Annotated in this window: 50 protein-coding genes (1 of these 50 running past the window's edge); 30 read left to right on the forward strand and 20 right to left on the reverse strand. The window is 71.1% G+C overall.

The genetic code is table 11. The annotated features are described in order from the left end of the window. From J2847_RS16170 to J2847_RS16190, 5 genes are all read right to left on the reverse strand, one after another. A partial coding sequence (locus J2847_RS16170) for a branched-chain amino acid ABC transporter permease (protein ID WP_209779944.1) occupies positions 1–779 on the reverse strand: 779 nt, incomplete at its 3' end. Positions 780–795: 16 nt separating this feature from the next. Beyond that, entirely contained in the window at positions 796–1,533 is a 738-nt protein-coding gene (locus J2847_RS16175) for an ABC transporter ATP-binding protein (protein WP_209779945.1), read from the reverse strand. Beyond that, a complete protein-coding gene (locus tag J2847_RS16180; protein ID WP_209779946.1) occupies positions 1,526–2,281 on the reverse strand; it encodes an ABC transporter ATP-binding protein in 756 nt (251 codons plus the stop codon). The genes J2847_RS16175 and J2847_RS16180 overlap by 8 nt, the downstream gene beginning before the upstream one ends. Positions 2,282–2,304: 23 nt before the next feature. Then, entirely contained in the window at positions 2,305–3,552 is a 1,248-nt protein-coding gene (locus tag J2847_RS16185) for an ABC transporter substrate-binding protein (protein WP_209779947.1), read from the reverse strand. Positions 3,553–3,914: 362 nt separating this feature from the next. Next, entirely contained in the window at positions 3,915–5,588 is a 1,674-nt protein-coding gene (locus J2847_RS16190) for a sigma-54 interaction domain-containing protein (RefSeq protein ID WP_209779948.1), read from the reverse strand. A gap of 252 nt (positions 5,589–5,840) precedes the next feature. Here J2847_RS16190 and J2847_RS16195 point away from each other — a divergent pair, with 252 nt between their 5' ends. The 12 genes from J2847_RS16195 to pcaF all read left to right on the forward strand — a co-directional run bounded on the left by J2847_RS16195 (position 5,841) and on the right by pcaF (position 18,923). After that, a complete protein-coding gene (locus J2847_RS16195; RefSeq protein ID WP_209779949.1) occupies positions 5,841–7,076 on the forward strand; it encodes a CaiB/BaiF CoA transferase family protein in 1,236 nt (411 codons plus the stop codon). 34 nt (positions 7,077–7,110) lie between these two features. Next, positions 7,111–7,890, forward strand: a complete 780-nt coding sequence (locus J2847_RS16200) for an enoyl-CoA hydratase-related protein (RefSeq protein WP_209779950.1) — start codon at positions 7,111–7,113, stop codon at positions 7,888–7,890. A gap of 27 nt (positions 7,891–7,917) precedes the next feature. Beyond that, on the forward strand, positions 7,918–9,597 hold the full coding sequence (locus tag J2847_RS16205) for a class I adenylate-forming enzyme family protein (protein WP_209779951.1): 1,680 nt from the start codon (positions 7,918–7,920) through the stop codon (positions 9,595–9,597). After that, positions 9,597–10,364, forward strand: a complete 768-nt coding sequence (locus J2847_RS16210; RefSeq protein WP_209779952.1) for an enoyl-CoA hydratase/isomerase family protein — start codon at positions 9,597–9,599, stop codon at positions 10,362–10,364. The genes J2847_RS16205 and J2847_RS16210 overlap by 1 nt, the downstream gene beginning before the upstream one ends. 1 nt (position 10,365) lies before the next feature. Further along, complete coding sequence (locus tag J2847_RS16215) at positions 10,366–11,121, forward strand: SDR family NAD(P)-dependent oxidoreductase (RefSeq protein WP_209779953.1); 756 nt, start codon at positions 10,366–10,368, stop codon at positions 11,119–11,121. Positions 11,122–11,139: 18 nt separating this feature from the next. After that, positions 11,140–12,312 carry an acyl-CoA dehydrogenase family protein gene (locus J2847_RS16220; protein ID WP_209779954.1) on the forward strand — a complete coding sequence of 391 codons (1,173 nt, stop codon included), beginning with the start codon at positions 11,140–11,142 and terminating at the stop codon, positions 12,310–12,312. Position 12,313: 1 nt separating this feature from the next. Further along, positions 12,314–13,189, forward strand: coding sequence for a 3-hydroxyacyl-CoA dehydrogenase family protein (locus tag J2847_RS16225; RefSeq protein WP_209779955.1), 876 nt, complete (start codon positions 12,314–12,316; stop codon positions 13,187–13,189). Positions 13,190–13,192: 3 nt separating this feature from the next. After that, entirely contained in the window at positions 13,193–13,849 is a 657-nt protein-coding gene (locus tag J2847_RS16230; RefSeq protein WP_209779956.1) for a 3-hydroxyacyl-CoA dehydrogenase family protein, read from the forward strand. Next, on the forward strand, positions 13,849–14,985 hold the full coding sequence (locus J2847_RS16235; protein WP_233474583.1) for a CaiB/BaiF CoA transferase family protein: 1,137 nt from the start codon (positions 13,849–13,851) through the stop codon (positions 14,983–14,985). Before J2847_RS16230 ends, J2847_RS16235 begins: the two co-directional genes overlap by 1 nt. Positions 14,986–14,989: 4 nt before the next feature. Next, entirely contained in the window at positions 14,990–15,976 is a 987-nt protein-coding gene (locus J2847_RS16240) for an NADPH:quinone oxidoreductase family protein (protein WP_209779958.1), read from the forward strand. Between the two features lie 188 nt (positions 15,977–16,164). After that, entirely contained in the window at positions 16,165–17,721 is a 1,557-nt protein-coding gene (gene paaH / locus J2847_RS16245) for a 3-hydroxyacyl-CoA dehydrogenase PaaH (RefSeq protein WP_325169427.1), read from the forward strand. Beyond that, positions 17,721–18,923, forward strand: a complete 1,203-nt coding sequence (gene pcaF / locus J2847_RS16250) for a 3-oxoadipyl-CoA thiolase (protein WP_209779959.1) — start codon at positions 17,721–17,723, stop codon at positions 18,921–18,923. The genes paaH and pcaF overlap by 1 nt, the downstream gene beginning before the upstream one ends. A gap of 34 nt (positions 18,924–18,957) precedes the next feature. On the opposite strand, the gene J2847_RS16255 is transcribed toward pcaF, so the two are convergent. The 5 genes from J2847_RS16255 to J2847_RS16275 all read right to left on the reverse strand — a co-directional run bounded on the left by J2847_RS16255 (position 18,958) and on the right by J2847_RS16275 (position 24,771). Further along, positions 18,958–20,097 (reverse strand): extracellular catalytic domain type 1 short-chain-length polyhydroxyalkanoate depolymerase, encoded by a 1,140-nt coding sequence (locus J2847_RS16255; RefSeq protein ID WP_209779960.1) that lies wholly within the window; start codon positions 20,095–20,097, stop codon positions 18,958–18,960. Positions 20,098–20,141: 44 nt separating this feature from the next. Further along, a complete protein-coding gene (locus J2847_RS16260; protein WP_233474574.1) occupies positions 20,142–20,558 on the reverse strand; it encodes a CopG family transcriptional regulator in 417 nt (138 codons plus the stop codon). Positions 20,559–20,735: 177 nt separating this feature from the next. After that, positions 20,736–22,985: a xanthine dehydrogenase family protein molybdopterin-binding subunit gene (locus J2847_RS16265; RefSeq protein WP_209779962.1), complete on the reverse strand. Its 2,250-nt coding sequence runs from the start codon at positions 22,983–22,985 to the stop codon at positions 20,736–20,738. 3 nt (positions 22,986–22,988) lie between these two features. Then, positions 22,989–23,468, reverse strand: coding sequence for a (2Fe-2S)-binding protein (locus J2847_RS16270; protein WP_209779963.1), 480 nt, complete (start codon positions 23,466–23,468; stop codon positions 22,989–22,991). Positions 23,469–23,571: 103 nt separating this feature from the next. Continuing rightward, positions 23,572–24,771 carry an MFS transporter gene (locus J2847_RS16275; RefSeq protein ID WP_209779964.1) on the reverse strand — a complete coding sequence of 400 codons (1,200 nt, stop codon included), beginning with the start codon at positions 24,769–24,771 and terminating at the stop codon, positions 23,572–23,574. 105 nt (positions 24,772–24,876) lie between these two features. Here J2847_RS16275 and J2847_RS16280 point away from each other — a divergent pair, with 105 nt between their 5' ends. The 3 genes from J2847_RS16280 to J2847_RS16290 are packed head-to-tail and all read left to right on the forward strand — an operon-like array spanning position 24,877 to position 27,157. Further along, the gene (locus J2847_RS16280) at positions 24,877–25,785 is read left to right on the forward strand and encodes a LysR family transcriptional regulator (protein WP_209779965.1); all 909 of its coding nucleotides are present in this window, start codon (positions 24,877–24,879) and stop codon (positions 25,783–25,785) included. Beyond that, positions 25,782–26,645: an AraC family transcriptional regulator gene (locus tag J2847_RS16285; RefSeq protein WP_325169428.1), complete on the forward strand. Its 864-nt coding sequence runs from the start codon at positions 25,782–25,784 to the stop codon at positions 26,643–26,645. The genes J2847_RS16280 and J2847_RS16285 overlap by 4 nt, the downstream gene beginning before the upstream one ends. Before the next feature lie 44 nt (positions 26,646–26,689). Further along, positions 26,690–27,157 carry a DUF2000 domain-containing protein gene (locus tag J2847_RS16290; protein WP_209779966.1) on the forward strand — a complete coding sequence of 156 codons (468 nt, stop codon included), beginning with the start codon at positions 26,690–26,692 and terminating at the stop codon, positions 27,155–27,157. Positions 27,158–27,167: 10 nt separating this feature from the next. On the opposite strand, the gene J2847_RS16295 is transcribed toward J2847_RS16290, so the two are convergent. Next, entirely contained in the window at positions 27,168–27,929 is a 762-nt protein-coding gene (locus J2847_RS16295) for a Crp/Fnr family transcriptional regulator (RefSeq protein WP_209779967.1), read from the reverse strand. 211 nt (positions 27,930–28,140) lie between these two features. On the opposite strand from J2847_RS16295, the gene J2847_RS16300 reads away from it, so the two are divergent. From J2847_RS16300 to J2847_RS16320, 5 genes are all read left to right on the forward strand, one after another. Then, complete coding sequence (locus J2847_RS16300) at positions 28,141–29,511, forward strand: GH1 family beta-glucosidase (RefSeq protein ID WP_209779968.1); 1,371 nt, start codon at positions 28,141–28,143, stop codon at positions 29,509–29,511. 174 nt (positions 29,512–29,685) lie between these two features. Then, entirely contained in the window at positions 29,686–33,231 is a 3,546-nt protein-coding gene (locus J2847_RS16305; RefSeq protein WP_209779969.1) for an indolepyruvate ferredoxin oxidoreductase family protein, read from the forward strand. A gap of 269 nt (positions 33,232–33,500) precedes the next feature. Continuing rightward, on the forward strand, positions 33,501–33,638 hold the full coding sequence (locus tag J2847_RS16310) for a hypothetical protein (RefSeq protein ID WP_209779970.1): 138 nt from the start codon (positions 33,501–33,503) through the stop codon (positions 33,636–33,638). Between the two features lie 141 nt (positions 33,639–33,779). Continuing rightward, positions 33,780–34,484: a hypothetical protein gene (locus J2847_RS16315; protein ID WP_209779971.1), complete on the forward strand. Its 705-nt coding sequence runs from the start codon at positions 33,780–33,782 to the stop codon at positions 34,482–34,484. A 95-nt stretch (positions 34,485–34,579) separates the two neighbouring features. After that, positions 34,580–35,155: a HutD/Ves family protein gene (locus tag J2847_RS16320; protein WP_209779972.1), complete on the forward strand. Its 576-nt coding sequence runs from the start codon at positions 34,580–34,582 to the stop codon at positions 35,153–35,155. Between the two features lie 28 nt (positions 35,156–35,183). Here J2847_RS16320 and J2847_RS16325 read toward each other — a convergent pair whose 3' ends face one another. After that, the gene (locus tag J2847_RS16325) at positions 35,184–36,725 is read right to left on the reverse strand and encodes a sensor domain-containing diguanylate cyclase (protein ID WP_209779973.1); all 1,542 of its coding nucleotides are present in this window, start codon (positions 36,723–36,725) and stop codon (positions 35,184–35,186) included. Positions 36,726–37,247: 522 nt separating this feature from the next. Between J2847_RS16325 and J2847_RS16330 the strand changes: the two genes are divergently transcribed. Both J2847_RS16330 and J2847_RS16335 read left to right on the forward strand, forming a co-directional pair. Further along, complete coding sequence (locus tag J2847_RS16330; RefSeq protein ID WP_209779974.1) at positions 37,248–37,772, forward strand: PAS domain-containing protein; 525 nt, start codon at positions 37,248–37,250, stop codon at positions 37,770–37,772. Next, complete coding sequence (locus tag J2847_RS16335; protein WP_209779975.1) at positions 37,747–39,057, forward strand: methyl-accepting chemotaxis protein; 1,311 nt, start codon at positions 37,747–37,749, stop codon at positions 39,055–39,057. Before J2847_RS16330 ends, J2847_RS16335 begins: the two co-directional genes overlap by 26 nt. Here J2847_RS16335 and J2847_RS16340 read toward each other — a convergent pair. From J2847_RS16340 to J2847_RS16350, 3 genes are all read right to left on the reverse strand, one after another. Continuing rightward, positions 39,032–40,396 (reverse strand): GH1 family beta-glucosidase, encoded by a 1,365-nt coding sequence (locus J2847_RS16340; protein WP_209779976.1) that lies wholly within the window; start codon positions 40,394–40,396, stop codon positions 39,032–39,034. The two genes, J2847_RS16335 and J2847_RS16340, sit on opposite strands and share 26 nt — an antisense overlap. 44 nt (positions 40,397–40,440) lie before the next feature. Then, positions 40,441–40,776, reverse strand: a complete 336-nt coding sequence (locus tag J2847_RS16345) for an acyl carrier protein (RefSeq protein WP_209779977.1) — start codon at positions 40,774–40,776, stop codon at positions 40,441–40,443. Between the two features lie 269 nt (positions 40,777–41,045). Beyond that, the gene (locus tag J2847_RS16350) at positions 41,046–42,122 is read right to left on the reverse strand and encodes a hypothetical protein (protein WP_209779978.1); all 1,077 of its coding nucleotides are present in this window, start codon (positions 42,120–42,122) and stop codon (positions 41,046–41,048) included. A gap of 223 nt (positions 42,123–42,345) precedes the next feature. Here J2847_RS16350 and J2847_RS16355 point away from each other — a divergent pair, with 223 nt between their 5' ends. Next, a complete protein-coding gene (locus J2847_RS16355; protein WP_209779979.1) occupies positions 42,346–44,049 on the forward strand; it encodes a Na/Pi cotransporter family protein in 1,704 nt (567 codons plus the stop codon). A 27-nt stretch (positions 44,050–44,076) separates the two neighbouring features. Here the strand turns inward: J2847_RS16355 and J2847_RS16360 are convergent, their stop codons facing one another. Then, a complete protein-coding gene (locus tag J2847_RS16360) occupies positions 44,077–44,496 on the reverse strand; it encodes a hemerythrin domain-containing protein (RefSeq protein ID WP_209779980.1) in 420 nt (139 codons plus the stop codon). Between the two features lie 32 nt (positions 44,497–44,528). Beyond that, positions 44,529–45,704: an NO-inducible flavohemoprotein gene (gene hmpA, locus J2847_RS16365; protein ID WP_209779981.1), complete on the reverse strand. Its 1,176-nt coding sequence runs from the start codon at positions 45,702–45,704 to the stop codon at positions 44,529–44,531. A gap of 132 nt (positions 45,705–45,836) precedes the next feature. Here hmpA and norR point away from each other — a divergent pair, with 132 nt between their 5' ends. After that, positions 45,837–47,420: a nitric oxide reductase transcriptional regulator NorR gene (gene norR / locus J2847_RS16370; protein ID WP_209779982.1), complete on the forward strand. Its 1,584-nt coding sequence runs from the start codon at positions 45,837–45,839 to the stop codon at positions 47,418–47,420. A gap of 70 nt (positions 47,421–47,490) precedes the next feature. Further along, on the forward strand, positions 47,491–47,685 hold the full coding sequence (locus J2847_RS16375) for a hypothetical protein (protein ID WP_209779983.1): 195 nt from the start codon (positions 47,491–47,493) through the stop codon (positions 47,683–47,685). Between the two features lie 33 nt (positions 47,686–47,718). Here the strand turns inward: J2847_RS16375 and J2847_RS16380 are convergent, their stop codons facing one another. After that, entirely contained in the window at positions 47,719–50,157 is a 2,439-nt protein-coding gene (locus tag J2847_RS16380; protein WP_209779984.1) for a transketolase, read from the reverse strand. A gap of 139 nt (positions 50,158–50,296) precedes the next feature. Between J2847_RS16380 and J2847_RS16385 the strand changes: the two genes are divergently transcribed. The 3 genes from J2847_RS16385 (at position 50,297) to J2847_RS16395 (ending at position 53,167) form a co-directional block, all read left to right on the forward strand. Continuing rightward, positions 50,297–50,779: an Lrp/AsnC family transcriptional regulator gene (locus tag J2847_RS16385; protein ID WP_085552366.1), complete on the forward strand. Its 483-nt coding sequence runs from the start codon at positions 50,297–50,299 to the stop codon at positions 50,777–50,779. Positions 50,780–50,943: 164 nt separating this feature from the next. Then, positions 50,944–51,939 carry an LLM class flavin-dependent oxidoreductase gene (locus J2847_RS16390; RefSeq protein ID WP_209779985.1) on the forward strand — a complete coding sequence of 332 codons (996 nt, stop codon included), beginning with the start codon at positions 50,944–50,946 and terminating at the stop codon, positions 51,937–51,939. Positions 51,940–52,003: 64 nt separating this feature from the next. Then, positions 52,004–53,167, forward strand: coding sequence for a PQQ-dependent sugar dehydrogenase (locus J2847_RS16395; protein ID WP_211114766.1), 1,164 nt, complete (start codon positions 52,004–52,006; stop codon positions 53,165–53,167). Positions 53,168–53,204: 37 nt separating this feature from the next. Here J2847_RS16395 and J2847_RS16400 read toward each other — a convergent pair whose 3' ends face one another. Beyond that, positions 53,205–54,257 (reverse strand): hypothetical protein, encoded by a 1,053-nt coding sequence (locus J2847_RS16400; RefSeq protein WP_209779986.1) that lies wholly within the window; start codon positions 54,255–54,257, stop codon positions 53,205–53,207. A gap of 171 nt (positions 54,258–54,428) precedes the next feature. Here J2847_RS16400 and J2847_RS16405 point away from each other — a divergent pair, with 171 nt between their 5' ends. Both J2847_RS16405 and J2847_RS16410 read left to right on the forward strand, forming a co-directional pair. Next, positions 54,429–54,812: a hypothetical protein gene (locus J2847_RS16405; RefSeq protein ID WP_209779987.1), complete on the forward strand. Its 384-nt coding sequence runs from the start codon at positions 54,429–54,431 to the stop codon at positions 54,810–54,812. Positions 54,813–54,928: 116 nt separating this feature from the next. Beyond that, positions 54,929–56,032 (forward strand): lytic transglycosylase domain-containing protein, encoded by a 1,104-nt coding sequence (locus tag J2847_RS16410; RefSeq protein WP_233474575.1) that lies wholly within the window; start codon positions 54,929–54,931, stop codon positions 56,030–56,032. A 16-nt stretch (positions 56,033–56,048) separates the two neighbouring features. Here J2847_RS16410 and J2847_RS16415 read toward each other — a convergent pair whose 3' ends face one another. After that, a protein-coding gene (locus J2847_RS16415) for an SDR family oxidoreductase (protein WP_209779989.1) crosses the window boundary here: on the reverse strand, positions 56,049–56,654 show its 3' portion. 192 nt of this gene lie beyond the right edge of the window; only the last 606 of its 798 coding nucleotides appear in the window; its start codon lies beyond the right edge, outside the window; its stop codon occupies positions 56,049–56,051.

Here is a 56,654-nt window from a genome sequence, read left to right on the forward strand (position 1 = left end):
TCCAGCAGCCCGAGCCCCAGCCCGGTCACGATGGCGCCGAGGATCGAGCCCATGCCGCCGATCACCACCACCGCGAAGACGATGATGATCAGGTTGGAGCCCATCAGCGGCGAGACCTGATAGATCGGCGCCGCCAGCACCCCGGCCAGACCGGCGAGCGCGACGCCGAAGCCGTAGGTCAGCGAGACCATCACCGGCACGTTGATGCCGAAGGCCTGGACCAGCGTCGGGTTCTCGGTGGCGGCGCGCAGGTAGGCGCCCAGCTTGGTGCGCTCGATGGCGAACCAGGTGCCGAAGCAGACGATCAGCGAGAACACCACGACCCAGCCGCGGTATGTCGGCAGGAACATGAAGCCGAGGTTGTTGCCGCCCTTGAGCAGGTCGGGGATGGGATAGGGCTGGCCCGAGACGCCGTACTGGTGGCGGAAGGCGCCCTCGAAGATCAGCGCCAGACCGAAGGTCAGCAGCAGCCCGTACAGGTGGTCGACCTTGTAGAGCCGGCGCAGCATCGTGCGCTCCAGCACCAGCCCGATGGCGCCGACGACGATCGGCGCGACGATCAGCGCGCCCCAGTAGCCGACGCCGACGTAGGTCAGCAGCAGCCACGCCACGAAGGCGCCGACCATGTACAAGGCGCCGTGCGCCATGTTGACGACGTTCAGCATGCCGAAGATCACCGCCAGCCCGAGGCTGAGCAGCGCGTAAAAGGAGCCGTTGATCAGGCCGAGCAGAAGCTGGCCGAACAGCGCCTGGGGTGGCACCCCCAGAAGTTCGAACATGAGAAGACTCTCCCGCTCACACGCCGAGATAGGTGTGGAGCTTGTCCATGTTGGCGTGGAGCTGGTCGTTGGGGATCATGTCGACGACATGCCCCTCCTCCATCACGTAATGGCGATCGGCGATGGTGGCGGCGAAGCGGAAGTTCTGCTCGACCAGCACGATGGTGAAGCCGCGCTGCTTCAAGGCCCGCACCGCCACGCCGATCTGCTCGATGATCACCGGGGCCAGACCCTCGGTCGGCTCGTCGAGCAGGATCAGGTTCGCACCCGTGCGCAGGATGCGGGCGATCGCCAGCATCTGCTGCTCGCCGCCCGACAGCCGCGTGCCCTGCGTCGAGCCGCGCCCCTTCAGGTTGGGGAACAGCTCGTAGATCTGCTCGACCGTCATGCCGCCGTCCTTGATGACCGGCGGCAGCGTCAGGTTCTCGTCGACGCTGAGCGAGGAGAAGATGCCGCGCTCCTCCGGCACATAGCCGATGCCCAGGCGCGGGATCCGGTGCGGGGCCATGCCGATCAGCTCGGTGCCCTGGAAGCGGATCGAGCCGGTGCGCTTGGCCATGATGCCCATGATCGCGCGCATGGTCGAGGTCTTGCCGGCGCCGTTGCGCCCCAGCAGCGTCACCACCTCGCCCTGGCGGACCTCGAGGCTGACGCCGTGCAGGACGTGGCTCTCGCCGTAGAAGCCGTGCAGGTCGCGGACCTCCAGCATGGCGGTCCCGACCTGGCTGGTCTTGCTCTGCATCCCGTCAGGCATGTCCGGTCCCCATGTACGCTTCCATGACCTGGGCGTTCTTCGACACCACCTCGTAGGGCCCCTCGGCGAGGATCTCGCCGCGCCGCAGCACGGTGATGGTGTCCGACAGATGCGCCACGACCGAGAGGTTGTGCTCGACCATCAGCACGGTGCGGTCGGCGGCGACGCGCTTGATCAGCGCGGCGGTGCCCTCGATGTCCTCGTGGCCCATGCCGGCCAGCGGCTCGTCGAGCAGCATGACCTCCGGGTCGAGGGCCAGCGTGGTGGCGATCTCCAGGGCGCGCTTGCGGCCGTAGGGCAGCTCGGCGGCCAGATGGTGCGCCCAGGGCGTCAGGTTGACGTCCTCGATCAGTTGCAGGGCGCGGCCGTGCAGGTCGTGCAGGCTGGCCTCCGACTTCCAGAAATGGAAGCTGGTGCCGAGCGGGCGCTGCAAGGCGACGCGGACATTCTCCAGCACGCTGAGGTGCGGGAAGACGGCCGAGATCTGGAAGGAGCGGACCAGCCCCATCAGCGCGATGTCGGCCGGCTTGGTCCGGGTGATGTCCTTCCCCTTGTAGAGGATCTGGCCGCGCGTCGGCGTCAGGAACTTGGTGAGCAGGTTGAACACCGTGCTCTTGCCGGCGCCGTTCGGGCCGATCAGCGCGTGGATGGTCCCCCGCCTCACTTGCAGGTTCACCTCCTTCACGGCCACGAAGCCCTTGAACTCCTTCGTCAGGCCACGCGCTTCCAGGATGATGTCGTCGGTCATCGGCCGCTTCCCGTGTGCGCCCGTCAGGACTTCTTGACCAGCGGGCAGGTGCTGCGCTCCAGCGGCTGGTAGGCGTCGTCGCCGGGGATCGGGCGCAGAACCTTGGCGAGATCCCAGGGCGACTTGACCTCCGCCGGGGCCTTGGCCTCCGCCAGATACATCTCGTGCACCATGCGGCCGTCGTCGCGGATCTTGCCGTCCTTGGCGAAGAAGTCGTTGATCGTCACCGTGCGCAGATGCGCGCGCACCTTGTCGGCGTCGTCGGTGCCGACCGCCTTGACGGCGTTCAGGTAGGTCGTCACCGCCGAATAGGCGCCGGCCTGGATGTCGGTCGGCATGGTGCCGAAGCGCTTGAAGAAACGCTCGGAGAAGGCGCGCGTCTCGTCGTTGTAGTCCCAGTAGAAGCCGGTGGTGAACTTGACGCCCTTGGCGACGTCCGGCCCCAGCGCCTTCAGGTCGCTGAGGAACACCAGCATCGCGGCGATCGACTGGCCGCTGTTGGTCAGGCCGAACTCCTGCGCCTGTTTCAGCGCGTTGCTGAAGTCGGTGCCGGCGTTGGCCAGCGCGACGATCTCCGCGCCCGAGGACTGCGCCTGCAACAGGTAGGAGGCGAAATCGGCGCTGTTCAGCGGGTGGCGGACGCCGCCGACCACGGTGCCGCCCATCGCCTTCACCACGTCGGTGGTGTTCTTCTCCAGAGAATGGCCGAAGGCGTAGTCGGCGGTCAGGAAGAACCAGCGCTTGCCGCCTTCCTCCACCACGGCGCGCCCGGTGCCGGTCGCCAGCGCGTAGGTGTCGTAGACATAGTGGATGCCGTAGGGCGAGCATTCCGCGTTGGTCAGCGCGGTGGAGGCGGAACCGGCGGCGATGGTGATGCGCTTGCGCTCGGCCCCCAGCTTCTGGATGGCGATGGCCGAGGCGGAATCGGTGGATTCCAGCACCATGTCGACCTTGTCCTGGTCGAACCAGCGGCGCACGGTGGAGGAGGTGATGTCGACCTTGTTCTGGTAGTCGGCGGAGACGATCTCGATCGGCTTGCCGAGCACGGTGCCGCCGAAATCCTCGGCCGCCATCTGCGAGGCGACGACGACCGCCTTGCCGCCGTTGCCGGAATAGACGCCGGTCATGTCGACGATGACGCCGATCTTCACGGCGTCGTCCGAGACGGCCGTGGCCGGCGTTTGGGACTGGGCAATGGCAACTCCCGTGAACGCCATCGTCACGGCCAGCGCGGCGGTGGCGGCGGAGAGCATGAGGGGCTTCTTGGACATAGGGGGCCTCCCGAACGGCGATTTTGATTGGGATGAGCCTGTCTCCGCGTCGGGTGTCGCGCAGGGGCGCGGACGGCGGACGGACAGGCTGTCGAGAGGGCTGTCGCAAAGCCCGTGCCAACCCGTGAAAGCGTGGAATGCCGCCGCGAAACACACAGTCAGCGTCGCGAACAGTGTTGCCGGGAAACACAATGTCCTTGGCGAGGACACCGGCGGGAGCGCCGCCGTGTCCTCGGAAGACGGTCCGGAAGACAGAGCCTTTGTGGGGCCCCGCTTGACGGTCCTTTCTTCCCAAGCATCGTCAAGCCCGGCCATCGAGGCGGAGGCCATTCTCCACGGGTGTCGTCTCCATCGACAGGCGCCTATGCCTGCTCCTCGATCAGCCGCAGCCGCTTGTAGAGGTAGGAGCGCGAGATCCCCAGCTCCTCCGCCGCGCGCTTCTTGTTGCCGTCGTGACGCTTCAGCGCATCGCGGATCAGCGATTCCTCGACGTTCTCGACGGCGGAGCGCATGTCGGCGCTTCCACCGGACGGCACGGCGGCGGCCGGTTCGGGCGCCACGGCCGGGGGCGGCACCACCACCGACGGCATGCCCGGCAGGGCCGAGGGGCGGAAATCCTCGACCCGGATCGTCGTCCCGTCGGAGAAGATCGCCGCGCGCTCCACCTCGTGCAGAAGCTGCCGCACGTTGCCCGGCCATTTCAGCGATTGCAGGTAGCCGTAGACCTTGTCGTCGACGAAACGGACGTTGCTGCGGTTGCGGCTGGACAGCCCGGCGAGGAAGCCCTGGACGATCGCCGGAATGTCCTCCAGCCGTTCGCGCAGGGGCGGCAGCCGCAGGGTGACCGGGCTGATGCGGTAATAGAGATCGAGCCGGAACTTCTCGCTCTGGATCATCTGGCCGAGATCGCGGTTGGTCGCCGACACCAGCCGGAAATCGGAAAAGCGCTGCTGCTCGCCGCCGACCCGTTCGAACACGCCGTCCTGGAGGATGCGCAGCAGCTTGACCTGGAGGTCGAGCGGCATGTCGCCGACCTCGTCGAGGAACAGCGTGCTCTTGTGCGCGGACTCGAACTTGCCCTTGCGGCCCTTCCGCTCGGCCCCGGTGAAGGCGCCGGGCTCGTAGCCGAACAGCTCGCTCTCGGCGAGGCTGGCGGGCAGCGCCGCCGAGTTCACCATCACCATCGGCCGGCCGTGGCGGGCGCTCAGGCTGTGGAGCGCGTTGGCCACCAATTCCTTGCCGGTGCCGCTCTCGCCGATCAGCAGCACCGGGACGTCGAGCGGCGCCACCTTGGCGATGTCGGCCTTCAGCTGGCGGATGGCGTCGCTGGTGCCGATGATCTGCTCGATCCCGGTGGAGCGGGTGCGCAGGCCGGTCAGCTCGCGCTTGTACTGGGCGATCTCGTCGCGCAGCCGGTTGACCTCCAGGCTGAGCTGCTGGAGCTGCTCCGGCGCCTTGAACATCACCTGCCCGATGGCGCCGACCACCGCGCCGTCCTCGACGATCGGGATGCGGCTGACGACGCGGGTGACGCCGCGCATCTGCTGGACCCGGCCGATCTCGGCCTTGCCGGTGCGGACGATCTCGTGCAGGCGGGTGTTCTCGATCACCTCGGTCACCGGCTTGCCGGCCGCCTCGCCGGTGCCGAGCCGGAAGAAGCCCTCATGGACCGGGCTGATGAAGCGGACCTTCGCCTCGTGATCGACGACCGTCATGCCCTCGTAGGGGCTGCTGACCAGATGGTTGAGGATGCTGTAGGCAAAATCGACGCTGCCGATGAAGTCGAGCAGCGTGTCCTCCCGCTGGCCCCGGTGAATGAGGAACAGCGTCGCGTCGGCGCCGCGCCAGCCGAGCACGGTGCAGCGCGCGCCGTCCAGCTCGATCCCGAACAGCCGCCGCGTCCCCAGCTGGCCGCGCAGCCCCGTCAGCCGCTCCTGCACATCGGCCCGGGCGCCCAGTCCGGTCTGAAACTTTACGTTGCTTTGGCCGTCGAGGACCAGCAGGCCGGCCTCGGCCGGGTCGTGCGTTTCGCTCATCGGAATGCCTTTGTTCGTCCGCCGCCGGGCGGTGTCGTTGGCCCATCCTAAGCACAGCCACTGTCCCCTGTGAACACATATTGTTGGCGTACCGGTGTGTTTGCCGACTACACTGTCCAGGGAACGGCCGGATGGCCGGCTCGTCGCGTTACAGAAGAGTTCAGGAAAATTCAAAGGCTTGCTGAAAAATCCGGAACTGGCACGGCGGTTGCTATCATCCGTTCGACCAACAAGCCGGAACAGCGAGACACCATGCTTCCGATGGACACTCTTCCCGACGCGCCCGACGCCGCCCCGTTCGGGATGCTGGCCGGCGTCCGGGTGCTGGACCTGACCACCTCCGTCGCCGGCCCCTACGCATCACAACTCCTGGGCGATTTTGGCGCCGACGTCATCAAGGTCGAGCGGCCGGGGCACGGCGACGATGCCCGCGCCTGGGGCCCCCCCTTTCTCAACGGGGAATCCCTGTGGTTCCTCAGCGTCAACCGCAACAAGCGCAGCCTCACGCTCGACTACACGCGGCCGGAGGGGCGGGCGATCCTGTTCGACCTCGCCCGCCACGCCGACGTGGTGGTCGTCAACATGGTCCAGCGCACGCAGGACAAGCTGGGCATCAGCTACGAAACGCTGTCGGCGGTGAAGCCGGAGCTGATCGTCGCCTCGATCACCGGCTTCGGCCTGAAGGGCAAGCGCGCCGACCTGCCCTGCTACGACCTGATCGCCGAGGGCTACAGCGGCGTCATGGACCTGACCGGCGAGCCGGACACGCCGCCGCAGAAGGTCGGCACCCCGGCGGCCGACATGCTGGCCGGGCAGGACGCCGCGCTGGCGGTCTGCGCCGCGCTGCTGGAGCGCGCGCGCACCGGGCGCGGCCGCAAGATCGACGTTTCGCTGGTCGAGAGCATGACCCGCTTCATGACCCCGCGCGTCGCCACCTACCTGGGATCGGGCGAGCTGCCGCGGCGCTCGGGCGGGCGCGACAGCGTGATCGCCGTCTATCAGGTCTTCGACACCGCCGACCGGCCGATGACCGTCGGGCTCGGCAACGACGGCATCTGGCGCCGCTTCTGCACGGCGCTCGGTCAGCCGGACTGGGCGGCCGAGCCGCGCTATGGCAGCAACGCCCACCGCCGCGAGGCGCGGCCGGAGATCGTCGCCGGCATCCAGGAGCGCCTGCGCGCCCGCCCGCGCGCCGAATGGCTGGCGCTGCTGGCCGAGGCGAAGGTGCCGGCCGGGCCGATCAACCGGCTGGACGAGGTGGCGGCCGACCCCGACCTGCTGGAGCGCGGCCTGTTCTACGCCCTGCCCCACGGCGCCGACGGCGGCTCCTGCCCGCAGGTCAACCTCGGCATCCACGTCGACGGCGCCCCGGCGGCCCCCCGCCTGCCGCCGCCCCGCCTGGGCGAGCACACGCGGGCCATCCTGGGAGAGCTGGTCGGCTGTGCCGAGACGGATCTCGCCAGCCTGTCCGCCGCCGGCATCATCTGACCACCGACACCACGAACGAACGGAAACGCGAGCCATGGCCTACGACACCATCCTCTACGCCGAAGACGGCCCCGTCGGCACCCTGACGCTGAACCGTCCCGAGGACGGCAACATGTTCAACGTCACCATGTGCCACGAGATCCGCGACTGCATCAACGAGGTGCGGCGCGAGACGCGGACCCGCGTGCTGGTCATCACCGGCGCCGGCGACCGGTTCTTCTGCACCGGCGGCCGCAAGGACGGCATGGAGGAGTCGCAGCTCTACGCCGGCGTGCTGCCGACGCTGGAGATGTACGAGAGCATCGAGAAGCTGCAAAAGCCGGTCATCGCCTCGGTCAACGGCTTCGCGGTCGGCGGCGGCAACGTCTTGCAGATGGTCTGCGACCTGACCATCGCCGCCGACACCGCCGTGTTCCGGCAGGTCGGCCCGATGGTCGGCAGCTTCGACGCCGGCTACGGCACCTGGTATCTGGAGGATCTGGTCGGCAAGAAGCGGGCGAAGGACATCTGGTTCCGCAACCCGAAGATGACGGCCGCCAAGGCCGCCGAGATCGGCCTGATCAACGAGGTCGTCCCCGCCGCCGAGCTGAAGGCCGCCACCCGCGCCATGGCGCTGGAGATCGCCGACCGCGGCGCCTTCGCGCTCGCCTCGCTGAAGGCCGCCTTCAACGCCCGCCACAACGGCGTCAGCGGCCTGTCGCGCATGGCGCACGACCTGCTGCTGCGCGGCTATCTGGAGACCGACGAGGCGCACGAGCTGGCCGCCTCCTTCGCCGAGCGCCGCAAGCCGGACGCCGACAAGTTCGGCCACTGAGACCGCAAGGCTAGGGAGATCACCGTCGTGAACACCGTCCTCACGCTCCACGACCCCGCGCTGGCGGCGGGCTACAAGGCGGCCGGCATCTGGCGCGGCGAGACGCTGTACGGCCTGCTCGCCCGCCGCGCCGCCGAACGGCCGGACCGCTTCGCGCTGCGCGACGGCGTCCGCCGGCTGACCTGGGCGCAGCTGCTGTCCTGGGTCGACAGCGTCGCCGACGACCTCGACGAGGGCGGCATCCGGCGCGGCCAGCGCGTGTCGGTCTGGCTGCCCAACCGGGTCGAAGCGGTGGTGGTCTTCCTCGCCTGCTCGCGCAACGGCTATGTCTGCAACCCGTCGCTGCACCAGAACTACACGGTCGCCGAGATCGCCGGGCTGCTGGAGCGCATCGACGCCGCCGCCTTCTTCGGCCAGACCGGCTACGGGGCGGACGCGCAGACCGCCGACGTCTTCGCCGCCGCGCGCAACCTGCCCTCGATGAAGCGCATCCACCGGCTGGAGCCCTACGGCGACCGCTGGAGCGGCGCCGACCTGCCCTTCCCGCCGCTGGAGCCGCGCCGCCCGGTCCACGCCGAGCCGGTGGCCAACGCCGACAAGATCGTCTATCTCGCCTTCACCTCCGGCACGACGGGCGCGCCGAAGGCGGTCATGCACTCCGACAACACGCTGCTGGCCAACGGCCGGGCGATGGTCGAGGACTGGGGCCACGGGCCGGACACCATCCTGCTCAGCCTCAGCCCGATGAGCCACCACATCGGCACCGTCGCGCTGGAGCAGGCGCTGGCCGCCGGCTGCGAGCTGGTGGTCAACGACCCGCCGGCCGGGCTGAAGCCGCTGGATTGGATCCTGGAGACCGGCGCCACCTACATCATGGGCGTGCCGACCCACGCCATCGACATCCTGGCCGATGTCCGCCGCCGGGGCATGGAGAGGCTGGGCGCCGTGACGATCTTCTACATGGCCGGGTCGCCGATCCCGCAGGAGACCGCGCGCGGCTTCCTGGCGCTCGGCATCCAGCCGCAGAACATCTACGGCATGACGGAGAACGGGTCGCACCAGTACACCCGGCCCGACGACGACGTCGACACCATCGTCGGCACCTGCGGGCGCGCCTGCAACGCCTATGAGGTGAGGATCTGGAAGCAGGATGCGCCGGACGTCGAGGCCGCCCCCGGCGAGATCGGCGAGATCGGCGGGCGCGGCGGCTGCCTGATGCTGGGCTATTTCGACAACCAGCGCGCCACCGAGACCTCCTTCAACCGGCAGGGCTGGTTCATGAGCGGCGATCTCGGCCGCTTCGACGCCAAGGGCAATCTGGAGATCGTCGGCCGCAAGAAGGATCTCATCATCCGCGGCGGCCACAACATCCACCCGTCGCGCATCGAGGATCTGGCGAAGACCCACCCGGCCGTGCTGATCGCCGCCGCCATCCCGGTGGCCGACGAGCGGCTCGGCGAGAAGGTCTGCCTGATCCTGTCGGTCGAGGGCACGCCGCCGACGCCCAAGGCGATCCTGACCCATCTGTTCGAGGCCGGCCTGTCGAAATACGACATGCCCGAATATCTGGCGATCACCGGCGATTTCCCGATGACGCCGAGCGGCAAGATCCTCAAGCGCGGCCTGATCGACTGGGTCAAGAGCGGCAAGCTGCAACCAACCCCGGTGCGCTGGACGGCCCCAACACTCTCGAAGGAACCCACCTGATGCCCGTCACCCTGACCCGGCTGGATGAGCTGGCGGTCCTGACGCTGGACCGTCCCGAGGCCCTCAACGCGCTGAGCTTCGCGATCCTCGGCGAGATCGGCGCGGCACTCGACGAGGTGGCGCGGGGCGACGCCCGCGCGCTCTTGGTGACAGGCGCCGGCCCGAAATCCTTCTGCGCCGGGGCCGACATCAAGGAGCTGACCGGCCGCAGCCTCGACGCCCAGAAGAAGGGGGCCGAGTTCGGGCAGGCGGTCTTCGCCAGGCTGGCCGCCTTGCCGATGCCCTCGGTCGCGGTGATCAACGGCTTCGCCTTCGGCGGCGGGCTGGAGATGGCGCTGGCGTGCAGCTTCCGCGTCGCCGGGAAGAACGCCAAGCTCGGCCTGCCGGAGATCAAGCTGGGTCTGATCCCCGGCTATGGCGGGACGCAGCGCCTGCCGCGCCTGATCGGCGAGGCGCGCGCGCTGGAGATGATCCTGACCGGCCGCACCGTCGGCGCCGAGGAGGCCGAGCGCATCGGTCTGGTCAACCGGCTGATCGACGAGCCGCTGCTCGACAGCGCCGCCGCCTTCGCGCGCGAGTTCACCATCTACGGCAAGCTGGCCCTGTCCTTCGCGCGCTCCGCCGTGCAGCGGGCGATCGACCTGCCGATCCACGAGGGGCTGAAGGTCGAGGCCGACCTGTCGACCCTCGCCTACCAGACCGCCGACGCCGCCGAGGGCATGGCCGCCTTCGCCGAAAAGCGCAAAGCCAGCTTCCAGGACCGCTGACATGACCCAGACTTCGATCAAAGACGGAATCGTCACCGTCACCGGCGCCGGGCGGGGCATCGGCGCCGACATCGCCATCGAACTGGCCCGGCGCGGCTTCACCGTCGCCTGCCTGACCCGCAAGGGCACGATCCCGGAGCTGCCGGCCGAGGACGCCGGCCTCGCCGAACGCCTGCTGCCGTACCGCTGCGACGTGACCGACGAGACGGCGCTGCGCGCGGTGTTCGCCGAACTGGCCGGCCTCAGGGGCGGGCTGACCGCGCTGGTGAACAACGCCGGCATCCATCTCGACGGGCGCAGCGACAGCTTCTCCACCGACGACTTCAACGCGGTGATGACGACCAACGCCACCGCCGTGTTCGTGGCGGCCCGCGAGGCCTACCCGCACCTCGCCAAGACCAGGGGCATGATCCTCAACATGGGGTCCTTCTTCGACCGCATGGGCGTGAAGCGGAACCTCGCCTACTGCGCGTCGAAGGCGGCGGTCGGGGCGATCTCGCGCTGTCTGGCGGTGGAATGGGCGCCGGCCGGCATCCGCGTCGTCAATCTGGCGCCGGGCTACATCCTGACCGACCTGAACCGCGAGGCGCTGTCCGAAGGCCCGCTCAGCGCCTTCCTGCAAAAGCGCATCCCCACCGGCGGCCCCAGCGGCGCCGACGCGGTCGCCAGGCTCTCCGCCATGCTGCTGGAGGAGAACATCCCCTTCCTGACCGGCGAGACCATCTACCTCGACGGCGGCCAAGGCATCGCCCACTAAGCCGGAAAGGACCAGGGAATGAACGTCTTCGAGAAGCTCGACGCCCAGATCCCGCTCTCCGACGAGGAGGCGATGCTGCTGGAGAGCGTCCAGGCGCTGGCCCGCGACCGGATCGCGCCGAAGGCCGAACATCATGACGCCACCGCCGAATTCCCGTGGGACAACGTCCACGGCATCAACGAGCTGGGCCTCAACGCCATGTTCGTGCCGGAGGCCTACGGCGGCGCCCGGCTCTCCTACGTCGCCTATCTCGCCTGCGTGCGCGAGATCAGCAAGGCCTGCGCCTCGACCGGCATCGTCTGGGCGACCAACTTCCACGGCATGAAGCCGCTGATCGACTTCGGCACCGAGGAGCAGAAGCGGCGCCTGCTGCCGCGCCTCGCCGAAGGGGCGCTCGGCGCGCTCTGCATCACCGAGGAATCCGCCGGTTCCGACGCCACCGGCATGAAGACACGCTTTACGCCCGATGGAGACGACATCGTCGTCAACGGCGGCAAGATCTTCATCACCAACGGCGACGTCGCCGACCTCTACCTCGTCTTCGGCAAGTGGAGCGGGATCGACGACCCGAAGAAGGCCATCTCCGTCCTCATCCTGGAGAAGGGCACGCCCGGCCTGAGCGTTCTCCGCAAGGAGGACAAGATGGGCCACCGCGCGTCGAGCACGGCGGCGCTGTCCTTCGAGAATGTCCGGGTGCCGCGCGCCAACCTGCTGGGCCAGCCCGGCGACGGGTTGCGCATCCTGCTGGCCTCGCTGAACAAGTCGCGCCCCAGCGTCGCCGCGCACGCGCTGGGCATCGCGCGGGCCGCCTTCGAGGATGCCGTCGCCTACATCAACGAGCGCCGCCAGTCCGGCAAGCGCATCATCGAGTTCCAGGGCATCCAGTTCCTGCTGGCCGACATGGCGACCGACCTCGCCATGTGCGAGGCGTGGCTGTGGCAGCTCGGCCGCCGCATCGACGCCGGCGAGCAGGATTTCGGCGTCGAGGCCTCGATGCTGAAGATGCGCGCCAGCGACCTCGCCATGCGGATCAGCACGGAGGCTGTGCAGCTCCTCGGCGGCTACGGCTACTGCAAGGACTACCGCGTGGAGCGGCTGATGCGCGACGCCAAGATCACGCAGATCTGGGAGGGGACCAACCAGGTCCACCGCCAGCTGATCGGCCGCAGCTTCATCGAAAGGCAGAAGTGACATGAGCACGATCAAGACCGTCGGCGTCGCGGGCGCCGGCACGATGGGCGCCGGCATCGCCATCGTCGCCGCCCGGGCCGGTTTCCGCACCATCCTCTACGACACCCGCCAGGACACGCTGGACCGTGCGCGGCGCCAGACCGAGGGCTTCTTCGCCAAGTCGGTGCAGCGTGGCAAGCTGACCGCCGAGGCGGTCGAGACGATCATGGGCAACCTGATCGGCACCACCGACATCGCCGCGATGGCCGAGTGCGACGTGGTGATCGAGGCGATCTTCGAGGATCTGAAGGTCAAGCACGGCCTTTTCTCGGATCTCAACGCCGTCTGCCCGCCGCACACCATCTTCGCGTCGAACACCTCCACCCTCTCGATCACCGAGATCGCCGGCGGGTCTGGACGTCCGGAGCGCGTCGTCGGCATGCATTTCTGCCTGCCCGCCCAGCTGATGAAGCTGATCGAGATGTCGCCCGGCCTGACCACCTCCCCCGAGGTGTTCGACGCCGCCTGGAAGTTCGCCGAGGCGATGGGCCAGCGCCCGGTGAAGACCAAGGACAACCCCGGCTTCATCCTCAACTACTTCCTGGTGCCCTTCAACAACGACGCCATCCGCATGGTCGAGGCCGGCGTCGCCGAGCCGGCGGACATCGACCGCGCTATCAAGGCCGGGCTCGGCTACCCGATGGGGCCGCTGGAGCTGCTCGATCTGATCGGTCTCGACACCCAGCTCCTGCTCTGCGAGGCGCTGCACGGCGTCACCAACGACCCGCGCGCGGCTTGCCCGCCGCTGGTCAAGCGGATGATCGCCGCGAACCATCTGGGCCGCAAGACCGGCCGGGGGTTCTACACCTACGAAAAAGACGCGATGTTCGGAGGCTGAGCGATGTCCTACCAACTGATCGACACGGGAAACAGCCGCTCCTTCCCCGCCGCCCACGCGCTGCTCGACGGGGCATCCGCCTCCGGCGAGGTGGTGGTGCTGATCGGCGCCGACGCCGGCTCCGCGTTGAACGACGTGACCGCCCGCGCCGAGCGCGCCGCGATCCTGGTCGAACTCGGCACCGAGAGCCTCGGCACCCACACCGGCGAGAGCCGGGGAACCGAGGGCTCCAACGTGCTGGGTTTCGCCCGCTTCCGCCTGGGCGACGGCAATCCCTCCGACCTCGTGGAATTGGTCCGCCAGCCCGCCACGCCGGACAGCGCCATCGCCGCCGCCAGGGCGGTGCTGGAAGGCGCCGGGCTGAAGGTCGCGGTCTGCGGCGACTTCGCCGGCCGCATCATCGACCGCCTGATCCGTCCCTACTACAACGCCTCCCTGCGCCGCCTCGACGAGCAGCTGGCGACGGCCGACGACCTCGACCTGACGCTGAGGCTCGGGCTCGGCTATCCCGAGGGGCCGATCAGCCTGCTGGAGCGCACCGGGCTGGCGCATCATTACGACGTCACGTCGGCCCTGTTCGAGACGCTCGGCACCCCCGACTACGCCCCGGCCCGCCGCGCCGTGGTCGCCAAGCGCCGCGCCGGGAAGGGGTTCAAGTGATGCGTCCCCAAGCGATGCGCCCGCTCGACAGCATCCGTGTGCTGGATTTCAGCACGCTGCTGCCCGGCCCGCTCGCCACGCTGATGCTGGTCGAGGCGGGCGCCGAGGTCATCAAGATCGAGCGCCCCGGACGCGGCGACGAGATGCGCAGCTACGAGCCGAAATTCGGCGCCGACGCGGTGAATTTCGGCCTGCTGAACCGCGGCAAGCGCTCCATCGCGCTCGACCTCAAGGCGCCGGGCGCGGTGGAGCAGTTGATGCCGCTGATCCGCTCCGCCGACGTGATCGTCGAGCAGTACCGGCCCGGCGTCATGGACCGGCTGGGGCTGGGTTATGACGCGCTGTCGGCGGTCAACCCCGGCCTGATCTACTGCTCGATCACCGGCTACGGGCAGAGCGGGCCGAAGGCGGCCGAGGCCGGGCACGACCTGAACTACGTCGCCGAGACCGGCATGCTGTCGCTGGCGGCCGGCGGCGACGGCGCCCCCGTGCTGCCGGCGGCGCTGGTCGCCGACGTCGGCGGCGGCACCTACCCGGCGGTGGTCAACATCCTGATGGCCCTGCTGGAGCGCAACCGCACCGGCAAGGGCTGCCACCTCGACATCGCCATGGCCGACGGGCTGTTCACCTTCCTCTATTGGGCGATGGGCAACGGGCTGGCCGCCGGGCAATGGCCGGTGCCGGGCGGCGACCTCGTCACCGGCGGCACGCCGCGCTACCAGATGTACCGCACCGCCGACGGCCGCTTCCTCGCCGCCGCCCCGCTGGAGGACAAGTTCTGGGCCGCCTTCTGCGCCATCATCGGGCTGCCCGACGGGTTCCGCGACGATTCCAGGGATCCGGCCGCAACCCGGCAGGCGGTCGCCGGGCTGATCGCGGGCCAGGACTCCGGCCACTGGCGCGCCGCCTTCGCCGGCAAGGACGTCTGCTGCACGGTGATGAGCAGCATGGAGGAGGCGCTCGCCAACCCGCATTTCCAGGAGCGCGGCCTGTTCGCCCGCCGTCTGGCGGGACCCGACGGCCGCAGCATCACCGCCCTGCCCACCCCGCTCGCCGCGAGCCTGCGCGCCGACACCGCCGAGGCCGGCTATCCGGCGCTGGGCGAGGCGAACGGGCTGCTCGACGCCAAGGATTGAGACCATGAGAGCAATCACCATCCGCCAGTTTGGCGAGCCGGACAGCATGGCCATCGAGGAGCGCCCGACGCCGCAGGCCGGACCGGACGAGGTTCTGGTCTCGGTCAAATCCATCGGCGTGAACTACCCGGACCTGCTGGTCATCGGCGGCAAGTACCAGATTCTCGCCAAGCCGCCCTTCAGCCCCGGCAAGGACGCGGCCGGCGTGGTGCTGGCGGTCGGCGCCAACGTGACGGTCTGCAAGCCCGGCGACCGCGTGGTCTGCCAGCTCGAATACGGCGCCTACGCCGAGGAGATCACCGTCCCGGCCGACCAATGCTTCGTGCTGCCGGACGCCATGTCCTTCGACGAGGCGGCGGCGATGGGCCTCGCCTACCAGACCGCCCACTTCGCGCTGGTCGAGCGCGGGATGTACAGGACGGGCGAGACCGTGCTGGTCAACGGGGCGGCCGGCGGCGTCGGTCTGGCCGCCGTGCAGATCGCCAAGGGGCTCGGCGCCACGGTGATCGCCGGGGTGATCGGCGCGGATCAGGGTGCAATCGCGCGGGAGAGCGGCGCCGACCACATTGTCGACCTGTCGATGCCCGACCTGCGCAACGCTCTGCGCGACCGCATCAAGGAACTCACCGGCGGGCACGGCGTCGACGTGGTGCTCGACCCGGTCGGCGGCGAGGCGTTCACGGCGGCCTTGCGGTCGATGGCGTGGCGGGGCCGCATGGTGGTGATCGGCTTCGTCAGCGGCACGATCCCCGAGGTGAAGGTCAACTATCTGCTGGTCAAGAACATCCACGTCAGCGGCCTGCAATGGAGCGACTACCGCGACCGCACCCCCGACTGGGTGCGCCGCGTGCAGACCGAGCTGTTCGACCTCTACACTGCGGGATCCATCCGCCCGAAGGTGATGAAGGCCTTCGCCTTCGAGGATTACGCCCAGGCGCTCGGTCTGGTGCGCGAGGGCAAGGTGACCGGCAAGGTCGTGCTGCGGGTGTGACCGGACGCCGGCCCCGCCCATCCCGGTGAGGGAGGGGCGGGGCCGGGGGCCGCGGTGACGGCGGGCGATCCGTTGCGTGGTTGCCGGATCACCCACCGCCGCCGCGTGCCTTCCCAACACCGTGCTTAAAGCCCCCTCCCCCCCGGGGGAGGGGGCTTTTCAAAGGAAAAATAAGTGGAGAGGCACCAGTGAGCGGCAAAGCGGGAAACGGGGCCGAGGCCCTGCCGAAGGATACGGTCGTGGCCGTCGTCGGGGCCGGCACGATGGGGAGCGGCATCGCCCAGGTGGCGGCGGTCGCCGGTCACCCGGTGCTGCTGTTCGACAGCTTCGCCGGCGCCGCCGAGCGCGGCCGGCAGGCCATCGCCGCCAACCTCGCGCGGATGGTCGCCAAGGGCAGCCTCGACGAGGCGGGCCGCGGCGCCATCCTCGACCGCATCCGCACCGGCGACAAGCTCGAAGCGCTGGCCGGAGCCGGCCTCGTCGTCGAGGCGATCATCGAGGATCTCACGGCCAAGCGCGCGCTGTTCACCGCGCTGGAAAACGTGGTGTCGGCCGACTGCATCCTCGCCACCAACACCTCCTCCATCTCCATCGAATCCATCGGCGCGCCGCTGTCCCGTCCGGAGCGGCTGGCCGGCCTGCATTTCTTCAACCCCGCCCCGCTGATGGCGCTGGTCGAGATCGTCCGCGGCCGCGCCACCGATCCGGCCGTCGCCGACCGGCTGCTCGCCACCGCCGCCGGCTGGGGCAAGGTGCCGGTGCTGGCCCGCTCGACCCCCGGCTTCATCGTCAACCGCGTCGCCCGCCCCTTCTACGCCGAGGCGCTGCGCGTGCTGGCCGAGGGTGCCGCCACACCGGCGGCGCTCGACGCGGTGATGCGCGGCTGCGGCGGCTTCCGCATGGGCCCGTGCGAGTTGATGGACCTGATCGGCCACGACGTGAACTACGCCGTCACCCGTTCGGTGTGGGATGCCTTCCACAAGGACCCGCGCTTCCAGCCCTCGCTGGTCCAGCGCGAGCTGGTCGAGGCCGGCTGGCTCGGCCGCAAGTCCGGGCGCGGCTTCTACGACCACCGGCCGGGCGCCGCCGCCGCCGATCCCGGCTTCGCGCCCGCCGCGTCGGTTCCGCTGCCCGCGTCGGTGACGGTGGCGGGATCGCTGGGCTTCGCCGCCTCGCTGCTCGACCGCATCCGCGCCGCCGGCATCGCGGTGGAGGAGACCGCCGGCCCCGGCCTGCTGCGCCTCGGCACCGTCACGCTGGCGCCGACCGACGGGCGGCTCGCCACCGAGCGCGCGGCGGAGAGCGGCGGGGATCTCGTGCTGTTCGACTGGGCGCTCGACTGGGCGAAGGCGGGAACCATCGCCATCGCCCCGGCCCGCCAGACCTCCGCCGCCGCGACCGCCGTCGCCGTCCGGCTGTTCCAGGCGCTGGGGATGAGCGTCGCCCTGATCGACGACGTGCCCGGCCTGATCGCCGCCCGCACCGTCGCCATGCTGGTCAACGAGGCCGCCGACGCGCTCAACCAGGGGGTGGCCGACGGGCCGGCCATCGACCTCGCCATGACCAGGGGCGTCAACTACCCGGTCGGGCCGCTCGCCTGGGGCGACCGGGTTGGCCCGGCCCTGGTGCTGCGCACGCTGGACAACCTCGCCCGCACCTACGGCGAGGACCGCTACCGCGCCTCCCCCCTGCTCCGCCGCTGCGCGCTGGCGGGCGTCGCCCTGCTGAACGAAAAGGATTCGTGATGACCGCCGCCTACCTCTGCGATGGCCTGCGCACCCCCTTCGGCCGCTACGGCGGGGCGCTGGCGTCGGTGCGCGCCGACGATCTCGCCGCCGTGCCGATCCGCGCCCTGATGGAGCGCAACCCGGCGATCGATTGGGCGGCGCTGGACGAGGTGATCCTCGGCTGCGCCAACCAGGCCGGCGAGGACAACCGCAACGTCGCCCGCATGGCGGCGCTGCTGGCCGGCCTGCCGGTCGAGGTGCCCGGCACCACCGTCAACCGGCTGTGCGGCTCCGGCATGGACGCCGTCGGCATCGCCGCCCGCGCCATCCAGTCCGGCCAGGCCGACCTGATCCTGGCCGGCGGCGTCGAGAGCATGAGCCGCGCCCCCTTCGTGATGGGCAAGGCCGACAGCGCCTTCTCGCGCAACGCCGCGATCTTCGACACGACCATCGGCTGGCGCTTCGTCAACCCGGCGATGAAGGCGGCCTACGGCGTCGATTCGATGCCGGAGACGGCGGAGAACGTGGCGGAGGAGTACGGGATCGACCGGGCCGACCAGGATTCCTTCGCCCTGCGCAGCCAGCAGCGCGCCGGCCGGGCGCTCGCCGCCGGGCGTTTCCGGCGCGAGATCGCTCCGGTGACGATCAAGGGCCGCAAGGGCGACACCATCATCGACACCGATGAGCACCCCCGCCCCGACACGACGCTGGAGGCGCTGGCCGCGCTGAAGCCGGTGGTCAAGCCGGGCGGCACGGTGACCGCCGGCAACGCGTCCGGCGTCAACGACGGGGCGGTGGCGCTGCTGCTGGCGTCGGAGGCGGCGGTGAAGCGCCATGGCCTGACGCCCCGGGCGCGGGTGGCCGGGATGGCGACGGCGGGGGTGGCGCCGCGGGTGATGGGCATCGGCCCGGTGCCGGCGGTGCGCAGGCTGCTCGACCGCCAGGGGCTGACCATCGCCGACCTCGACGTGGTGGAGCTGAACGAGGCCTTCGCCGCCCAGGGCTTGGCCGTGCTGCGGCAGCTCGGCCTGCCCGACGACGGGGCGCGGGTGAACCCCAACGGCGGCGCCATCGCGCTCGGCCACCCGCTCGGCGCGTCGGGGGCGCGGCTGATCCTCACCGCGATGCACGAGCTGGAGGAGGCGCGGCTCAACCGGGCGCTCTGCACCATGTGCGTCGGCGTCGGCCAGGGCATCGCCACCATCATCGAACGGGTGTGACGAGCACCGGCCATGCCCCGGTGATCCGGTCTTCTCAGGAAACGGACTCTCCCAAGCGGTGCGTCAGGAAGAAGCGCAGCATCTCCCGGCTGGCGTCCGGCCCGCCGGGGTCGGTGTGGGAACCGGACGGGCTGCCGCCCATCCAGGCGTGCCCGCCGCCCAGCACGGTCCACCGTTCGCACAGGATCCGGTCGGCCGCGTCGCTGTGGAGGGTCCGGCGGTAGGCGTGGCCGTCGCCGGTCCGGCCGTCCTGCACCGTGACGCGCAGGCCGCTCACGGAGGCCGTCACCTGGGCCGCCACCGCGTCGCCGTTGCTCGGATGGACGGTGCGGTCCTGGTCCCCGTGGAAGACGATGGTCGGGGTGGGCCTCACCGGCGGCAGGGCGGCCGGCGCCCCCTGGCGCATCGCGGCGAAGGCCGAGGGCACGTCGGCGGCGATGCCGACCGGCAGGCCGGAATGCACGCCCACGGCGGCGTAGAGGTCGGGATAGGCGGCGCCCATGACGGCCGCCGCCGCTCCGCCGGCCGAAAGCCCGGCGATGTAGACGCGGGTCGGGTCGGCCGGGTGATCGCGCAGGATCCGGCGGGTGATTCCGGCGAGCAGCGAGGGCTCGCCCTGGTCGCGGCGCTGGTCCTCCGGCCGGAACCAGTTCCAGCATTTCTGGGGGTTGGCGGAGGAGGGCTGCGCCGGGTAGGCGACGAGACAGCCGAACTCCTCGGCGAGCGCGTTCATGCCGGTGCCGGCGGCGAAATCGTCGGGCGACTGGGTGCAGCCGTGCAGCATGACGATCAGCGGAAGCGGCTGCACGCTGCGGTTGGCCGGGATGTAGAGCTTGTAGCCGCGCGTTCCGGCCGGGCCGCCGTAGGAACCGGTCGTGAAGGAGGCGCCGTCCGGCACGGAGACCACGGGTTCCGTTCCGGCCGGCCCGAAGCCGCCCGACCGGGCGCGCGCGGCGAGATCCCGCAGGGTGTCGCCCAGGCCGGTCCGCCGCTGGCGGCTGCCGGGAGCCGCCCGACCGGCGGGCGGCCCGTCGTCCCGGAGGCCGTCCCCCTGAAGGCCCCCCTGGAGATGGCGCTGGATGAGGGCGGTGGCCTCGCCGAGCTTGCCGGCGCCGGTCAGGCGGGCGATTTCGGCCAGGGCGGGGGCCAGGGCGGAGGGGAGTTTGCGGAGCATGGCGGTCTTTCCGGGCCTGAAGGGAGCGGGCGGGGACGGGCGGGTCAGCGGATGCGGTCGGCCAGGGCCGCCTTGACGGCGGGGCTGGCGTGCAGCGCGCCCAGCACGGCAAGGGAGGCGATGGTGGCGCGGGCAAGTTCCGGGGTGACGTCCGGGGCGATGGTGGCAAGGCCGAGGACACGGATGTCGAGCATCTGCCCGGCCGCCCGCGCCGTCTCCAGATCCGCGCGGCTGAAATGGCGCAGGCCGAGATCGACGCTCTTGCGCGTCACCGCCTGCCGGACGACGTCGGCGTGCCGGTCGATCTGGTTGCGGATGGCGGTGCGGATGAAGTCGGTGCGGTTCGAATAGAACCCTTCCTCGACCAGGAGATCGACGTGGCCGAGATCGACGTAACCGAGATTGATCGTGATCTTTTCGCTGTCGGCGCTTTTCGGCCGTGTCTCGTGCAGGGCGTTCATGACCACATCCATCCATAAACCATCTGGCTGGATGGTATATGGATGGATGGAAGCACCCGTTCAAGGGGGCCGCCGTCGACTCGGCCGACGCCGGGCTGGCTGCCGGCCGGCTTTGGTTTCCGAAGCCTGGGGAGAGGCGGGCACCGGTGCTGGGACGGGCGCCCGGCCTCTCCGCGCCTACACCAGGCCCGCCCGGCTGAAGGGCAGGCTTTGCAGGGGCTGGCCGGTCACCGAGAACACCGCGTTGGCGACCGCCGGCGCGGAGGTCGGCACGCCGGGCTCGCCGGCGCCGGTCGGGCGCTCCTGCGACGGCACGATGTGGACCTCGACCGCCGGCATGTCCGACATCCGCATCGGCAGGAAGCTGTCGAAGTTGCTCTGGTCGACGATCCCGTCCGTCATGGTGATCTCGCCGCGCAGCGCGTGGCCGATGCCCCAGCCGGTGCCGCCCTCCATCTGCGCCTTGACGATGTCGGGGTTGATGACCCGGCCGCAATCGATGGCGACGACGACGCGGTCCACCTTCACATGGCCCTTGTCGTCCACCGTCACCTCGGCGACGTGGGCGACGAAGCTGTTGAAGCTCTCATGCACGGCGACGCCGCGCCCCCTGCCCTTGGCCAGCGGCTGGCCCCAGCCGGCCTTCTCCGCCGCCAGTTTCAGCACGCCGGCCAGACGCGGATGGTCCTTCAGCATCTCCAGCCGGAAGGCCAGCGGGTCCTTGCCCGCCGCCTTGGCGAGCCGGTCGATCATCACCTCCTTGGCGTAGGCGGTGTGGGTGTGGCCGACCGAGCGCCACCACAGGGTCGTCACCGGCGAGGCCGGGCTGTGGGCGTCCACCGCGAGGTTCGGCACGGCGTAGGCCATGTCCGACGCGCCCTCGACCATCGTGGCGTCGACGCCGTCCTTGACCATGACCTTCTCGAACGGCGTGCCGGCCATGAAGCTCTGGCCGACGATGCGCTGGCGCCACGCCACCAGCGTGCCCGCCTTGTCCACCGCCGCCTTGATCCGGTGCAGGAACAGCGGGCGGTAGCGGCCGCCCTGGATGTCGTCCTCGCGGGTCCACACCAGATGCACCGGCGCCTTGCCGTAGGCCTTGGCGACGATCGCCGCCTCGGCGATGTAGTCGGCGGTGGTGGTGGCGCGGCGGCCGAAGCTGCCGCCGGCCCATTGCGTCTCGATCTTCACCTGCTCGGGCTTGCAGCCCAGGATGTGGGCGACGACCATCTGCTCGACGCCCTGGAACTGCGAGCCGGCCCAGATGGTGCAGCCCCCCTCCGGGTTCAGCGCCACCACGGCGTTCAGCGGCTCCATCGGCGCGTGGGCGAGGTAGGGGAAGGTGAACTCCGCCTCGACCACCGTCGCGGCTTCGGCGAACGCCTTGTCGGCGTCGCCCTTGCTGGCGGCGACCGCACCCGCCGTGTCGGCCAGCTTGCGGTAGTCGGCGAGCATCCGCTCGGTGCCGCGCGTCTCGGCCTTGGAATCGTCCCAGGTGATCTTCAGGGCCTCGCGGCCCTTGATCGCGGTCCAGGTGTTCTTCGCCAGCACCGCCACGCCGACCGGCAGGGTCAGCACCTCGAGCACGCCGGGGATGGCGCGGGCGGCGGCGTCATCCACGCTCTTCACCGTCCCGCCGAAGCGCGGCGAGCGGGCGAGCACCGCCGTCACCTGTCCCGGCCGGCGGATGTCCATGGCGAAGATCGCGGTGCCGTCGGTCTTGCTGACGTGGTCGAGCCGGTGCAGGTCCGGCCGGCCGATCAGCACGTAATCCTTCGGATCCTTCAGCGCGACGCTCTGCGGCACCGGCAGCTTGGCGGCGTCGGTGGCGAGCTCGCCGAAGGTGAAGCCGCGGCCGGATCTGGCGTGGCTGACGACGCCCTTGGCGACCGTGACCTCGCCCGCCGGCACGGTCCAGCGCGCGGCGGCGGTGGCGACCAGCATGGCGCGGGCGGCCGCACCCGCCATGCGCAGCTCGTCCCAGCTGTTGGCGACGGCGGTCGAGCCGCCGGTGCCCTGGATGCCGAAGAAGTGGTTGCCGTAGAGCTTGCTGTCGGCCGGGGCGAAGGCGCCGCGCACCTGCGCCCAGTCGGCGTCCAGCTCCTCCGCCACGATGGTGGCCAGCCCGGTGACGATGCCCTGGCCCTTGTCGAGATGCTTGGCCAGCACCGTCACCGTGTTGTCGGGGGCGACGATGACGAAGAGCTGCGGGCGTGGGTCGGCCGGGCCGACGATGCCGGCGGGGGCGGGCCCGGCGGCGAGCGCCGGCAGCGGCACATGGGCGCCCAGCACCAGCGCGCCGCCGCCGATGCCGGCGGCCTTCAGGAAGGAGCGGCGGGACGGCGCGGCGCGGAAGGCCAGTTCCGGCAGGGCGGTGGTGTTCTGGAAGCCGTTTTCGGCGGCCTGACGGATCAGATGATGCAGCATGGATCAGGCCCTCATGGTCTGGGCGGCGTCCTTGATGGCCGCCCGGATGCGGATGTAGGTGGCGCAGCGGCAGACGTTGCCGTCCATCGCGGCGTCGATGTCCGCGTCGCTGGGATTCTGGTTGTCGGTGAGCAGCGCCACGGCGCTCATGATCTGGCCCGACTGGCAGTAGCCGCACTGGACGACGTCCAGCTTCCGCCACGCCGCCTGCACGGCCTGCGCCGCCTTGCCGGCTGGCCCCTCGGCGGTGGCGACCCCCTCGATGGTGGTGATCCTGGCGTCGGGGCCGAGCGTGCCGACCGGCGTCTGGCAGGCCCGCGTCGGCGCGCCGTCGACATGGACGGTGCAGGCGCCGCACTGGGCGATGCCGCAGCCGAACTTGGTGCCGGTCATGTTGAGTTCGTCCCGCAGGACCCACAGAAGCGGCATGTCGTCGGGAACGTCGACCTGCCGGGGCTGTCCGTTGACGGTGATGGTGATCATGCTTACGGTCTCTCTCTCCCAGTGCGGGGCCCGGTTCGGTCCCGCCCGCCCGTTTCGGGCATTGCCAACGCTGTCGAAAACGCGAAATCAAGAAATGCCGTGATCAGGCGCCGCGCGGATGCGGCGCGCGGATCGCCCATTCGGCCGAGGCCGCCGCCGCCAGCGTGACCGCCAGCGACAGGGCCGGCAGCCAGCCGGCGCCGAGCGCCGCGTGGGCGGCCCCGCCCAGCGACGACCCGGCCGCCATCCCGATGTAGATCGCCGAGGAGTTCAGCCCGAGCGCCACCGCCGTGCGGTCCCCGGCGAAGCCGACCAGCCGCTTCTGCTGCGGGGTCATCAGCATCAGCGAGAAGACCGCCCAGACGACCATCGCCGCCAGCGCCAGCGGGTAGTTCGGCGCCAGCGTCAGCGCCACGAAGGCGAGCGCCAGCCCGGCGAAGGAGATCCGGATGACGCGGTCCGGCCCGACCCCGTCGGCCATGCGCCCGGCCACCGCGTTGCCGACGACGCCCGAGGCGCCGAACACCAGCAGCGCCAGCGACACCTGATCGGGGCCGCTGCCGAAGCGCTCGGCCAGGAAGGCGGCGAGCAGCGCGTAGGTGACGAACTGCGCCAGCATCTGCAACTGGCTCGCCAGGATGCCGAAGCCGACGCCGCGCCGGGCGAGCAGCGCCACCACGTCGCCCAGCCCGAGGCGGGCGCGGCCGGCGCCGACGCCAGCCGGCACCAGGAAACGCGCGGCGATTGCGGTCGCCAGCCCCAGTCCGGCGACCAGCAGGAACACCGTCCGCCAGGACAGATGCGCGCCGAGCCACGCCGCCAGCGGCACCCCCAGCACGGTCGCCATCGTCATGCCGCCGAAGACGGTGCCGAGCGCCCGCCCGCGCCGCTCCGCCGGCACCAGCGCCGCCCCGATCGCCGAGGCGGACGGGCCGACCAGCGCGGCGGCGGCCCCGCTGGCGATGCGGGCGGCGAGCGCCTCGCCGTAGCTGCCGGCCATCCCGGTGGCCGCCGCCCCGCCGGCGAGCAGCACCAGCCCGGCGCCGAGCAGCGTCGGCAGCGGCCAGCGCGTCGCCCAGGCCTGGGCCAGCGGTGCCGCGACGGCGAAGGACAGCGCGAAGGCGGTGACGAGCCCGGCCGTCGCCCCGGGCGACACGCCGAGGTCGCCGCCCAGCGATTTCAGCACCCCGACCACGGCGAGCGAGGTGACGCCGACCACGAAATAGGCGAGCGCCAGGACCAGCAGCGCCGTGGTCTCGCGCCCGCGCGCGGCGGTCCTGGTGGTGATGGCGTCGCAGGTCATGGAGGGCTGGCGGTTCCTGGCTGTCGACCGGAGGCGTCTGGCTGGGACTGGACAGACTACGCCGCGTCGCACATCATGAACAAGCTGGGGTGGGTTCATATCGTCATGAGAAGCATTCATAGTCCCGCGCTCGACCTCAACCTGATCAAGGTCTTCGACGCCCTGCTGGAGGCGCGCAGCGTCTCGCGCGCGGCCGACAGCCTGGGAGTCAGCCAGTCGGCGGTCAGCCACGCGCTGGGCCGGCTGCGGGTTATGGTCGGCGACCCGCTGTTCGTGCGCACCGGCAACCGGATGGAGCCGACGCCGCGCGCGCAAAGGCTGGCCGAGCCGCTGCGCGAGCTGCTGCTGGGGGCCGCGCGGGCGCTGTCGGTGGAGGAGACCTTCGACCCCTACCGGGAGGAGCGCAGCTTCACCATCTCGACCTCGGACTCGCTCCAGGCGGTGCTGCTGACCGGGATCCTGCGCGACGCCTGCACGCTGCGCGTGTCGGTCGCGCTCAAGACCCTGGATCCGGACGCCATGTTCGACGCGCTGGACGACGGCACCATCGATCTCGCCATCGGCTACATGCCGGAGGTGCGGCGCTGGCACGACCGGCAGTTCCTCTACGCGGAAAACCATGTCTGCCTGTTCGATCCGGCGCTGGTGCCGCTGACCCCGCCGGTCAGCCTGGAGGACTACACCCGCTACCCGCACCTGATGCCGTCGCTGCGGGGCGGCTTGAGCAGCTTCATCGACGACGACCTCCACGCGCTGGGGGCGAAGCGGCGGGTGGCGGCCTCGACCACCCAGTTCCTGGCGATTCCGATGATGCTGACGCAGGCGCCGATGATCTCGACCCTGCCGGCCCGGCTGGCGCATTTCTGCGCGAAGGCCACCGGGCTGGCCACCAGCCCCCTGCCCTTTCCGTCGGAGGATTTCGACGTGTCGATGGCGTGGCACCGGCGGAACGGCGGTTCCCCCTCGCACGGCTGGCTGCGCCAGCGCATCGCCGAGGAGGCGGCGCGGCTGTGAGCGCGAGGGGCGACAGGGACGATGACGGGGCCGGCGACTGGCTGTCGATGCGGCGCGACGCCGAAAGCGGGATCGAGACGATCCGGGCCCATTTCAAGGGCCATGCCTACGAGCTGCATGACCACGACGACGTGCTGGTCGGCGTCACCGAACAGGGGGTGCAGGAGTTCCGCTGCCGCCGCCGGCTCCACACCAGCACGCCCGGCCGCGCCATCCTGATCGAGCCCGGCGAGCTGCATGACGGCCACAGCCCGCGCGACGCCGGCTTCACCTACGCCATGCTCTATCTGCCGCAGCGCCTCGTCGCGGCGCGGCTGGAGGCGCTGCGCGGCGCCGGGACACCATCCGCGACCGATCTGGGCTTCCGCGACACGCTGGCCGACGACCCGGTGCTGGCGCGGACGATCCACGCCGCCTTCCTGGCCGTGCATGGGGCGGAGGGGCGGCTGGCCCGCGACCTCGCCGTCGACCGTCTGGTGGCGCGGCTTGCCGGCCACGCCGCCGCGCCGCGCCCGGCACCGGCGCGGCGGCCGCAGCCGGCCGCGAGCCGCGCCCGCGAGGCGCTGCACGCCCGGATGGCCGAGGATGTCGGGCTGGACGATCTGGCGACGGTGGCCGGCACCGACCGCTTCCGCCTGAACCGGACCTTCCGCGAGGCCTTCGGCCTGTCGCCCCACGCCTATCTGGTGCGGCTGCGCCTGAAGGCGGCGCGGCGGATGCTGGCGGCGGGCGAGGCGCCGGCGTCGGTGGCGGCCGGCGTGGGCTTCGCCGACCAGAGCCATCTGGGCCGCTGGTTCCGCCGCGCCTACGGCATGACGCCCGCCGCCTACCGGCGGATCTGCACAAACGTTCCAGACTGAGGGACGGGCGTCGGGCAGGCTGCCGGGCGAAGGAGATCGCACCCATGCCCGATGCACAGCACGACACCATTCATGACGCCGCTTCCGCCCCCACTTCCGCCGTCCGGTTCGACAGCAAGGTCGCCCTCGTCATCCGCTCCGATCTTGCGGTCTGGCAGAAGCTCAACGTCGCGGCCTTCCTCGCCACCGGGATCGCCGCCGCGGTGCCCGAGGCGGTCGGGGAGCCCTACGTCGACGCCGCCGGACGCGCCTATGGCCGGATGCTCGGCCAGCCGGTCATGATCTTCGCCGCCGACCGGGCCGGTCTCCAGTCCGTGCAGCGGGAGGCGGCGGCGCGCGGCCTGACGATGGTCCCCTATGTGGCGGCGATGTTCGCCACCGGCCACGACGCGGCCAACCGCGCGGTCTTCGCGGCGGAGAATCCGGAGGACGCCGATTGGGTCGGGCTCGCCCTGCACGGGCCGAGGAAGGCGGTGGACAAGGCGGTGAAGGGCCTTGCCCTGCACGGGTGACGGGCCGCCCCTACTCTTCCCGGCGCGGCGTCTTGGTGAGCTGGGCGATGTAGATGCGGGCCAGCGATTTCAGGATCGGCGGCATCGAGGACAGCACGTCGTCGAAGCTCCGCTTGTCGATGACCTCGCAGATCGATCCGGCGGTCGCGCTCACCGTCACGTTCGGCACCCGGCCGGTCAGCAGGAAGATCTCGCCGAAAAGCTGGCCGGGGCCGAAGGAGGCGATCTCCTCCCCTTGAGTCCCGTAACCGCGCCGCATGCCGACCCGGCCGGACTGGATCAGGTAGGCGGCGGTCGCCGGCTCGTTCGGGCTGTAGAAGACGAAGCCCTCGCGGAACATGCGGCGGTCGACCACCTTCTGGAAGGAGGTGGTGGAGCGGAAATCCACCGGCTTGCCCACCCGTGGGGTCGGCGGCAGGCCGTAGTCGCGGCGGATCGCCGCGATCAGCCCCTGCAACACGTAGGAGGCCAGCGGCGGGCTGCGCTTCAGCAGCCCCTGGAAGGCGTCGCGCGTCACCTCGACGCAGACGACCTCGGTCAGGGAGCGCACGGTCGCGCTGCGCTCGCCGTCGTCGATCAGCGCCATCTCGCCGACCACCGCGCCCTTGCCGACGGTTCCCAGGCGGCGGGTGCCGGTCGGCGTCTCCAGCAGGATCTCCAGCTCCCCGGCCTCGATCAGCCAGGCGCGGTCGCCGCGCTCGCCCTGCCGCATGAAGACCATGTTGGCGGGGACGGAATGGCGCTTCGGGCCTGGGGTGTCGGACGTCGACATGGAATTCTCGCGAAGGGGCGCTGGCGGTCGCGGAGCCGGGGCTTGCCGCATCGCGACAGCGAGCCATGAAAGCACCGGGCGCGCAACGGCGTTTTTCCCGGATCGCAACCGGCGATGTCGCGCCATGGCGGGCGGCAACCCGCGTGTGAAGGGCTTGGTGCCCGCGCGCCGTCCTGGTTACACTGCGCTTCCCCGCCGCCGGAGCCGCGCCATGGCCGACACCCCCGCCTTTCCGAAAGACTTCCTGTGGGGGGCCTCGACCTCCGCCTACCAGATCGAGGGGGCGGCGGCCGAGGACGGGCGGGCGCCGAGCATCTGGGACAGCTTCTGCCGCCTGAAGGGCCGGGTCGACAACGGCGAGAGCGGCGACGTCGCCTGCGACCACTACCACCGCATGCCCGGGGACGTCGCCCTGATGCGGGATCTCGGGCTCCAGGCCTACCGCTTTTCGGTGTCCTGGCCGCGGGTGCTGCCGCGCGGGCGGGGCGCGGTGAACGACAAGGGACTCGACTTCTACGACCGGCTGATCGACCGGCTGCTGGAGCACGGCATCGAGCCGTGGCTCTGCCTCTACCATTGGGACCTGCCGCAGGCCCTGCACGACCTCGGCGGCTGGGCCAACCGCGACAGCGCCGGCTGGTTCGCCGACTACGCGGCACTCTGCGCCCGCCGCTACGGCGACCGGGTGAAGCGCTGGGCGACCTTCAACGAGTTCTCGGTCTTCACGCTGTTCGGCTACGCCTTCGGCTGGGGGGCGCCCAGCATCGCCGACCGGGCGACGCATCTGGCGGTGATCCACCACGTCAACCTCGCCCACGGCGCCGGGGTCGACGTGCTGCGCGCGTTGGTGCCGGGTGCCTCCATCGGCGCCGTCCACAGCGTGCAGCCGATGCGCCCCGAAGCCGGCCCCTCCGGATTTGCCCGCCCGGAGGACGTCGAGGCCGCCGCCCTGTTCGACGAGCATTGGAATTGGGCCTTCCCCGACCCGCAGCTCCGCGCCCATTACCCGCCGCGCATCGCCGCCGCCATCGAGCCCTTCGTGAAGCCCGGCGACATGGCGCGCATCGCCCGCCCGCTCGACTGGTTCGGGCTGAACCATTACGCCCCGGTCTATGGCCGCCGCGACGACAGCCTGATCTGGGGCTTCGGCTTCGGCTCGCCGCCGCCGGAGATGCCGCGCACCGACATCGGCTGGCCCTACGATCCCGGCGCCTTCCGCGACACGCTGCTCGACCTGACCCGGCGCTACCGCCTGCCGGTCTACGTCACCGAGAACGGCTTCGGCACCAAGGCCGACGAGACGCCGGACGCCGATGGCCGCGTCCTCGACGATGCCCGCGTGGCCTATCTGCGCGACTACACCGGCGCCATGGCCGAGGCGCTGGCCGCCGGGGCCGACGTGCGCGGCTATTTCGCGTGGTCGCTGTTCGACAACTTCGAATGGGGCGGCGGTTACGGCACGCGGTTCGGCCTCGTCCGCGTCGATTACGAAACCCAGGCCCGCATCCCCAAGGAATCGGCGCGCTGGTACGCCGATCTGATCCGCGCCGTCTCGATCAGCGGGGCCGGCGAACAGGCTTAATCCTTTCGCATGGCCGGCCAATCGGCGCATGGCTTTTGCGGATTCGGCATGATTGCGGAATGTTCGTTCCGCGAATCATCCTTTTGCTCCCACAACGCGCAAAACCATTCGCGGCCCGGCGGCGCACACTCGGTCCAAGAGCAGGAAGATCCTGGGGAACCGAGGAAACGCACCATGGACGGCATGCCCAACGGCGGCCTGTTCGGCGAGGCCGCCGACATCGACCACAGCTACCGCCTGGACGACCGCTACACCCGCGCCGGGGGGCAGGTCTACCTGTCCGGCACCCAGGCGCTGGTGCGGCTGCTGCTGCTCCAGGCCGAGCGCGACCGCCGGGCGGGGCTGAACACCGCCGGCTTCGTCAGCGGCTACCGGGGCTCGCCGCTCGGCGGGCTGGACCAGGCGCTGTGGCAGGCGCGCCCGCATCTCGACCGCCACGCCATCACCTTCCTGCCCGGCATCAACGAGGATCTCGGCGCCACCGCTGTGATGGGCAGCCAGCAGGTCGAGGCGTCGGGCGAGGCGACGGTCGATGGCGTCTTCGGCCTGTGGTACGGCAAGGGGCCGGGGGTGGACCGCGCCGGCGACGCGCTGAAGCACGCCAACGCCTACGGCACCTCGCCGCGCGGCGGGGTGCTGGCGGTCGCCGGGGACGATCATGGCTGCGTGTCGTCCAGCATGCCGCACCAGAGCGACCTCGCCATGATCGCGTGGTCGATGCCGGTGCTGAACCCGGCGGGCGTGCGCGAGTATCTCGATTTCGGGCTCTACGGCTACGCGCTGTCGCGATTCTCCGGCTGCTGGGTCGGCTTCAAGGCGATCTCGGAGAGCGTGGAAAGCTCGGCCACCGTCCGCGTCCCGTCGCTCGACGCGCCCTTCCACCCGGTGGAGTTCACCCCGCCGCCCGGCGGCCTGCACCAGCGCTGGCCCGACCTGCCCAGCCTGCGCATCGAGGAGCGTCTGGCCGCCAAGATCCGGGCGGTGAAGGCCTTCGCCCGCGTCAACCGCATCGACCGGACGGTGCTGGGGCAGGGGCGGAGCCATGGCGGCTGGCTGCGCGTCGTCACCACCGGCAAGGCGCATCTCGACCTGATGGAGGCCCTGCGCCTGCTTGGCATCGGCGAACGGGAGGCGGAGGAGATCGGGCTGTCGGTCCACAAGATCGGCCTGTCCTGGCCGCTGGAGCCGGAAGGCGCGCTGGCCATGGCGCGCGGCGCCGAGGAGATCCTCGTCGTCGAGGAGAAGGCCCCGGTCGTCGAGGGCCAGCTCAAGGAGCTGCTGTACCATTTGCCGGACGGCGAGCGGCCGCGCGCCCTGATCGGCAAGACCGACGAGCTGGGCGCGCCGCTGCTGCCCGCGACCGGCGAGCTGCGCCCCTGGATCGTCGCCAGGGCGCTGGTGGAGCGCATCCGCCACCGCTTCCCGGAGCGCGACCTCTCAAGCCGCCTGGCCGATCTGCTGCCGGCCGAGGCCCTGCCCGCTCCGGCGCCCACTTCGGCAATGGCGCGCACGCCCTATTTCTGCTCCGGCTGCCCGCACAACCGTTCCACCAGGGTGCCGGAGGGCAGCAAGGCGTTGGCGGGGATCGGCTGCCACTTCATGGCCTCCTGGATGGACCGGGAGACGGTCGGCTTGGCCCAGATGGGCGGCGAGGGGGTGGGCTGGGTCGGGCAGGCGCCCTTCTCCAAACGCCCACATGTGTTCCAGAATCTCGGCGAGGGCACCTATTACCATTCCGGCCTGCTGGCGATCCGGCAGGCGGTCGCCGCCAAGGTCAACATCACCTACAAGATCCTTTACAACGACGCCGTGGCCATGACCGGCGGCCAGCCGGTGGACGGTCCGCTTCCGGTCGACGCCCTGACCCGCCAGTTGAGCGCCGAGGGCATCGCCCGCATCGCCCTGGTCAGCGACGCGCCGGAGAAATACGACCGCCGCTCCGGCCTCGCCCCCTTCACCACCGTGCACCACCGCGACGAGCTGGACGCCGTGCAGCGCGAACTGCGGGAGATTCCCGGCGTCACCGCCCTGGTCTACGAGCAGACCTGCGCCGCCGAGAAGCGCCGCCGCCGCAAGCGCGGCAGCCTGCCCGACCCGGCCCGCCGGGTGGTGATCAACGATCTGGTCTGCGAGGGCTGCGGCGACTGTGGCCGCAAGTCGAACTGCCTGTCGGTGCAGCCCAAACCCACCGAGTTCGGGGTGAAGCGGCAAATCGACCAGTCGAACTGCAACAAGGATTATTCCTGCGTCGAGGGCTTCTGCCCCAGCTTCGTGTCGGTGATGGGCGGGACCCTGCGCAAGCCGGACCCCGACGCGGTGGCGGCGCGCTTCAGGGACGCGCTGGCCGAACTGCCGCACCCGCTGCGCGCCCTGGGCGACGACCCGGCGGAAATCCTGATCGTCGGGGTCGGCGGCACCGGGGTCGTCACCATCGGCGCGCTGCTCGCCATGGCCGCGCATCTGGAGGGCAAGGCGTCGTCGGTGCTCGACTTCATGGGCTTCGCGCAGAAGGGGGGCGCGGTCTACAGCTACCTGCGGGTGGCGCGCGACGCGGCGCGGCTGAACCAGGCGCGCATCGACCCGAAACGGGCGCAGCTCGTGCTGGCCTGCGACACGGTGGTCGCCGCCTCGCCGGACGCCCTGCGCACGGTGGCTCCGGGGCGGACGCGGGTGGTCGCCAACGCCCATGTGACGCCGACCGGCGCCTTCACCCGCGACGGCTCCGCGCTGCCCGACGGCGCCGCCCTGCTGCGTTCCCTGCGCCGCGTCGCCGGGGACGACCGGGTGGAGGTGGTGGACGCCAACCGGCTGGCGACCGCGCTGTTCGGCGACAGCATCCTCGCCAACGTCTTCCTGATGGGCTTCGCCTTCCAGAAGGGGCTGCTGCCGGTCGGGCTGGCGGCGCTGGACCGCGCCATCGAGCTGAACGGCACCGGCGTCACCGCCAACCGGCAGGCCTTCGCCTTCGGCCGGCTGGCGGCCCACCGGCCGGAGGCGCTGGCGGGGCTCGGCGCCGGGGAGGACGCGCCGGCCACCGATCTGCTGGCCACCGATCTGCCGGCCACCGATCTGCCGACCGTCGTCGAGCGCCGCGCCGCCTTCCTGACCGGCTATCAGGACGCGGCCTATGCCGGCCGCTACCGCGCGCTGGTCGAGCGGGCGCGGCGGGCGGAGGAGCGGGTCGCCCCCGGCTCGACCGCGCTGGCCGTGGCGGTGGCGCGCGGCGCCTTCGCGCTGATGGCCTACAAGGACGAGTACGAGGTGGCCCGGCTGCACAGCGATCCGGCTTTCCGCAAAAGCCTGGAGGACCGGTTCGAAGGCGATTGGAAACCCGTCTTCCACCTCGCCCCCCCGCTGCTGTCGTTCGGGGTGAATGCGGCGGGCGAGCCGCGCAAGATGGCGTTCGGCGCCTGGATCCTGCCGGTGTTCCGGGGGCTGGCGGCGCTGAAGCGGCTGCGCGGAACAGCGTTCGATCCTTTCGGCCACACGGCGGAACGCCGCATGGAGCGCGCGCTGATCGCCCGCTACGAGGCGACGGTGGCGGAGATTGTCGAGAGGCTGTCGGCGGAGACACTGGCGACCGCCGTCGAGCTGGCGGCGCTGCCGCTGGAGATCCGCGGCTTCGGGCCGGTCAAGCAGCGCGCGTTGGAGGTGGTGGAGCCGCGCTGGCGCGCCCTGGAGGAACGGCTGCGCGGCGGCGGGCTGGCGAAGGCGGCCTGATCCGCCGGTTCGACAAACCGCTTGGCAGGGCGGCGGCTCCGCGCTATGGTCGCTGCCATGCAACACGCGCTCCGCACCGCTCCTTCGGGCTCGTCCCGATATTTTGGCCGCTGGTTTCCGCCGGCGGCCTAGGATCGCGCACATGTTGCTCCATCCCGAAGCCGCCCGGACCCCGAGGCGGCTTTCGTGTTTGTGACCTTCACGCGGCACATCGATCGAAGCGATCACGGGATCTCCGGGCGGCCTCACCAGCCAGACGAGGTTCCCCCATGTTCGATTTCGACGTCGTGACCGGCCCCACCCAGCCGCCCCAGCCCCAGGCCGCCGAACCGGCCCCGCCCGCCGCTCCGGCGTCGGACGCCGCGCCCCGGAACGCCCGCAGCCCGGAGCCGGCCCAGGCATCGTGACGGTTCCGTTCCAGGCCGTTCCAAAGGATTTTCATCTTTTTCGCGCAGGAGCAGCCCGCCTCGCCCGTATTCCCCTGTGCAGGCGGGTCCTGCGGGACGGGAGCGGCGGGTTTCCTGTCGGAACGGGAAGGGTGATGGGCCATGGCGAGCGATGCGGTTTCCAGCGTCAACTCGATGGTGTCGAGCCTCAACGCCTCTATCACCAACGCGCTGTCGGCGATCCAGGCCCAGCAGAACCAGAACGCGGCCTCGACCGACGAGGTGCAGACCTATGAGAAGACGGTCAAGAAATCGACGCTCACCAACGCCGGGGCGGCGACCGACATCGGCGTCCTGGCCAGGAACACCACCCGCCTGAACGTCGCCAGCACACTGGCGGCGAACGATTCCGTCGATTTCTACAAATTCAAGGTCACCAGCAAGGGCGAGGCGACGCTGGGCGAGGTCGGCGACGAGGGCGTGCGCGTGCAGCTCCTGTCGCGGCTGGGCAGCGTGCTGGCCGACAGCAATCCGGACTCCGGCAAGGATTACGAGAATTACCAAGCCCTGCAAAAAGGCGAGATGACCCTCGACAAGGGCGACTACACCCTGCGCGTCACCCGCGACAAGGGCGTGTCGGCGCGCGAGGACAAGAACTACGCCCTCCAGCTCGTGATGGGCAGCTACAGCCAGGATTACGACACGGTCGCCAAGCAGCCGGCCAAGGGCGACAGCCCGTTCCAGCTGTCCACCGGCCAGCAGTCGATGCTGGACGGGCTGAACTCGGCGATCAGCTCGGCGAACTCCATCACCTACGGGCAGACCGGCACGGAAAAGCTGATGGGCAGCTTCAGCCTGTTCGTCTGACCCCCGGCCTTTCTTCTCCGGGCTTTCTTCCGCTGGTCCTGCCGGCGGACCGGATGCTATGACGCGTCTCCCCCCACACGCCGGAGAGACGTCCGATGCCGTCCGTCACCCTGCTGACCCCCGCCGACGGGCGCCGCGTTCCCTGGCGCAACGGGCTGGGCCTGACCACCGAGATCGCGGTCGAGCCGCTGGAGGGGGGCGACCGTTTCCTTTGGCGGGTCAGCGTCGCCGACGTGGCCGCCTCCGGCCCCTTCTCGGCCTTTCCCGGCTACGACCGGCTGATCGCCGTGGTCGAGGGGGAGGGAATGAGGCTGACGGTGGACGGCGGCGCCCCGGTGGAGCGCCGCCGGATGGAACCGGCCTTCGCCTTCCCCGGCGAGGTGGCGGTGGATTGCGCCCTGCTGGGCGGGCCGATCCGCGATGTCAACCTGATGCTCGACCGCGAGGCCGCCGTCGGGTCGGTGACGATGCTGGCCGGCGGAACGGCGCACCGGGCCTCGGGCGACGCCGTGCTGGTCCATGGGCTGGCCGGAACCCTGACGGTGACTCCCGAGGGCGGCGACGCGGTCGCGGTTCCCGCCGGCCACAGCGCACTGCTGCGCGGGGCGGCGGCCGTCGCCGTTCCGGCCGGTGCCGAGGGCGTCTGCGCCGAGGTGCGGCGGCGCGGCTGACGCGCTTTCCCTCAGCCCGGATTTTCGTTCAGCCCGGAACGGGCTGCACGGGGGGAAGCGCTGCGGCTTCGTAGCGCATCGCCTGCCCGCGCCCCCCGCGCTTCGCGGCGTAGAGGGCCTGGTCGGCGTAGCGCAGGACCGTGCCGAGATCCGGATCGTCCGTCGGCCACAGTGCGATGCCGACGCTGCACCCGACCTGGACGGCCAGCCCCTCCGCCGTCATCGGCAGCGACAGGGTCTGGATGATCCGGTTGGCGACCTCCAGCGGCAACCGGGTCCGTCCGGCGTCCGGCATGGCCAGCAGCACCAGGAACTCGTCGCCGCCGAGACGGACCGCGATGTCGCCGTCGCGCACGCATTGGGCGAGCCGGGCGGCGACCTGTTCGAGGACGGCGTCGCCGACATGGTGGCCGTGCTGGTCGTTGACCGGCTTGAAGCCGTCGAGGTCGATGCACAGGGCGGCCAGGGCCGCCGGCCCGCCGCCGGGAGGCGCCTCGGCCAGCCGCTCCATATGGGCATCGAGGAAGCGGCGGTTGGCGAGGCCGGTCAGCGAATCCTTGAAGGCGATGGCGTGCAGCGTCCGGCCCATGCTGCGCACCGCCCGCACCGCGTCGCCGATCTCGCTGGTCTGGATGGGGGCCGGCGCGCAGGGATGGCGGGCGTCGAACTCCATCGTGGACAGGCGCTTGGCCGACCGCTTGAGGTCGCGCAGCCCGCGCAGGACCAGGATGTCCAGCAGGAACCAGACGCCGACGACGATGACCAGCACCACGACGGCCATGACCCCGGCGCTCCACAGCAGCTTGCGGTCGAGGTCGGCCAGGATGGTGGCGCGTGGAACGCCGACCGCGATGAGCCCGCCGGTTTCCCCCAGCGCCGCGAAGCCGATGATGCGGGGAACGCCATCCAGGCCGGGGGCTTCGATGACGCCCTGCGACCGGCCCGCCATGCTCAGGGTCAGGGGGTGGTCGGCCATCGACCGGCCGGGGGGAAGGGCGTGGGTGTCGGGCACGCGGACCAGCACCGTTCTGCGTGAATCGAACAGCGTCACCGCCCCGCCGGAGGTGTGGGCCGCCTCCCTGGCGATGCCTTCCAGCCAGTTCAGGTCGATGCCGGTCAGCAACAGGCGCTCGACCTTTCCATCGGCGTCCAGGAGCGGCAGGGCGGCGGTCACCACCGGCCGCCCGCTGACCAGACCGATGCGGAAATCGCTGGTCGCGAAGGCTCTGGTGGCCAGCGCCTTGCGGAAATACTCCTGTTCGGCCACCCGCGCGACCGGGGTGTCGCCGTGGGTGCTGCACCGGAGATTCCCGTCGGGGGCGGCGACGGCGAAGCCGACGCTCCAGGGGTACAGCGCCGCCGCCTGGCGGAGGAGCGGCGCGCAGAGCACGGGATCCGCTCGCCTCACCTCGGGCACCAGGGCCAGCAGCCGCAGCGTGCCGCGCACCTGCTCGACGATGTCGGTCTGTTGCTGCGCCCCCCGCTGGGCCAGCTGAAGAACCTCCCGGCGGGCGTCCTCAAGCTTGTCCTGTCTCTGCTGGAGGAAGAGCACGGCGCCCAATGCAATCAAGGGAAGAAGCGCAATTACAATAAAGATTTCCAGCCTCGCGCGAAGCCCTGCGCGCGACCATGCCCGTTGAAAAGGCCCCGCTGTGCGGCGAAGACTCATGCCGACCTTCACATTTCCCGAACCGGCTCCGTATTTTTCTGTATAAGTAAAACACTCGGACATTTTCATCGTTTTTGTCGCGGAGCAGCCTTGCGCCCAGGTGAGCCCTTGCCTGTCCGCCGGACGGCCCGTCCGGTTCTTTCCTGTTCGACCGGCCAAGAAACCGCAAGGCCTGTCGATGTCGCCTTTTGTCACATAGGCAACCCGCCGAACGCGGCGTGTTCACGCCCATACAGCACGATGCCGGTGTGATTTGTCGAACTTCGCCGGATGACCGGCGTCGTCCGCTGGTAAGCCCTTGAATCATCGGAAGGGCAGGAGCCCGGCCGTTTCTTCGCGGCTGCGGCGGGCCTTGGCACGCTTCCTGCTGTGTCCGCCCTCTGTGATCGCCGAGGATCATCGGACAGCGGAAGGGACACGCCCATGCCTCACGCAGGCGTCCACCTGACCGGCCGGGAGCGCAGCTTCCCGCCGGACGAGATCATCGTCAGCAAGACCGATCCCCAGGGCCGGCTGACCTATGTGAACGACATTTTCCTGGAGGTCGCCGGCTACGGCGAGGCGGAGTTGATCGGCAAGCCGCACAGCATCATCCGCCACCCGGCCATGCCGCGCACGATCTTCCGCCGGCTGTGGGAGACGGTGCGGGCCGGGCAGGAGATCTTCGCCTACGTCAACAACCGGGCCAAGAACGGCGACCATTACTGGGTGCTGGCCCACGTCACCCCCAACATGGCGCCCGACGGGACGATCGCCGGCTACCATTCCAACCGCCGGGTGCCGCGCCGCGCCGTGCTCGGCGTCATCGAGCCGCTCTACGGCCGTCTGGCGGCGGCGGAGCGCGCGGCCGGCGGTGGGGAAGCCGGGATGACGGCCGCCGCGCTCCTGCTGGACGGGATCCTGGACAAGGAGGGGGTGGGCTATGACGAATTCGTTCTCGGTCTCTGACTGGTCCTCGGTGGCGCGGGCGCGGGCCGCCGCCTGGGCCGGCACGCTGCTCCTCGCCGCCCTCGCCCTGCTGCTGCTGGTTCGGCAGGACTGGCCGGCGGCCGGGCTGGCGCTGGCGGCCCTCGTCCCGTCCCTGTTCGGGCTGCGCGCGCTGAAGCGGGCCGGCGCCAGCATCGACAAGGCGGCGGCGGTCTGCGAGGCGGCGGCGCGCGGCGACCTGTCGGTGCGGGTGATGGGCATCCGGGGGCACGGCAACATCGGGCGGATGCTGCGCAACATCAACCGGCTGCTCGACCTGACCGAAGCCTTCTGCAAGGAGGCCGACGCCGCCATGCACAGCGCGAACGAGCGCCACTATTACCGCAAGATCCTGACCACCGGCCTGCGCGGCGATTTCGCCCGCCATGCCACCACCATCAGCCAGTCGCTCGACCGCATGAAGGAGCGCGACGCCGAGGCGATCCGCTTCGCCGAGGAGAAGGTCCGCCATGTCCTGCTCGGCGTGTCGGGCGCCGTGACCCAGTTGCAGTCCAACGCCGCGCAGCTCGCCACCAACGCCGACGCCGCGGTGCGCGACGCCGTGGCGGCGGCGGCGGGGGCGGAGCGCGCCTCGGTCAACGTCCAGGCGGTGGCGGCGGCGACCGGCCAGCTCGCCGCCTCCTTCGACGAGATCAACCACCAGACGGCGGCGGCGACCAGCGTCGCCAGCGACGCGGTGACGATGGCCGAGCGCACCGATCGCACCATGCGCGAGCTGACCGAGGCCGCCGGGCAGATCGGCGGGGTGATCGCGTTGATCCAGGACATCGCCGCCAAGACCAACATGTTGGCCCTCAACGCGACCATCGAGGCGGCCCGCGCCGGCCCGGCCGGCAAGGGTTTCGCCGTCGTCGCGTCCGAGGTGAAGACTCTCGCCAACCAGACCGCCAGGGCCACCGAGGACATCGGTGCCCATGTCCGCCGCATGCGCAGCGTCGCCGAGGGGGCGGGCGAGGCGATCCGCGCCATCGGCCACACCATCGCCAGCATCGAGCAGACCTCCACCGCGGTGGCCGGGGCGGTGCAGCAGCAGAACGCTGTGACCGGCGACATCGCCGGCAACGTCTCCGACGCCGCCGCCGGGGCCGGGATGGTGATCGCCGCCATCTCCACCGTGCGCTGCGCCGCCGAACGGACCAACGGCGTGGTGTCGGAGATCAACGCGGCGACCGGCGAGCTGTCGCAGCAGGCCCGTGAGCTTCAGGAGCAGATCGACGCCTTCATCGCGCGGGTGCGGGCGGCGTGAGGGCTCCCCCGGCTCCGCGCGCCCCCCGGATCAGATCGGCGTACCAGCGGGCGGAGTCCTTCGGCGTCCGCGTCCCCGTTGGGAAATCGACGTGGACGATTCCGAAACGCTGGCCGTAGCCGCTGCCCCATTCGAAATTGTCGAGCAGCGACCAGACGAAATAGCCGCGCACGTCGGCGCCCTGGCTCATCGCCGCGCGCATCGCCTCGTTGTAGATGGTCAGGTAGGCGATGCGGTGGGGGTCGTGGACGCCGCCGTCCGCCGCCACCGTGTCGCTGCCGCCGCAGCCGTTCTCCGTCACCACGATGGGCAGGCGGTAGCGGCGCTGGATGGTCAGCAGCTCCTCGCGGAAGGCGTCGGGGAAGATCGCCCAGCCGACGCCGTGGGTCGGCGAATCCGGCGGCGCGTCGCCCCAGCCGTAGCCCCAGATGCGCGACGCATCGGCCTTGGCGAAGATCGGGCCGTAATGGTTCAACCCGAACCAGTCCACCGGCCGGGCGATGCGGGCCATGTCGCCGGCCCGGACATGCGGCTCGATCAGGGATGCGGTCTGTGGCGGGTAGTGGCCGAGGATCTGCGGGTCGCAGAAGACCAGGTTCCAGTGCTCGTCGAGCAGGGAGGCCGCCGCGCGGTTCTCCGCCGTGTCGGTCTCGGGGATGACGGCCTGCCGGTTGTGGATCGCCCCGATCGAGGCGCCGGGCACGAGATCGCGCAGCACGTCGACCCCGGCGCCGTGGGCGAGGTTGACGTGGTGGATGGCGCGCAGATGCTGGGTGCGGTCGACGATGCCGGGCGCCGCCCAGGGGATGGCGTAGCCGAACAGCGTGAAGACCGAGAATTCGTTGAAGGTGATCCAGCGCTTCACCCGGTCGCCGTAGCGCTTGGCGCAGAGCGCCGCGTAGTCGGCGTACCAGCCGATGCTGTCGCGCGACGACCAGCCGCCGAGGTCGTGCAGGGCCTGCGGCAGATCCCAGTGGTAAAGGCAGAGCCACGGCTCGATCCCGGATTCCAGCAGCCGGTCGATCAGCCGGTCGTAGAAGTCGAGTCCCTTGTCGTTCACCGCGCCCCGCCCGCGCGGCAGCACGCGCGGCCAGGAGACGGAGAAGCGGTAGGCGTCCACCCCCAGCCCCCGCATCAGGGCGACGTCCTCCTCCCAGCGGTGGTAATGGTCGCAGGCGACGTCGCCGCTGTCGCCGTTCACCACCCCGCCCTGGGTGCGGCAGCGGGTGTCCCAGACGCTGGGGCCGCGCCCATCCTCGGCCGCCGCCCCCTCGATCTGGTAGGCGGAGGTCGAGACGCCCCAGACGAATCCGGGCGGGTAGGACGTGTCGGCGATCATGGCGGTCGCTTTCCTGAAAAGCCGGGCCTGGGAAAATAGAGCCGTCAGGCGATGCTGTTGATCGCCCGGCAGCGGCCCTCGAAATCGTCGGAAATGAATTCGGGCCGCTTGTAATAGCCCTTCATCCAGCTCGCCAGCAGGCACAGCTCCTCCAGCTTGACCAGCTCGTCCAGCGTGCCGCCGGGAAAGCGCAGGGTGAAGCTGTCGCTGATGTACTCCAGCACCTGCTCGATCTGCTCGATGCTCAGGCCGATGTCGGTTTCCAGGGTGGCGTTGCGGGTCAGCAGCGCCTCGTCGATCCCATACTCGTCCCGGATGAGTTTCACGATCCAACGGAACATGTGCATCCAGTTGGAAACGCCCTCGATCGATTTGCTCATCTCGACACTCGCTCAAGGTCCCCGCGGGTGGGTGGCGCCGAAGACACGAAGGGGGTAAGCCGAACGGCGGGACTATACACCAGCGTACCGCAAGAAGAACTCAGGATCAGCCGCATAAGGCAGGCGGAAATGTTAAAAAACCGCGACACTTTCGCCACCCTTGCGGGTGGGAAAGGTCGCGGCGTGGAGGGCAATCACACAAGCCTCCTCTCCCCTTGCGGGGGAAGGGCGCCTCCCTGTCTCAGGCGATCGCCCCGGAGGGCGGACGGTCAGCCGAGCCGGTGCGACGACACAGGTTCCAGGTCGCCGCGCCAGTCGCGGATCTCCTGCTCCACCCGTTCGGCGGCGCGCTGGTCGCGGAAGCGTTTGCGCACGCGGCCATTGGCTCCGCGCGCCTGCATCGCCAGCAGCCGCTCCTCGACCTCCGGCTCGCTGGCGATGGCCTGGCGCCAGCGCTCCAGCCGGATCTCCACCACCGCGTCGACGATGTTCTGGGTGCCGGGGCGGCGGCCCAGCTTGGCGACGCTGGGGGCGAGGCGCGCGGCGGCCGACGCCGCCACCTCGGCCGGCATCGCCGGGAAGACGTTGCGCACCGCCGTGGCGATGGACTGCTTGAGGTCGTCGCCGCGCCCGCGCTCCTCGGCGCGGCGGTCGTTGCGCGCCTCGACGCGGGCGTGGCGCCTGGCGTGCCACGCCAGCACGTCGGAGGCGACCGCGCGGCCGTCCTCGTCCAGCCAGACCACCGCCTCGGCCCCGCCGCGCAGCAGGGAGCGGACGGCGTCGGGGAGTTCCGGATTCGCCGCCTCGCCGGCCGGAACCTCCAGCGCCAGCCGCAGGGCCAGCAGCGAGCGCAGCGACCGTTCCCGCCCGGCGGGGTCGGCGGCGAGCAGCGCCGCGCGCGGCGTGGCGTCGGTGCCCAGCAGCGCCTGGATCACCTCCAGATCGCTGCGGGTCCAGCGGCGGGAGGCGACCAGCCGCTCGGCCCGCTCCTTGTGGTGCTCGCGCACCTCGCGCGGCTCGACCGCGTCGGCGGACAGCAGCACCCACACGCCGCCTTCCCGGCGGGCCAGCGCCCAACCGGCGCGCGCCGGCAGCGGCCGGTCGGTGGCGAAGCGCAGCCCGCCGCCCTCCCCGTCTCCGGGGGCGGCTTCCAGGTTCCAGCGGTCGGCGGCGCGCAGGCAGCCCTCCTCCGGCGCCAGCCAGGGCTGGCCGGGTTGCGAATAGAACCCGCCCCCGCCGGGGCCGCGGACGATCACCGGCCAGCCGGCGACCTCGGCGGCGAGGCTGTCGGGCATCTCGGCCGGGCGCTCCCAGGCGCCCAGCTTCATCAAACGATCAGACGACATGCATGCTCCTTTGCCCGAAAGCATAGCATGCGGCCGGGCCGCCGTCCCAGCCGGGCGTCGTCCCGGCGGGGCCGGGTGTAACACAACCGTCATATTGTCCCGGATGCGTCCGGCGCCCATGATTGAAAGGGTGACCGATCCCGAACGGTGCCCACCCAACGCGGAGGATCCGACCACGGCACCATGACCGCCGGCCAGGGCGTGCCGGCCAAGGAGTGCGCGCATGCAGGCGACCCAGCTTCTCCTCACCCTTGCCGGCAACGTCGTGCTTCTGCTGTGGGGGCTGCACATGGTGCAGTCCGGGCTAATCCGCGCCTTCGGCGGCGACCTGCGCAACCTCCTGGCGGTCGGTCTGCGCAACCGCTGGTCGGCGATGGCGGCCGGGCTGGGCGTCACCACGCTGTTGCAGAGCAGCACGGCCACCGGCCTGATGGTGGCGGGCTTCGCCGCGACCGGGGCGATGCCGCTGGTTCCGGCGCTGGCGGCGATGCTGGGGGCGAATGTCGGCACGACGCTGATCGTCCAGCTCTTCGCCTTCGACGCCGCGCGTCTCGCCCCGGTTCTGCTGCTGGCGGGATTCCTCGCTTTCCGGCGCGGTGCGCGGACGCGCACCCGCGACCTCGGGCGGGTCGGGATCGGGCTGGGGCTGATGCTGCTGTCGCTGCACCTGCTGCTCGTGACGATCGAGCCGGTCGGCGGCGACGCGGCCTTCCGCGAGATCCTCGCCGTGCTGACCGGCGATCCGGTGATCGCCCTGCTGCTGGCGGCGGTCCTGACCTGGGCCGCCCATTCCAGCGTCGCCATCGTGCTGCTGATCGCCTCGCTGGCCGGCACCCAGGTGATCGCGCCGCACGCCGTCCTCGCCATGGTGGCGGGGGCCAACCTCGGCAGCGCCATCAACCCGATCCTCGAGGGGCCGGGCGGCGGCGGTCCCGACGGCAACCCGGCGGCGCGCCGCCTGCCGGTCGGCAACCTCCTGAACCGGGCGGTCGGCTGCCTGCTTGTGCTGGTGGCCGGCGACCCGATCGTCGCGGCGATGACCCGGCTGTCGGGCAGCGGCGGCCGGCTCGCCGCCGACTTCCACCTGCTGTTCAATCTGGCGCTCGCCGCGCTGTTCGTGCTGCCGCTGCCGGCGCTGGCCCGGCTGCTGGTCCGCCTGTTCCCGGAGCGGGTGAGCGTCGCCGATCCCTCCGCCCCGCTGCATCTCGACCGCGCCGCCCTCGCCGCCCCGCACCTCGCCATCGCCAACGCCGCGCGCGAGGCCCTGCGCATGTCCGACACGGTGGAGGTGATGCTGCGCGGCGCGCTCGACGTCTTCCGCACCGGCGACCGCAAGCTGATCCAGGAGATCCGGCGGATGGACGACGTGCTCGACCGGTTGCAGAGCGCGATCAAGGAGTATCTGACCCACATCGAGCCCGACGAGATGGACGAGCGCGACGCCCGCCGCGCCGCCGGCATCCTGACGCTCGTCATCAATCTGGAGCATGTCGGCGACATCATCGACCGCAGCCTGATGGATGCGGCGTCGAAGAGGATCAAGCGCAAGCTGCGCTTCTCCGATGAGGGGGCCGCGGAGATCACCGGCATGCTGGAACGGCTGCTGTCCACCCAGCGGCTGGCGGCGGCGGTCTTCGTGTCGGGCGATCTGCGGGCGGCGCGCAGCCTGATGCGGGAGAAGGAGGTCATGCGCGAGTTGGAGACCCGGGCGACCGAGGCGCATTTCGCCCGCCTGCGCGCCGGCCGGGGCGAAAGCCTGGAGACCAGCGCGCTGCACATCGACATCCTGCGCGACCTGCGGCGCATCAACGCCCATCTGGCCGCCACCGCCTACCCGGTGCTCGACCGTTCGGGCGAACTGCGCGCCAGCCGGCTGAAGGAGACCGACGGCGGGCATGGCGGGCACGGGCAGCCGTCGCTGCGCTGACCCGCCGGTGCGCTGCGGGTGCCGGCGTCAGGCCGCCGCCCTGGCCGCCAGCGGGTAGAGCTCGGCGTCCTCGCGGCCGATCCGCGCCTTGAGCTGGGCGAGAATGGCGCGCGTCTCGGCGATGAAGCGGGCGGGATCCCTGGCGATGGCCAGCGGCCCCGGCCACGCCTTGCGGTAGGTGTCGAAGCGCTGGGTCAGCCCGCCCATCTCCTCCTGGAAGCGCACCGCCATGCTGCGGAGCGCCGGGTCGGCGCCGCGCGCCAGCCGGGGGTAGAGCGCCTTGTCCTCGATCGCCAGATGGACCGAGAATTTGCCGAACAGCCGCACCAGCTCGCCCGACACGGCGGCCGGATCCGCCGCGACCGCCGCCGGGTCGAGCCGGCGTTCGACGGAGGCGGCGAGCGCCAGCACCTCGGCGTGGTGGTCGTTGAAGCTTGTCATGTCCATGATCGTGGCCTTTCGTTTTGAAGGAGTTCCGCTCAGGCGATGGCTTCCTTCGGCCCGAAGAACTCGTGGAAGATCGCCGAGGCGGGCAGGCCCAGCGCGGTCAGCGCCCCGATCACCGCCGTCATGAAGGGCTTCGGCCCGACGACGTAGGCGGCGACGCCGGGTTCCCGCGGCAGCAGCGCCGCCAGACGCTCGCGGTCGAGCAGGCCGGTCAGGTGCGGCTGGTCGGTGGTCTCCGGCTCGGCGTAGCAGTAGACGGTCGTCAGCCCCGCGTGGCGGCCCGCCAGATCGTCGAGATGGTTGCGGAAGGCGTGGACCGAGCCGTTGATGGCGGCGTGGACGTAGACCACCTTGCGCCCGGCGGCGAGTGCCTGCTCGGCCAGCGGCAGCGCCGGGGTCTGCCCCACCCCGCCGGTGATCAGCAGCAGCGGGCCGTCGCCCTCGCGCAGCACGAACTCGCCGGCCGGCGGGTAGACCTCCAATTCGTCGCCCACCCGCGCGCGGTCGTGCAGGAAGCCGGACACCAGCCCCTGCGCCTCGCGCTTCACCGAGATTCGGTAGTCGCGGCCGTTCGGCGAGGCCGACAGGCTGTAGTTGCGGTGGACCGTCTCGCCGCCGATCGCCAGCTTGAGGCCGAGATACTGGCCGGGCAGGAAATCCATCACCCGCCCGCCGTCCACCGGCTCCAGCCGGAAGGAGGTGATGACCGCGCTCTCCGCCGTCTTCCCGGCGATGCGGAAGCGCCGCGCGCCGCGCCAGCCGCCGGTCAGCGCGGCCTTGCGGGCGTATTCCGCCTCCTCCGCCGCGATCAGCAGGCGGGCGAGCTGCCAGTAGGCCGCGCCCCAGGCGTCGGCGACCTCGGCCGTCACCGCGTCGCCCAGGACGCGGCCGATCGCCTCCATCAGGCAGGCGCCGACGATCCCGTACTGGTCGGGCGTGATGTTCAGCGAGACGTGCTTCTGCACGATGCCCTCGACCGCCGGGCCGAGCACCTCCAGCCGGTCGATGTTGGAGGCGTAGGCGATGATGGCGTTGGCCAGCGCCTCCGGCTGGGCGCCGCCGCGCTGGTGGCTCTGGTTGAAGACGGCGCGCACCTCGGGGAAGCGCTCGAACATCAGCGGGTAGAAGGTCCCGGTGATGCGGTTGGCGTTGGCGGCGACGACCGGGGCGGTGGCCTTGACGACGGCGATCTGGGCGGGGGTCAGCATGGAGGAGGCAATCCTTTTGCGCGGCACGATGTCGCATTCGAATGGCAATCCCCGTGCCAGGACGCCGGCCCCGGCTTTCCGCCGGACTGGTTGGGGCTGTTGTCAGAGTGACACGCTGGGTTATGATGTCGAATGGACAACAACGCTGTCATTCCGACGACGCTCACGGAGGCCGCCGCCCTGACCACACGGGAGGCGGCGGATCTGCTGGACCGGCTGGACGAGCCGGCGCGGCTGTGGCCGGTCCTGCTGGAGCTGCTCGCCCACCGCCTGCCCTGCGACGCCTGCGCGCTGCTGCGCCAGGACGGCGACCGGCTGGTGCCGCTGGCCACCCGTGGCCTCAGCCCCGACACGCTGGGACGCCGCTTCCTGCTGGACGAGCATCCCCGGTTCAAGGCGATCGTCGAGGCCGGCAACCGCCCGCTGCGTTTTCCGGCCGATTCGGCGCTGCCCGATCCCTATGACGGGCTGATCCCCGACCACAGCGACCGGCTGCACGTCCACGACTGCGTCGGGGTGCCGCTGCTGGTGGCCGGGCGCCCGTGGGGGGTGCTGACGCTGGACGCCCTGCGCGCCGGCAATTTCGACGGGCTGGACGGCGTCATCGCCGGCTTCGCCCGGCTGGCGGCGTCGCTCGCCGAGGCGCAGGAGCGCCGCGCCGCCCCGGCCGGCCGCGAGCTTTCGCGTTTCGCCGGGGAACGCCCGTTCGACGAGCGTCCGGATCCCGGCTCCGATCTGGTCGGCGAGGGGCCGGCGATGGCCGCCTTGCTGCGCGAGGTCGACACCGTCGCCGACAGCGATCTGGTGGTGCTGGTGCTGGGCGAGACCGGCGTCGGCAAGGAGCTGGTGGCGCGCCGCCTGCACGACCGCTCGCGCCGGGCGAACGGGCCGCTGGTGCATGTCAACTGCGCGGCGCTGCCGGAATCGCTGGTGGAGAGCGAGCTGTTCGGCCATGTGCGCGGCGCCTTCTCCGGCGCCGTCGCCGACCGGCGCGGGAAGTTCGAGCTGGCCGACGGCGGCACCCTGTTCCTCGACGAGGTCGGCGAGCTTCCCTTGGCGGTCCAGGCCAAGATGCTGCGCGCCTTGCAGAACGGCGAGATCCAGCGGGTGGGATCCGACCGCCACCTGACGGTGGACGTCCGCGTCGTCGCCGCGACCAACCGCGATCTGGCGCGCGAGGTGCGCGACGGCCGTTTCCGCGCCGACGTCTACCACCGGCTCAGCGTCTACCCCCTGCACGTCCCGCCGCTGCGCGAGCGGGGGACCGAGACGCTGCGGCTCGCCGGCCTGTTCCTGGAGCGCAACCGGGCGCGGCTCGGCCTGCGCAACCTGCGGCTCTCGGCGGATGCTGAGCGGCGGATGCTGACCTACCCCTGGCCGGGCAACGTGCGCGAGCTGGAACACGCCATCGGCCGGGGCGCCATCCGCGCCCGCGCCGCGCGGGCCGCCGAGGGGGGCGTGCTGACGCTGACCGCCGCCGACCTCGGGCTGGCCGAGGAGGAGGCCCCGCCGACGGTCCAGGCGCTTCCCCCGCCGCCGCCGTCCGACCTCCCGCTGCGCGAGGCGGTGGACGCGCTTCAGCGCCGGATGATCCGCGAGCAGCTCGACCGCCACGAGGGCAACTGGGCCAAGGCGGCGCGCGCCCTGGGGCTGGACCGCGGCAACCTGTTCCGCCTTGCCGGCCGGCTGGGATTGCGGGGAGAGACTACCCCTTAATCGCAACGCAGGGCTGTGCCGCCCCCGCCCGTAGAAGATGGGTCAAGGATCCAGGAGACGGGGGCACGACATGGAGGCTCACACCCAACGCTACGAGGCCCGTCGTCACGCCGGCGACGACGCCTGGTCGGTCATCGACCAGAGGACGGGCGGCTGCGCCGTCGTCGGCGCGCTGTGCTTCGACGGGCTCTCGCGCGATCAGGCGCAACGCTTCGCCGAGACGCTGAACCAGAGCGGGCGCTTCTTCGACGATCGCGAGGGATAGCGCGGCGGACGCCGCGCCACCCGCGACGCGTCCTCACACGGCCCGCAGATGCCGCACCGGACGGCCCGGCGACAGCGCCTCGGCCGCCCGCGCGATGCCTTGCGCGTCGATGCCGAAATGGCGGTGCAGGTCGGCGATCGTCCCGGTCTGGCCGAAATGCTCCACCCCCAGCGCCCGCGTGCGGTGCCCGGCGACCGAGCCGAGCCAGCCCAGCGTCGCCGGATGGCCGTCCACCACCGTGACCAGCGCGCAGTGCGGCGGCAGCCCGTCCAGCAGCCGCTCGATGTGGGAGCGCGCGTGGCCGAGGCCGCGTTCACGCGCCCGCTGCGCGGCGCTCCACCCCGCCTGCAACCGGTCGGCGGAGGTGACGGCGAGCAGCCCGACGTCGCGCCGGTCCTCGCCCAGCATGCCGACCGCCTCGATCGCGCCGGGCGCCACCGCGCCGGTGTAGGCGACCACCACCTGGGCGTTCGGCCCCGGCCGCCGCAGCCAGTAGGCGCCGTCGACGATGTCGCGCTCCAGCCCCTCGTCGATGGTCCGGGACGGCTGTTCCAGCGCGCGCGAGGACAGGCGCAGATAGACCGAGCCGCCGGTCTCGTCGCGCAGCCAGTTGCGCTCGTTCGGCTCTCCGGAACCGTCGCCCTTGGCGCCGTCGCGCTGCATGTAGTCGAAGGCCCAGCGCATCACCACCGCCAGCTCGTCGGCGAAGGCCGGCTCGAAATAGGCCAGCCCATCCTGCGCCATGCCGACCAGCGGGGTGGCGATCGACTGGTGGGCGCCGCCCTCCGGCGCCAGCGTCACCCCCGACGGCGTCGCCACCAGCAGGAAGCGGGCGTCCTGGTAGCAGGCGTAGTTCAACTGGTCGGCGCCGCGCATGATGAAGGGGTCGTAGACGGTGCCGATCGGCAGCAGCCGCTCGCCGAACAGCGAATGCGACAGGCCCAGCGCCGACAGCAGGATGAACAGGTTGGATTCGGCGATGCCCAGCTCCATGTGCTGGCCCGTCGGCGAGAACTGCCAATTGTAGGTGGAGGGGATGCGCTCCTTGCGGAACAGGTCGGCCATTTCGCTCTTGGCGAACAGGCCGCGCCGGTTGACCCAGGCGCCGAGGTTGGTGGAGACCGTCACGTCGGGTGCGGTGGTGACGATGCGCTCGGCCAGATCGGAGCGCTCGCGCCCCAGCTCGTTGAGGATCAGGCCGAAGGCGGCCTGGGTCGACAGGCTCTTCTGCGCCGGCACCGGCAGCGCCGCGGGCACCGGCACGGGCGGTGCCGCGTAGCGCCGCCGGCCCTTCCGCGCGAAGGGGACCCGCGCCAGGAAGGAGTCCAGCGTCGCCGCCGGCAGGGCGGCGCCCTCGAAGCGGTCCCACTCGTGGCCGGGGCGGATGCCCTGGGCGTCGCGGAAGCCGTCCATCTGGGCGGGGGTCAGCAGGCCGGAATGGTTGTCCTTGTGACCGGCCAGCGGCAGCCCGGCGCCCTTGATGGTGTAGGCGATGAAGCAGACCGGCCGGTCGTGCGTCCGCGCCTGCTCGAAAGCGTCGAGCAGCGACGGCAGGTCGTGGCCGCCGAGATTGCCCATCAGCGCCGCCAGTTCCGCGTCGCTGCGGCTCTCGATCAGCCGGGTGACGGGCCCCTGGTCGCCGAGATCGTCCAGCAGCCGGCGGCGCCAGACCGCCCCGCCCTGGGCCGCGCCCTGGTAGGTCAGCGCCGAATAGAGCTGGTTCGGGCAGCGGTCGATCCACGCGCGCAGCCGCTCGCCGCCCGGTTCCCGGAAGGCCGCCTGCATCAGCGTGCCGTATTTCAGGATCACCACGTCCCAGCCGAAGGCGCGGAAGATGTTCTCCAGCCGCTCCCACAGCCCCTCGCGGATCACCGCGTCGAGGCTCTGGCGGTTGTAGTCGACGATCCACCATGTGTTGCGCAGCCCGTGCTTCCAGCCCTCCAGCAGGGCCTCGAAGATGTTGCCCTCGTCCATCTCGGCGTCGCCGACCAGCGAGACCATGCGGCCCTCGGGCAGATCCTTCGCCCAGCCCTTGGCCTTCAGGTAGTCCTGGGTCAGCGAGGCGAACAAGGTCTGCGCCACCCCCAGCCCGACCGAGCCGGTGGAGAAATCGACGTCGTCGATGTCCTTGGTGCGCGACGGGTAGGATTGCGCGCCCTGGTAGCCGCGGAAACTCTCCAGCTTCTCGCGGGTCTGGTTGCCCAGCAGATACTGGATGGCGTGGAAGTTCGGGCTGGCGTGCGGCTTCACCGCGACGCGGTCCTCCGGGCGCAGCACGGCGAAATAGAGCGCCGTCATGATCGCCGCCAGCGAGGCCGAGGACGCCTGGTGCCCGCCGATCTTCAGCCCGTCCAGGTTCGGGCGTAGGTGGTTGGCGTTGTGGATGGTCCAGGACGCGAGCCAGAGAACCTTGCGCTCCAGCTCGCGCAGGCAGGCGAGGTCGTCGGCACGGTTCGGAACGGTCGCGGTCATGGCGTCACCCTCTCGTGGGGCAGGCGGTTGATGATGGAAAAAGCCTATCATCGGCGGCCGGGCAGGTGCTTGCGAACTGGCGGTAGGACCGCGATCGCTTTAGCATCGGATTGCGCCGCAACCGGGGAAACGGCATCCGATGCCAAAGATCAGACTCGACCGGATCGACCGCAGGATTCTCGCCCTGCTCCAGGAGGACGGACGCCAGCACAACAACGATCTGGCCGGGCGGGTCGGCCTGTCGCCCTCGCCCTGCCTGCGCCGGGTCAAGGCGCTGGAGGAGGCCGGGGTGATCGGCCGCTACGTGGCGCTGGTCGATCCGGCCTCGGTCGATCTTCCGGTCAACGTCTTTGTGAACGTCAGCCTGGATCGTCAGGTCGAGGACCGGCTCGATTCCTTCGAGGCCGCCGTGATGGAGCGGCCCGAGGTGCTGGAATGCTACCTGATGACCGGGGACGCCGATTACCTGCTGCGCGTCGTCGTGCCCGATCTGGCGAGCTACGAGCGTTTCCTGAAGGATCACCTGACCCGCATCCCCGGCGTCGCCAGCATCCGCTCGGGCTTCGCCCTGAAGCAGGTGCGCTACCGCACCGCCCTGCCGCTCGGCCATCTGACGGATTGAGCGACGCGGGCTGGACTTGGCCGGCCGAACTTGGCCGACCGAACTTGGCCGGCCGGGCGCGCGGCGCAGATCTGGCCTGCGGGGCCGGGAGGGGGTGGGGCGGTGGACCCAGGCGCCCTCCGCTCCCAACTCTCCCCCAACGCCCCCTTTTCGCGGACCCCGCCATGATTCCCTATTCCGTCCTCGACCTCAGCCCGATCGTCCAGGGGGCGACGGCCGCCGATTCCTTCCGCAACACGCTGGACCTCGCGCGGCACGCCGAGCGCTGGGGCTACAAGCGTTACTGGCTGGCCGAGCACCACAACATGCCGGGCATCGCCAGCGCCGCCACCGCCGTGGTGATCGGACACGTCGCCGCCGGCACCTCGACCATCCGCGTCGGCTCGGGCGGGGTGATGCTGCCCAACCACGCGCCGCTGGTGATCGCCGAGCAGTTCGGCACGCTGGCCTCGCTGTTTCCGGGGCGCATCGACCTCGGGCTCGGCCGGGCGCCGGGAACCGACATGATGACCGCCCGCGCGCTGCGCCGCGACATGGGCGACAGCGCCGACCGCTTCCCCCAGGACGTCGTCGAACTCCAGATGTATTTCGAGGAGGCGGAGCCCAACCAGCGCATCCGCGCCGTGCCGGGGGCCGGCCTGTCGGTGCCGATCTGGCTTCTGGGCTCCAGCCTGTTCAGCGCGCAGCTCGCCGCGATGATGGGGCTGCCCTTCGCCTTCGCCTCGCATTTCGCGCCGGACCTGCTGATGGAGGCGCTGGCCATCTACCGCGCCCGCTTCGAACCGTCGGCCGCGCTCGCCAAGCCGCACGCGATGGTCGCCGTCAACCTGTTCGCCGCCGACAGCGACGCCGAGGGCCGGCGCATCTTCACCTCGGCCCAGCAGCAGTTCGCCAAGCTGCGGCGCGGCACGCCGGGGCCGCTGCCCGCCCCCATCGACGACATCGACGCCTTCTGGGGGCCGGGCGAGCAGGCGATGGTCGAGCGGGCGCTCGCCGTCTCCGCCGTCGGCTCGCCGGACACGGTGGCGGAGCGTCTGGCCGAGATCATCCGCGTCACCCAGCCCGACGAGCTGATCCTCGCCGGCCAGATCTTCGACCACGCCGCCCGGCTGCGCTCCTTCGAGATCGGCGCCGGGGTGATGGGACGGCTGGCCGGCTGAGGCTCTTGTCAGGCGCGCGCATGCCCCCACCTAGGCTTGGAGGAAGAACCCTGGGAGGACCCGCATGCGCCGCATCGCCCGAACCGCCGCCCTCACGACCGCCCTGACCGTTCTCGGCCTGTCCCTCGCCGCCAGCCCGGCCGCGGCGGTCGACCAGGCCTTCCGGACGGAAAAGGCGACCGTTCAGGTCACGACGGTCGCCGAGGGGCTGCGGCACCCCTGGGGGCTGGCCTTCCTGCCCGACGGGCGGATGCTGGTGACGGAGAAGGAGGGCAACCTGCGCCTCGTCGGCGCCGACGGCAAGCGCTCCGAGCCCCTGCGCGGGGTGCCGAAGGAGGACGACCGCGGCCAGGGCGGGCTGCTCGACGTGGCGCTCGACCCGGATTTCGCCGGCAACCGCCTCGTCTATCTCAGCTTCTCCGAACCCGGTCCGGGCGGCAACTCCACCGCCGTCGCGCGCGGCGCGCTCAGCGCGGACGGCCGGTCGCTGGAGAGTGTCCGGGTGATCTTCTCGCAGAAGCCCAAGGTGGACAGCACCAAGCATTACGGGTCGCGGCTGGTCTTCGACCGCGCCGGGCATCTCTACATCACGCTGGGCGAGCGCTCCGACGAACAGTTCCGCACCCAGGCGCAGGATCTGAACTCGCATCTCGGCAAGCTCATCCGCGTCAACCGCGACGGCAGCGTCCCGGCCGACAACCCCTTCGTGAACCGTCCGGGCGCCTTGCCGGAGATCTGGTCCTACGGGCACCGCAACGCCCAGGGGGCGGCGCTCCACCCGCAGACCGGCGCGCTGTGGCTGAACGAGCACGGCCCGCGCGGCGGCGACGAGATCAACGTGCCGGAGGCCGGGAAGAACTACGGCTGGCCGGAGGTGTCGAACGGCGTGAACTACAACGGCACCCCGGTCGGCACCGGCAAGAAGAGCGCCCCCGGCATGGAGGATCCCCGCTACCAGTGGACGCCGGTGATCGGCGCCTCGGGCATGGCCTTCTACACGGCCGACGCCGTTCCGGGCTGGAAGGGCAGCCTGTTCAACGGCGGGCTGGCCTCCCAGGAGCTGGTGCGGCTGGAGCTGGACGGCACGCGGGTGACGCACGAGGAGCGGCTGTTCCGGTCGCTCGGCAAGCGCATCCGCGACGTCCGGCAGGGACCGGACGGCGCGCTCTACCTGCTGACCGACGAGAGGCGCGGCGAGATCCTGCGCGTCGCCGCCGCGAAACCCTGACCGGCGGCCGGCTGCGGCGCTCGGCTGCGGCGTTCCGTCAGCCGGCGGTGACGCGGCGGCAGCGCCGCTTCAGCAGGGCCACGGCCTCCGCCGTCTGGCCTTCCTCCAGCGAGAACAGCCGGTCGTCGAGCAGCCGCCCCTCGGAATCGAAGGCGCGGACATGCAGGCCGGCGACCGTGTCGGACACGCTGGCGTCGACGACGCCGTCGACGGTCTCGTTGCTGGCGACGTCGAGGAAATCGGCCACCTCGTCCAGCGCGCCGTCGCCCTGCCACGCCTCGTCGGCGGTGAAGTCGAGCAGGTCGGTCAGGCCGCCGATCGGCTCGCAGCGGCGCACGCGCGGATCGGCGGCCTTCACCGCGTCCGAGAAGGCGGCCATCGCCTCCTTGATGCGCAGCTCCTCGGCCGGGTCGATCTCCGGCTCGTCGTCGTCGCCGAGGCCGAGCTTCAGCGGGTCCGGCTGCGCGTCGTTGGCGGCGGCGATGGCGTCGTCGCTCTCCTCGACCAGACCGACCACGGCGACGAAACGCGGGCCGGGCTGCTCGGCGTCGGGCTGGGCGGGCGCCAGCAGATCCTGCTTGCGGACGAAGGCGGCGGCCTCGTCGGTGGAAGCCAGCAGCCGGTGCAGCAGGGTGCGGCGGTCGGCGGCCTCCAGATAGGCCAGCGGTTCCGGATCCAGCCACAGCGGCAGCAGCCTCGTGTCGGCGGCGGTCTCCAGCAGGCCGGAGGAATCGAGCCCGCGCTCGATGACCTCGACCGGCGGCGGCTCGGTCAGGTCGCCCTCGACCTCCACCGCCAGCCAGAACAGCGTCACCGTCGACGGGTCGCCGTAGCTGTCGGTGCGCTGGAGCGTCTCGGAGAAGGCGTCGACCTCGTCGATGAAGGCGTAGGATTCGTCCTCGCGCAGCTTGCCGATGGCGGCCTCGATCACCGGCTGGCGGCCCGAATCGAGAATCTCGTCGAGCAGCACGCCGAAGCGCTGGTCGTTGGCGCGCCACAGCCGGATCAGCCGGTCGGCCGGCGTTCCGGCGAAGGAGCCGCCCCGTCCGCCTTCCTTGCCGTTCGCCCCGTCTTTCCGTTTCGTCGCCATGATGAACCCCCGCGCGCTCGTTTCCGGCGACCATAGGAGCGGCGGGGCGCCCTGTCGACCGCCATCTGCGCGCCGGCGGGGCAGATCTCCCCGGATGATTTGACACACCCGCGCGGCCCCGCGACCGGCTTTATATAACAGCCGGGGGACCATCGGACGCGAAGGCGCGGGATGAACGGGGAACAGGACGGCAAGGGACTCGACGCGCTGCTGCGGGCGGCGGAAACGCTGCCGCACGCGCCCGCCGACGCGTGGGAGCTCGACCTGTTCCGCATCGCCCTGCGCATCGCCCGCTCCACCGAGGCGCCGGTCGACCTCCAGCGCGCCGACCTCGCCTTCAAGGCGCTGCCCGACCGGCTGCGGCTGCCGCTGGCCGAACGCGCCGCCGTCATCGCCCGGCGCGCGGCCGAGCGCGCCGCCCGCCGGGAATCGGCGGAGCGTCCGGCCAGGCTGCTCGGCGTCCTGCGGCGTCGCCCGGCCCCGGTCTCCAGCGGATCGACGGCGAAGGAGCGGCTGTTGCGCGAGCTGGACCTCGACCCTCCGGCCGACCGCTAGCCCTCTCCCCCATCCTTGAGCGAAGGTCACAGTCCCGGTGGTTTACCGGCCATCCCGAATGTGCAATCGTCCCCCCTCCAAATTGAGAGGGTGGTTGCAAAGACATGAGGGGCCCCATGCGTCGCGTGAAGCCACTGCTGGCCTGTGCCGTTCTGTCGGTCCTCTCCGCCTGCGCCAGCGGTGGCGGCAGCGGCGGTTCGCGGACCGCCACCCCGGCCGAGATCGACGCCTATGTGTCGGAAGCCTCCAAGCGCTTCGACATGCCCGAGCTGTGGATCCGCGAGGTCATCCGCCAGGAGAGCGGCGGGCGCACCATGATGAACGGCCGCCCCATCGTCAGCAAGGCCGGCGCCATGGGCCTGATGCAGGTGATGCCCGCGACCTACGAGGAGTTGCGGCGCAAGCACGACCTCGGCTCCGACCCCTACGACCCGCACGACAACATCATCGCCGGCACCGCCTACCTGCGCGAGATGTACAACCTGTTCGGCGCGCCGGGCTTCCTCGGCGCCTACAATTGCGGGCCGGGCTGCTACGGCGACTATCTGGCCGGCAAGCGCAGCCTGCCCGGCGAGACGAAGCGCTACATCGCCTCGGTCGGCCCGCGCCTGAACCGCACCCCGTCGCCGACCGGCGCCGACATCGTGCTGGTCAGCGCCCCCCAGGGCGGCGTTCCCCAGAGCAGCGACAGCGGCACCGCCCCGCCGCCCTACGCGGTGTCCTCCTACAGCCCGCCGGCCTACACGCCACCTGCGGCCCCCTCCTACACGCCGCCTTCTGCTCCGGCCTACACGCCGCCTCCGGCGCCCTCCTACGCGCCGCCTCCGGCGGCGTCGCGACAGCCCATCGCGGTGGCCGCCCTGCCCGCCCCGATCGCCGCGCAGTCCGGCCCGGTGCGGGTGGTGGCGCCCGACACGGCGTTGCCCAACGCCCGTCCGACGCCGCCGTCGATGGGCGGCGGTTCCGGCGGCGGGGGCTGGACGGTCCAGCTCGGCGCCTTCAAGTCGCCGGAGGACAGCACGCGGGTGATCGACCGGGCCCGTCGCTCGATGCCCGGCGCCCTGGCGCGCACCCAGAAGATCGTCCAGCCGGTGGACACCCAGGGCGGGCCGCTCTACCGCGCCCGCCTGACCGGCCTGACCCAGCAGGACGCGGCCAGCGCCTGCAACGGTCTGGTCGGGCTCGGCATGGCCTGCTTCGTGGTGGCGCCGGGGGCGTGATGGGAAGGGGCGGCGCTCAGCCGTTGTCGCGGAAGGCGGGGTAGAGCGTCATCCCGCCATCCACCGTCAGCGTCGCGCCGACCAGATAGTCCGCCATGTCCGACGCCAGGAACAGGGCCGCCCGCGCCACGTCCAGCGGATCGCCGACCCGGCCGTAGGGGATGAGGTCGAGCAGAGTCTTCTCCGCCGCCCCGGTCGTCGCCTTCTCGTTGATCGGCGTGCGGATGGCGCCGGGGGCGAGGCCGTTGACCCGGATGCGCTCGCCCGCGACCTCCTGCGCGAGGCTGCGCATCAGCAGGGCGACGCCGCCCTTGGACGCCGCGTAGTTGGCGTGCCCGGCCCAGGGGATGGTCTCGTGGACCGAGCTCATGCACAGGATCTTGCCGATGGCGCGCGACACGCCGCGGTCGCCCTGGGCGCGGAAGCGGCGGATCGCCGCGCGGGCGCAGAGGAACTGGCCGGTCAGGTTGACGTCGATCACCGTCCGCCAGTCGGACAGCGCCATCGACCCGATGGGGGCGTCCTTCTGCAACCCGGAATTGGCGACCAGGATGTCCACCGCGCCGAAGGCCGCGACGGCCTGATCGAACAGCCGCTCCACCGCCGCCTCGTCCGCCACGTC

The organism is Azospirillum agricola, assembly GCF_017876095.1.
Classification (GTDB): Bacteria; Pseudomonadota; Alphaproteobacteria; order Azospirillales; family Azospirillaceae; genus Azospirillum; species Azospirillum agricola.

Excerpts from the sequence above, each read along its gene's own strand:
- J2847_RS16175 (WP_209779945.1), bottom strand. The coding sequence starts at position 1,533 with ATGCCTGACGGGATGCAGAGCAAGACCAGCCAGGTCGGGACCGCCATG.
- J2847_RS16180 (WP_209779946.1), bottom strand. The coding sequence starts at position 2,281 with ATGACCGACGACATCATCCTGGAAGCGCGTGGCCTGACGAAGGAGTTC.
- J2847_RS16185 (WP_209779947.1), bottom strand. The coding sequence starts at position 3,552 with ATGTCCAAGAAGCCCCTCATGCTCTCCGCCGCCACCGCCGCGCTGGCC.
- J2847_RS16190 (WP_209779948.1), bottom strand. The coding sequence starts at position 5,588 with ATGAGCGAAACGCACGACCCGGCCGAGGCCGGCCTGCTGGTCCTCGAC.
- J2847_RS16195 (WP_209779949.1), top strand. The coding sequence starts at position 5,841 with ATGCTTCCGATGGACACTCTTCCCGACGCGCCCGACGCCGCCCCGTTC.
- J2847_RS16200 (WP_209779950.1), top strand. The coding sequence starts at position 7,111 with ATGGCCTACGACACCATCCTCTACGCCGAAGACGGCCCCGTCGGCACC.
- J2847_RS16210 (WP_209779952.1), top strand. The coding sequence starts at position 9,597 with ATGCCCGTCACCCTGACCCGGCTGGATGAGCTGGCGGTCCTGACGCTG.
- J2847_RS16215 (WP_209779953.1), top strand. The coding sequence starts at position 10,366 with ATGACCCAGACTTCGATCAAAGACGGAATCGTCACCGTCACCGGCGCC.
- J2847_RS16220 (WP_209779954.1), top strand. The coding sequence starts at position 11,140 with ATGAACGTCTTCGAGAAGCTCGACGCCCAGATCCCGCTCTCCGACGAG.
- J2847_RS16225 (WP_209779955.1), top strand. The coding sequence starts at position 12,314 with ATGAGCACGATCAAGACCGTCGGCGTCGCGGGCGCCGGCACGATGGGC.
- J2847_RS16230 (WP_209779956.1), top strand. The coding sequence starts at position 13,193 with ATGTCCTACCAACTGATCGACACGGGAAACAGCCGCTCCTTCCCCGCC.
- J2847_RS16235 (WP_233474583.1), top strand. The coding sequence starts at position 13,849 with ATGCGTCCCCAAGCGATGCGCCCGCTCGACAGCATCCGTGTGCTGGAT.
- J2847_RS16240 (WP_209779958.1), top strand. The coding sequence starts at position 14,990 with ATGAGAGCAATCACCATCCGCCAGTTTGGCGAGCCGGACAGCATGGCC.
- pcaF (WP_209779959.1), top strand. The coding sequence starts at position 17,721 with ATGACCGCCGCCTACCTCTGCGATGGCCTGCGCACCCCCTTCGGCCGC.
- J2847_RS16255 (WP_209779960.1), bottom strand. The coding sequence starts at position 20,097 with ATGCTCCGCAAACTCCCCTCCGCCCTGGCCCCCGCCCTGGCCGAAATC.
- J2847_RS16260 (WP_233474574.1), bottom strand. The coding sequence starts at position 20,558 with ATGAACGCCCTGCACGAGACACGGCCGAAAAGCGCCGACAGCGAAAAG.
- J2847_RS16265 (WP_209779962.1), bottom strand. The coding sequence starts at position 22,985 with ATGCTGCATCATCTGATCCGTCAGGCCGCCGAAAACGGCTTCCAGAAC.
- J2847_RS16270 (WP_209779963.1), bottom strand. The coding sequence starts at position 23,468 with ATGATCACCATCACCGTCAACGGACAGCCCCGGCAGGTCGACGTTCCC.
- J2847_RS16275 (WP_209779964.1), bottom strand. The coding sequence starts at position 24,771 with ATGACCTGCGACGCCATCACCACCAGGACCGCCGCGCGCGGGCGCGAG.
- J2847_RS16280 (WP_209779965.1), top strand. The coding sequence starts at position 24,877 with ATGAGAAGCATTCATAGTCCCGCGCTCGACCTCAACCTGATCAAGGTC.
- J2847_RS16290 (WP_209779966.1), top strand. The coding sequence starts at position 26,690 with ATGCCCGATGCACAGCACGACACCATTCATGACGCCGCTTCCGCCCCC.
- J2847_RS16295 (WP_209779967.1), bottom strand. The coding sequence starts at position 27,929 with ATGTCGACGTCCGACACCCCAGGCCCGAAGCGCCATTCCGTCCCCGCC.
- J2847_RS16300 (WP_209779968.1), top strand. The coding sequence starts at position 28,141 with ATGGCCGACACCCCCGCCTTTCCGAAAGACTTCCTGTGGGGGGCCTCG.
- J2847_RS16305 (WP_209779969.1), top strand. The coding sequence starts at position 29,686 with ATGGACGGCATGCCCAACGGCGGCCTGTTCGGCGAGGCCGCCGACATC.
- J2847_RS16310 (WP_209779970.1), top strand. The coding sequence starts at position 33,501 with ATGTTCGATTTCGACGTCGTGACCGGCCCCACCCAGCCGCCCCAGCCC.
- J2847_RS16315 (WP_209779971.1), top strand. The coding sequence starts at position 33,780 with ATGGCGAGCGATGCGGTTTCCAGCGTCAACTCGATGGTGTCGAGCCTC.
- J2847_RS16320 (WP_209779972.1), top strand. The coding sequence starts at position 34,580 with ATGCCGTCCGTCACCCTGCTGACCCCCGCCGACGGGCGCCGCGTTCCC.
- J2847_RS16330 (WP_209779974.1), top strand. The coding sequence starts at position 37,248 with ATGCCTCACGCAGGCGTCCACCTGACCGGCCGGGAGCGCAGCTTCCCG.
- J2847_RS16335 (WP_209779975.1), top strand. The coding sequence starts at position 37,747 with ATGACGAATTCGTTCTCGGTCTCTGACTGGTCCTCGGTGGCGCGGGCG.
- J2847_RS16340 (WP_209779976.1), bottom strand. The coding sequence starts at position 40,396 with ATGATCGCCGACACGTCCTACCCGCCCGGATTCGTCTGGGGCGTCTCG.
- J2847_RS16345 (WP_209779977.1), bottom strand. The coding sequence starts at position 40,776 with ATGAGCAAATCGATCGAGGGCGTTTCCAACTGGATGCACATGTTCCGT.
- J2847_RS16350 (WP_209779978.1), bottom strand. The coding sequence starts at position 42,122 with ATGTCGTCTGATCGTTTGATGAAGCTGGGCGCCTGGGAGCGCCCGGCC.
- J2847_RS16355 (WP_209779979.1), top strand. The coding sequence starts at position 42,346 with ATGCAGGCGACCCAGCTTCTCCTCACCCTTGCCGGCAACGTCGTGCTT.
- J2847_RS16360 (WP_209779980.1), bottom strand. The coding sequence starts at position 44,496 with ATGGACATGACAAGCTTCAACGACCACCACGCCGAGGTGCTGGCGCTC.
- hmpA (WP_209779981.1), bottom strand. The coding sequence starts at position 45,704 with ATGCTGACCCCCGCCCAGATCGCCGTCGTCAAGGCCACCGCCCCGGTC.
- norR (WP_209779982.1), top strand. The coding sequence starts at position 45,837 with ATGGACAACAACGCTGTCATTCCGACGACGCTCACGGAGGCCGCCGCC.
- J2847_RS16375 (WP_209779983.1), top strand. The coding sequence starts at position 47,491 with ATGGAGGCTCACACCCAACGCTACGAGGCCCGTCGTCACGCCGGCGAC.
- J2847_RS16380 (WP_209779984.1), bottom strand. The coding sequence starts at position 50,157 with ATGACCGCGACCGTTCCGAACCGTGCCGACGACCTCGCCTGCCTGCGC.
- J2847_RS16385 (WP_085552366.1), top strand. The coding sequence starts at position 50,297 with ATGCCAAAGATCAGACTCGACCGGATCGACCGCAGGATTCTCGCCCTG.
- J2847_RS16390 (WP_209779985.1), top strand. The coding sequence starts at position 50,944 with ATGATTCCCTATTCCGTCCTCGACCTCAGCCCGATCGTCCAGGGGGCG.
- J2847_RS16395 (WP_211114766.1), top strand. The coding sequence starts at position 52,004 with ATGCGCCGCATCGCCCGAACCGCCGCCCTCACGACCGCCCTGACCGTT.
- J2847_RS16400 (WP_209779986.1), bottom strand. The coding sequence starts at position 54,257 with ATGGCGACGAAACGGAAAGACGGGGCGAACGGCAAGGAAGGCGGACGG.
- J2847_RS16405 (WP_209779987.1), top strand. The coding sequence starts at position 54,429 with ATGAACGGGGAACAGGACGGCAAGGGACTCGACGCGCTGCTGCGGGCG.
- J2847_RS16410 (WP_233474575.1), top strand. The coding sequence starts at position 54,929 with ATGCGTCGCGTGAAGCCACTGCTGGCCTGTGCCGTTCTGTCGGTCCTC.